The 57,671-nt window shown below is 53.3% G+C and carries 50 protein-coding genes (1 of these 50 running past the window's edge); 47 read left to right on the top strand and 3 right to left on the bottom strand.

Features of this window, described 5'->3' with window-relative positions; genetic code table 11:
- The 5 genes in view from hisB to ACN080_RS04615 are tightly spaced (at most 25 nt apart) and all read left to right on the top strand, a layout consistent with a single transcriptional unit that may run on beyond the window.
- Positions 1-430: the 3' portion of an imidazoleglycerol-phosphate dehydratase HisB gene (hisB, locus tag ACN080_RS04635; protein ID WP_419111396.1), read on the top strand. 206 nt of this gene lie to the left of the window's left edge; only the last 430 of its 636 coding nucleotides appear in the window; its start codon lies beyond the left edge, outside the window; its stop codon occupies positions 428-430.
- The gene (gene hisH, locus ACN080_RS04630) at positions 427-1,101 is read left to right on the top strand and encodes an imidazole glycerol phosphate synthase subunit HisH (RefSeq protein WP_419105138.1); all 675 of its coding nucleotides are present in this window, start codon (positions 427-429) and stop codon (positions 1,099-1,101) included. Before hisB ends, hisH begins: the two co-directional genes overlap by 4 nt.
- 5 nt (positions 1,102-1,106) lie before the next feature.
- Entirely contained in the window at positions 1,107-1,277 is a 171-nt protein-coding gene (locus ACN080_RS04625; RefSeq protein ID WP_419100160.1) for a hypothetical protein, read from the top strand.
- Positions 1,278-1,302: 25 nt separating this feature from the next.
- Complete coding sequence (priA, locus tag ACN080_RS04620; protein WP_419105136.1) at positions 1,303-2,034, top strand: bifunctional 1-(5-phosphoribosyl)-5-((5-phosphoribosylamino)methylideneamino)imidazole-4-carboxamide isomerase/phosphoribosylanthranilate isomerase PriA; 732 nt, start codon at positions 1,303-1,305, stop codon at positions 2,032-2,034.
- On the top strand, positions 2,034-2,945 hold the full coding sequence (locus ACN080_RS04615) for an SseB family protein (protein ID WP_419113165.1): 912 nt from the start codon (positions 2,034-2,036) through the stop codon (positions 2,943-2,945). The genes priA and ACN080_RS04615 overlap by 1 nt, the downstream gene beginning before the upstream one ends.
- Positions 2,946-3,003: 58 nt before the next feature.
- Here the strand turns inward: ACN080_RS04615 and ACN080_RS04610 are convergent, their stop codons facing one another.
- The gene (locus tag ACN080_RS04610; RefSeq protein ID WP_419100157.1) at positions 3,004-3,426 is read right to left on the bottom strand and encodes a DUF1844 domain-containing protein; all 423 of its coding nucleotides are present in this window, start codon (positions 3,424-3,426) and stop codon (positions 3,004-3,006) included.
- A gap of 275 nt (positions 3,427-3,701) precedes the next feature.
- Between ACN080_RS04610 and infC the strand changes: the two genes are divergently transcribed.
- From infC to ACN080_RS04500, 22 genes are all read left to right on the top strand, one after another.
- Positions 3,702-4,430, top strand: a complete 729-nt coding sequence (infC, locus tag ACN080_RS04605) for a translation initiation factor IF-3 (RefSeq protein WP_419100156.1) — start codon at positions 3,702-3,704, stop codon at positions 4,428-4,430.
- Positions 4,431-4,614: 184 nt separating this feature from the next.
- Positions 4,615-4,809, top strand: a complete 195-nt coding sequence (rpmI, locus tag ACN080_RS04600) for a 50S ribosomal protein L35 (protein ID WP_419100155.1) — start codon at positions 4,615-4,617, stop codon at positions 4,807-4,809.
- Between the two features lie 120 nt (positions 4,810-4,929).
- Positions 4,930-5,313 (top strand): 50S ribosomal protein L20, encoded by a 384-nt coding sequence (gene rplT / locus ACN080_RS04595; RefSeq protein ID WP_419100154.1) that lies wholly within the window; start codon positions 4,930-4,932, stop codon positions 5,311-5,313.
- 340 nt (positions 5,314-5,653) lie between these two features.
- On the top strand, positions 5,654-6,496 hold the full coding sequence (gene efeU / locus ACN080_RS04590) for an iron uptake transporter permease EfeU (RefSeq protein ID WP_419113164.1): 843 nt from the start codon (positions 5,654-5,656) through the stop codon (positions 6,494-6,496).
- Positions 6,497-6,513: 17 nt separating this feature from the next.
- The gene (gene efeO / locus ACN080_RS04585; protein WP_419112214.1) at positions 6,514-7,686 is read left to right on the top strand and encodes an iron uptake system protein EfeO; all 1,173 of its coding nucleotides are present in this window, start codon (positions 6,514-6,516) and stop codon (positions 7,684-7,686) included.
- Between the two features lie 85 nt (positions 7,687-7,771).
- Positions 7,772-9,055 carry an iron uptake transporter deferrochelatase/peroxidase subunit gene (efeB, locus tag ACN080_RS04580; protein WP_419100151.1) on the top strand — a complete coding sequence of 428 codons (1,284 nt, stop codon included), beginning with the start codon at positions 7,772-7,774 and terminating at the stop codon, positions 9,053-9,055.
- Between the two features lie 188 nt (positions 9,056-9,243).
- A complete protein-coding gene (locus tag ACN080_RS04575) occupies positions 9,244-10,698 on the top strand; it encodes an NAD-dependent epimerase/dehydratase family protein (RefSeq protein WP_419113163.1) in 1,455 nt (484 codons plus the stop codon).
- A 71-nt stretch (positions 10,699-10,769) separates the two neighbouring features.
- Positions 10,770-12,338 (top strand): type I restriction-modification system subunit M, encoded by a 1,569-nt coding sequence (locus tag ACN080_RS04570; protein ID WP_419113162.1) that lies wholly within the window; start codon positions 10,770-10,772, stop codon positions 12,336-12,338.
- Positions 12,338-14,398, top strand: a complete 2,061-nt coding sequence (locus tag ACN080_RS04565) for a DUF262 domain-containing protein (protein WP_419113161.1) — start codon at positions 12,338-12,340, stop codon at positions 14,396-14,398. The genes ACN080_RS04570 and ACN080_RS04565 overlap by 1 nt, the downstream gene beginning before the upstream one ends.
- A complete protein-coding gene (locus ACN080_RS04560) occupies positions 14,399-15,628 on the top strand; it encodes a restriction endonuclease subunit S (protein ID WP_419113160.1) in 1,230 nt (409 codons plus the stop codon).
- Positions 15,629-15,751: 123 nt separating this feature from the next.
- Positions 15,752-18,805 (top strand): type I restriction endonuclease subunit R, encoded by a 3,054-nt coding sequence (locus ACN080_RS04555; protein WP_419113159.1) that lies wholly within the window; start codon positions 15,752-15,754, stop codon positions 18,803-18,805.
- 9 nt (positions 18,806-18,814) lie between these two features.
- On the top strand, positions 18,815-19,960 hold the full coding sequence (locus ACN080_RS04550; protein ID WP_419113158.1) for an AAA family ATPase: 1,146 nt from the start codon (positions 18,815-18,817) through the stop codon (positions 19,958-19,960).
- Positions 19,961-20,908: a hypothetical protein gene (locus ACN080_RS04545; protein ID WP_419113157.1), complete on the top strand. Its 948-nt coding sequence runs from the start codon at positions 19,961-19,963 to the stop codon at positions 20,906-20,908.
- Positions 20,909-21,312: 404 nt separating this feature from the next.
- The gene (locus ACN080_RS04540; protein ID WP_419113156.1) at positions 21,313-22,242 is read left to right on the top strand and encodes a TrmH family RNA methyltransferase; all 930 of its coding nucleotides are present in this window, start codon (positions 21,313-21,315) and stop codon (positions 22,240-22,242) included.
- A 15-nt stretch (positions 22,243-22,257) separates the two neighbouring features.
- Entirely contained in the window at positions 22,258-22,728 is a 471-nt protein-coding gene (locus tag ACN080_RS04535) for a (deoxy)nucleoside triphosphate pyrophosphohydrolase (protein WP_419113155.1), read from the top strand.
- 165 nt (positions 22,729-22,893) lie between these two features.
- Positions 22,894-23,616 carry a hypothetical protein gene (locus tag ACN080_RS04530; RefSeq protein WP_419100147.1) on the top strand — a complete coding sequence of 241 codons (723 nt, stop codon included), beginning with the start codon at positions 22,894-22,896 and terminating at the stop codon, positions 23,614-23,616.
- Positions 23,617-24,705: a DegT/DnrJ/EryC1/StrS family aminotransferase gene (locus ACN080_RS04525; RefSeq protein WP_419113154.1), complete on the top strand. Its 1,089-nt coding sequence runs from the start codon at positions 23,617-23,619 to the stop codon at positions 24,703-24,705. It abuts the gene before it with no gap.
- A gap of 14 nt (positions 24,706-24,719) precedes the next feature.
- Positions 24,720-26,531, top strand: a complete 1,812-nt coding sequence (locus tag ACN080_RS04520; RefSeq protein WP_419100145.1) for an ABC transporter ATP-binding protein — start codon at positions 24,720-24,722, stop codon at positions 26,529-26,531.
- Between the two features lie 140 nt (positions 26,532-26,671).
- The gene (locus ACN080_RS04515) at positions 26,672-29,326 is read left to right on the top strand and encodes a rhamnan synthesis F family protein (RefSeq protein ID WP_419105122.1); all 2,655 of its coding nucleotides are present in this window, start codon (positions 26,672-26,674) and stop codon (positions 29,324-29,326) included.
- 302 nt (positions 29,327-29,628) lie between these two features.
- Positions 29,629-30,687 (top strand): phenylalanine--tRNA ligase subunit alpha, encoded by a 1,059-nt coding sequence (pheS, locus tag ACN080_RS04510; protein ID WP_419100242.1) that lies wholly within the window; start codon positions 29,629-29,631, stop codon positions 30,685-30,687.
- 3 nt (positions 30,688-30,690) lie between these two features.
- Positions 30,691-33,243 (top strand): phenylalanine--tRNA ligase subunit beta, encoded by a 2,553-nt coding sequence (gene pheT, locus ACN080_RS04505; protein ID WP_419113153.1) that lies wholly within the window; start codon positions 30,691-30,693, stop codon positions 33,241-33,243.
- A 196-nt stretch (positions 33,244-33,439) separates the two neighbouring features.
- Positions 33,440-34,096, top strand: coding sequence for a hypothetical protein (locus ACN080_RS04500; protein WP_419105120.1), 657 nt, complete (start codon positions 33,440-33,442; stop codon positions 34,094-34,096).
- 83 nt (positions 34,097-34,179) lie between these two features.
- Here the strand turns inward: ACN080_RS04500 and ACN080_RS04495 are convergent, their stop codons facing one another.
- Entirely contained in the window at positions 34,180-35,157 is a 978-nt protein-coding gene (locus tag ACN080_RS04495) for a quinone oxidoreductase family protein (RefSeq protein ID WP_419113152.1), read from the bottom strand.
- A 117-nt stretch (positions 35,158-35,274) separates the two neighbouring features.
- Here ACN080_RS04495 and argC point away from each other — a divergent pair, with 117 nt between their 5' ends.
- From argC to ACN080_RS04465, 6 genes are all read left to right on the top strand, one after another.
- Positions 35,275-36,321 carry an N-acetyl-gamma-glutamyl-phosphate reductase gene (gene argC, locus ACN080_RS04490; RefSeq protein ID WP_419113151.1) on the top strand — a complete coding sequence of 349 codons (1,047 nt, stop codon included), beginning with the start codon at positions 35,275-35,277 and terminating at the stop codon, positions 36,319-36,321.
- The gene (argJ, locus tag ACN080_RS04485) at positions 36,318-37,535 is read left to right on the top strand and encodes a bifunctional glutamate N-acetyltransferase/amino-acid acetyltransferase ArgJ (RefSeq protein ID WP_419113150.1); all 1,218 of its coding nucleotides are present in this window, start codon (positions 36,318-36,320) and stop codon (positions 37,533-37,535) included. The genes argC and argJ overlap by 4 nt, the downstream gene beginning before the upstream one ends.
- 79 nt (positions 37,536-37,614) lie before the next feature.
- Positions 37,615-38,625 (top strand): acetylglutamate kinase, encoded by a 1,011-nt coding sequence (gene argB / locus ACN080_RS04480; protein WP_419100138.1) that lies wholly within the window; start codon positions 37,615-37,617, stop codon positions 38,623-38,625.
- 52 nt (positions 38,626-38,677) lie between these two features.
- Complete coding sequence (locus tag ACN080_RS04475) at positions 38,678-39,895, top strand: acetylornithine transaminase (protein ID WP_419113149.1); 1,218 nt, start codon at positions 38,678-38,680, stop codon at positions 39,893-39,895.
- An 89-nt stretch (positions 39,896-39,984) separates the two neighbouring features.
- Entirely contained in the window at positions 39,985-40,971 is a 987-nt protein-coding gene (argF, locus tag ACN080_RS04470) for an ornithine carbamoyltransferase (protein WP_419113148.1), read from the top strand.
- A gap of 2 nt (positions 40,972-40,973) precedes the next feature.
- The gene (locus tag ACN080_RS04465) at positions 40,974-41,453 is read left to right on the top strand and encodes an arginine repressor (protein ID WP_419105113.1); all 480 of its coding nucleotides are present in this window, start codon (positions 40,974-40,976) and stop codon (positions 41,451-41,453) included.
- A gap of 97 nt (positions 41,454-41,550) precedes the next feature.
- On the opposite strand, the gene ACN080_RS04460 is transcribed toward ACN080_RS04465, so the two are convergent.
- A complete protein-coding gene (locus tag ACN080_RS04460; protein ID WP_419113147.1) occupies positions 41,551-41,949 on the bottom strand; it encodes an ankyrin repeat domain-containing protein in 399 nt (132 codons plus the stop codon).
- A 164-nt stretch (positions 41,950-42,113) separates the two neighbouring features.
- On the opposite strand from ACN080_RS04460, the gene ACN080_RS04455 reads away from it, so the two are divergent.
- The 14 genes from ACN080_RS04455 (at position 42,114) to tyrS (ending at position 57,213) form a co-directional block, all read left to right on the top strand.
- The gene (locus ACN080_RS04455; RefSeq protein WP_419113146.1) at positions 42,114-43,670 is read left to right on the top strand and encodes an AMP-binding protein; all 1,557 of its coding nucleotides are present in this window, start codon (positions 42,114-42,116) and stop codon (positions 43,668-43,670) included.
- Between the two features lie 277 nt (positions 43,671-43,947).
- Positions 43,948-44,379: a hypothetical protein gene (locus tag ACN080_RS04450; protein WP_419113145.1), complete on the top strand. Its 432-nt coding sequence runs from the start codon at positions 43,948-43,950 to the stop codon at positions 44,377-44,379.
- Between the two features lie 168 nt (positions 44,380-44,547).
- Positions 44,548-44,967 (top strand): hypothetical protein, encoded by a 420-nt coding sequence (locus ACN080_RS04445; protein WP_419113144.1) that lies wholly within the window; start codon positions 44,548-44,550, stop codon positions 44,965-44,967.
- A 286-nt stretch (positions 44,968-45,253) separates the two neighbouring features.
- Complete coding sequence (locus tag ACN080_RS04440; RefSeq protein ID WP_419113143.1) at positions 45,254-45,676, top strand: hypothetical protein; 423 nt, start codon at positions 45,254-45,256, stop codon at positions 45,674-45,676.
- Between the two features lie 210 nt (positions 45,677-45,886).
- Positions 45,887-46,258 carry a hypothetical protein gene (locus ACN080_RS04435; RefSeq protein WP_419113142.1) on the top strand — a complete coding sequence of 124 codons (372 nt, stop codon included), beginning with the start codon at positions 45,887-45,889 and terminating at the stop codon, positions 46,256-46,258.
- A 68-nt stretch (positions 46,259-46,326) separates the two neighbouring features.
- Positions 46,327-46,680, top strand: coding sequence for a hypothetical protein (locus tag ACN080_RS04430; RefSeq protein ID WP_419113141.1), 354 nt, complete (start codon positions 46,327-46,329; stop codon positions 46,678-46,680).
- A 281-nt stretch (positions 46,681-46,961) separates the two neighbouring features.
- Positions 46,962-47,387: a hypothetical protein gene (locus tag ACN080_RS04425; protein WP_419113140.1), complete on the top strand. Its 426-nt coding sequence runs from the start codon at positions 46,962-46,964 to the stop codon at positions 47,385-47,387.
- Positions 47,388-47,726: 339 nt separating this feature from the next.
- The gene (locus ACN080_RS04420) at positions 47,727-48,146 is read left to right on the top strand and encodes a hypothetical protein (protein WP_419113139.1); all 420 of its coding nucleotides are present in this window, start codon (positions 47,727-47,729) and stop codon (positions 48,144-48,146) included.
- 167 nt (positions 48,147-48,313) lie between these two features.
- Positions 48,314-49,516, top strand: a complete 1,203-nt coding sequence (locus ACN080_RS04415; protein ID WP_419113138.1) for an argininosuccinate synthase — start codon at positions 48,314-48,316, stop codon at positions 49,514-49,516.
- Positions 49,517-49,698: 182 nt separating this feature from the next.
- Complete coding sequence (gene argH / locus ACN080_RS04410; protein WP_419113137.1) at positions 49,699-51,141, top strand: argininosuccinate lyase; 1,443 nt, start codon at positions 49,699-49,701, stop codon at positions 51,139-51,141.
- Between the two features lie 71 nt (positions 51,142-51,212).
- Positions 51,213-52,538, top strand: coding sequence for a DUF2254 domain-containing protein (locus ACN080_RS04405; protein WP_419112192.1), 1,326 nt, complete (start codon positions 51,213-51,215; stop codon positions 52,536-52,538).
- Between the two features lie 219 nt (positions 52,539-52,757).
- Complete coding sequence (locus ACN080_RS04400) at positions 52,758-53,309, top strand: adenine phosphoribosyltransferase (protein ID WP_419100124.1); 552 nt, start codon at positions 52,758-52,760, stop codon at positions 53,307-53,309.
- A gap of 149 nt (positions 53,310-53,458) precedes the next feature.
- Positions 53,459-55,780, top strand: a complete 2,322-nt coding sequence (locus ACN080_RS04395; protein WP_419113136.1) for a HelD family protein — start codon at positions 53,459-53,461, stop codon at positions 55,778-55,780.
- Between the two features lie 128 nt (positions 55,781-55,908).
- Entirely contained in the window at positions 55,909-57,213 is a 1,305-nt protein-coding gene (gene tyrS / locus ACN080_RS04390; RefSeq protein ID WP_419112190.1) for a tyrosine--tRNA ligase, read from the top strand.
- Positions 57,214-57,671: the final 458 nt, after the last annotated feature.

The raw sequence follows: 57,671 nt of genomic DNA, 5'->3' as shown, positions 1-57,671 counted from the left end.
TGATACCCATATCGATGTTCACCACACCGTTGAAGACACCGGGATTGTGCTAGGCGAGCTACTAGGCAAGGCGCTGGGCGATAAGGCCGGTATCCGCCGCTTTGGCAGCGCTACCGTACCCCTGGACGAGGCTCTTGCCTCAGCTGTCGTCGATATTTCGGGGCGCCCCTACCTGGTGCACACCGGTGAACCCGAAGGCTACGAGTACCACCTGATTGGCGGGCACTTTACCGGTTCTATGGTGCGGCACGTCTTTGAGGCAATTGCCTACCACGCCGGTATTTGCCTGCATATCACCCTGCTCGGCGGTCGGGATCCGCACCATATTGCCGAAGCCCAGTTCAAGGCTCTGGCCCGTGCCCTGCGCCAGGCAGTTGAGCCCGATCCCCGCCACTCTGGTATTCCTTCCACCAAGGGGGCGCTCTCATGAGTGCTGAGCAGAAGCCTACAGTAACCGTCCTTGATTACGGCGCGGGCAATGTCCGCTCAGCCGTTCGCGCTCTTGAAGAAGCCGGTGCGCAGGTAATTCTCTCGCGGGCTGAGGAAGACGTACTTGGGGCCGACGGCCTGGTAGTGCCGGGCGTAGGTGCTTTCAAGGCTGTGATGGACGGGCTGCGCCATGCAGACGCTATCCGCATGATTGGGAGGCGTGTTGCCGGTGGTCGCCCCGTCCTCGGTATCTGCGTTGGCCTTCAGGTCATGTTTGAAAAAGGTGTTGAGCACGGGATTGAAGCCCAGGGTCTGGGGGAGTGGCCTGGCACCGTGGAACTCCTTAAAGCACCCGTAGTGCCGCACATGGGCTGGAATACCGTCAAGGCTCCGGCAGGCAGCACCCTTTTTGCGGGTATCGAACATGAACGCTTCTACTTTGTGCATTCTTACGGTGTTCAGGAGTGGAACTTCGATCAGAACAACGAGGCTATGCTTCCTCCGCAGGTAACATGGGCCAAGCACGGCGTTGATTTTATTGCGGCGGTAGAAAACGGCCCTCTCAGCGCAACCCAGTTCCACCCCGAAAAATCTGGGGAGGCTGGAATCCAGCTCCTGCGGAACTGGATCAGTGCCTTGCCGGTAACTGGCCGTCTAGCTGGTAAGGAGTAATAGGGATGTCTGCAAGTACTTCTGGCCTCTTGCTGATGACGGTGGGCATGATGTTTCTGGGTGGGGCCTACTCCTTCTACAAGCAGAAAATTACTTGGGTGGCCCAGCTAGTGCTCTTACTGGTGGGCTTAGCTTTCGCCGGCTATGGCTTTTACCTTGTCCTTAACTACAGCTAAACGTACAGATTTCTAGGAGAAATGAATGACTCAACGACTTGAACTGCTCCCGGCAGTTGATGTGGCAAATGGCCAGGCTGTGCGCCTGATTCAGGGTGAAGCCGGTTCCGAGACCAACTACGGCTCACCGGTCGAAGCGGCCCTGGAGTGGCAGAAGGCGGGTGCAGAGTGGTTGCACCTGGTCGATTTGGACGCAGCCTTTGGGCGTGGCGATAACATCGATATCCTGACCGAGGTCGCCCAGGAACTCTCCATCAAGATTGAAATGTCCGGCGGTATCCGCGACGATGCTTCCCTGGAACGCGCTCTGAGCCTGAACCCCGCACGCATTAACCTGGGTACCGCAGCCTTGGAAAACCCAGAATGGACTCGCAAGGTTATTGCCCAGCACGGGGACATGATCGCTGTGGGCCTGGATGTGCGCGGTGACGTGCTGGCCGCCCGCGGCTGGACCAAAGAAGGGGGCAACCTCTGGGAGGTGCTTGACCGCCTGAACGAGGACGGCTGTGCCCGCTACGTGGTTACTGACGTCACTAAGGACGGCACTCTGCAGGGGCCCAACCTTGAACTACTGCGCAAGGTCGCTGAGCGCACCGATAAGCCTGTTGTTGCTTCCGGTGGTATTGCCACTTTGGACGATATTGCCGCCCTGCGTACCATGGTGCCTTACGGTGTAGAAGGCGCCATTACCGGTAAAGCTCTGTACGCGGGTAAGTTCACCCTGGAGCAGGCACTTGATCTAGCGGGTCGCCCCTAGTGACTGATTTTTCTGATCGCCTTCGTCGCGCTCACACCCACGGGCGCGGGAACCCTGGTGGTCCCAAACGGGAGTTACCTGCCCACATTGCCGCCCAGTTGGCTTCTGCCGGCAGGAGCACCGACACAGGTGGTCAGCCGTGGGAGGGGCGCAACCTGGGTGAGGGAACCAGCCACACCCACCTTTATCCCGGCGATGACGGTAGAACCGACCCCAACCTTGAAAAAGTGCTGGCTGACTTCATAGCCGATAGTGTTGACGAAGTTGCGGTGGTCGATGCCCTCCGGCAGGTAAGGGTTTTTGCACCTATCGTTGCCCAGCTTTCGCAGGCCGAAATTACCGCTGACGGGCTGGTCTCCGATAAAGAGTCAGACATGGCCCTGGTCAGTATTCAAGCTCCCGATGGTCGTAAGGCTCTGCCGGTGTTTACCAGTGTTGACGCGCTAACTGCCTGGCATGATTTAGCTCGACCTGTTGCCGCAGATATGCGCAAGACGGCTCTTTCTGCCATAGAGGACGATAACCAACTGATCGTGGTTAATCCCGGGCAGGACGTAACCTTTGTGGTTCGTCGCCCGGCGGTATGGGCTATAGCGCGGGGTCAAAAGTGGGTACCGTCCTACCGTAACTCGCAGGTCGCCCAGGCGCTTTCTGACCTTGTAACCCCACTGTCGGCAGTTGTGAGTGTAGAAGCTAGCCCCGGTGCCGGTGTCTATTCACGCTCTGCTACGGGTAAGGTCTTGGCAGGTGGTGGCCCCGGCCCTGAGCTCAACATTACGCTCAAGCTGATTCCTGGCTTGAATCGGGAGCAGGTAGACCGGACGGTGGGCAAACTTCGGGAAGGCTTAGCGGGACATCGCCTGCTTTCCGAGCAGGTGGACTCAGTTCAGATTGCTCTGGCCTCAGCCTAAACCTAAAAATGGCGGGGTGTAGGCCCCGCCATTACGCTTAGAATTACAGGCTCCTGTTCTAGAAGACAGGGCCGGTGAACTTTTCACCCGGGCCCTGGCCCGGCGCATCGGGGTAGGGGGAAGCCTCGCGGAAAGCCAGCTGAAGAGAGCGCAGACCATCGCGGAGGGGGGCCGCATGCTGGGAGCCGATTTCGGGTGCGGCGGCAGTGACGAAGCCGGCCAGGGTAGTAATGAGCTTGCGGGCCTCGTCTAGGTCCTTGAGCTCATCGGCGTTTTCATCGGCGGCTAAACCGCACTTGACGGCGGCGGCGCTCATCAGGTGTACGGCGGCGGTGGTGATGACCTCAACAGCAGGTACTTCGGCAATGTCACGCATTTGGGCATTAACTTCGTTGACCTGCTCAGCGGTGAGGCCTTCGGGGAGTTGCTCCGCGCCGGTGGGCTGGTTTTCATCAAAACGGTAGGTAGATTCGTTGCTCATGGTTACTAGAATCTCATACCGGCCTAAAAGACTGTCAATCGTGAACACCTGTAAAGGCTAAAAGCGGGCTGACAGATAGGGGCTTGCCGGTTTACTCTTGATAAATCCCCGAAATACCGGTAGAGTGACTATCTGTTTGCAAGCGGAACTTTCAAGGTTCCCACCCCGTGACCGCTCAACAGGTTGCCGGGTTATCCCACACAGCTGAAGCTGTGACAGGAATGTAGGGCACTTGTCTGCCATACACTCCATCGGGTAGGTATCTTAGCCTCCGCTTGCTGACCGCAACCGGGGGCTTTTCTGCTCCCACAGAAATTCACGGGGAAACCCGCACAAGCAACAGGAGCTTTGTCATTAGCGATCCACGCATCAACGACCGAATTCGCGTACCGGAAGTTCGACTCGTCGGCCCCGGCGGTGAGCAGGTCGGTATTGTCCGCGTAGAAGATGCACTGCGTCTTGCTCAGGAGTCAGACCTCGACCTGGTTGAGGTTGCCCCTAACGCTAAGCCGCCTGTGTGTAAGCTTATGGACTTCGGTAAGTACAAGTACGAAGCCGCAGTGAAGGCACGTGAATCTCGAAAGAAGCAGGTCAATGCTTCTTTGAAGGAAATCCGTTTCCGCCTGAAAATTGACACCCATGACTACGAAACCAAGGTAGGGCACGCACGTCGTTTCCTGGCCAGCGGTGACAAGGTCAAGGCTATGATTCAGTTCCGTGGTCGTGAACAGCAGCGCCCCGAGATGGGTGTGCGCCTGCTTGAACGGATGGCCGGCGACCTGGCGGAGGTTTGCACTGTAGAGTCAAACCCCCGTGTAGACGGTCGTAACATGGTGATGGTTCTTGCTCCGCTCCGCGGTAAGCAAGAAGTCCGCCGTGAGAGCCCTAAGGCAAGCGGACGCAAGGGTCGCGAACGCGTCAACACCACCGAGGCTACTCCTGTGACCAATTCTCTGGCAGATTCAATGCCGGAGGAACTTAAGGCTCAGGCTTCCGCCGAATAAGAACTGAAAATAGACATCCAAGCACGACTCCTATAGTGTTCAGTGTTTGGTCCTGGTTCGCCTGGGAACCGCACGTGCGGTCGCTCAGCGAGCACAACACCCTTAGACAGCGAAACGTTGTTGAGTTTTTCAGTTCCTCACCGCCTGAGAGGGCGTGAGGGTAGAAGGTAAGGAGAATCGGCTCATGCCGAAGCAGAAGACCCACTCTGGTGCTAAGAAGCGCTTCAAGCTCACCGGTACTGGCAAGGTAAAGCGCCAGCAGGCTAACCGCCGCCACTACCTGGAGCACAAGTCCTCCCGTCTGACCCGTCGTCTGGCTTCTGACCAGATTGTAACCGGCGGTCAGTCAAAGGTCATCAAGAAGATGCTGGGCAAGTAAGCCTAGCCTGCTTCCTGAAGCTTCGCCCCTTTGAGGGCACACCCAAAGTAGATATTTTCTCTCCTGCACCAGCGCTAGTGATTCAAAGCTGGGTAGGACACAAGATGTAAGGAGACACACGTGGCACGTGTGAAGCGCGCGGTAAACGCGCATAAGAAGCGCCGAGTAATCCTGGACCGTGCATCGGGCTATCGTGGCCAGCGTTCACGCCTTTACCGTAAGGCTAAGGAACAGGTCACTCACTCACTGGTATACAGCTATGATCACCGTCGTAAGAAGAAGGGTGACTTCCGTCGCCTGTGGATTCAGCGTATTAACGCTGCAGCCCGCGCTGAAGGTTTGACCTACAACCGTTTCATTCAGGGTCTGAAGGCTGCTGAGGTTGAGGTTGATCGTCGTATGCTGGCTGAGCTGGCTGTCAACGAGCCCGCTGCTTTCTCAGCTCTGGTTGAAATCGCTAAGAACAACCTGCCTGAGGACACTTCAGCTCCCAAGGCTTCCTAGTCTTTGAGCTTTCTCTGTCCCCGGCCCTGCCTGGGACAACGGACCGCCTTCCACTCTTCTACCCCTAGGTAGGGGGAGTGGGAGGCGGTTTCTTTATGCGCCCTACCCCCCCTGTCTTCTACAGACCCGTCTTTCTCTCTTGAACCCGGGGTAAACAATGGGGTCAAGAGAGAAAGGGCGGGGGCATAGCCGAAGGGGGTAGATCTTAGCGGTCTTTGCTGATTGTTGAGCCAAAAGGCAGGCAGGTAACTGAAATAAGTCACATAAAAATGCTGTTAAAGATGACTTAATGTTTATAATAGGCATACCTAATATTATTTTTCTGAAGAAACAGGTTTACATGTTCCAAAACTTCCTGATTGGACTGCGAGAGGGGCTGGAAGCGGCTCTGATCGTTGGCCTTTTGCTAGCTTACGTGCGCAAAACAGGTAAATCCCATCTCATCCCTAAAATCTGGATGGGTGTAAGCCTGGCGGTATTGGTTTCTCTGGGCTTCGGAGCTCTGCTCACGTTTGGGCCCAGAGGCCTGACCTTCGAGGCGCAGGAGGCAATCGGTGGGAGCCTGTCCATTATTGCTGTGGGATTTGTAACCTGGATGATTTTCTGGATGGCAGAAAATTCAAAGCATCTTTCCCGTGAGCTTGGCCAAAAAATTGACCTGGTTCAGGCAAGTACTGGAGCCGTTGTCTTACTGGCTGCTTTATCGGTGGGCCGCGAAGGGCTTGAAACAGCTCTCTTTATTTGGGCCGCCTCCCAATCCGTAGGTAACGGAGCCACGGCACTTATAGGAGCTCTACTGGGCATCGCCCTGGCGGTTCTCTTAGCCTGGCTGATCATGCGCGGCGCCCTTAAACTCAACCTGGGGATCTTCTTCCGCTACACCGGGCTCTTTCTAATTTTTATTGCTGCAGGGGTGCTGGCCTATGGCGTTCACGACCTGCAGGAGGCTGGGATTTTGCCAGGCTTGAATTCTCTAGCTTTCGATATTTCTCATCTAATTGCCCCCACCTCCCTGCTGGGCACGCTCCTGAAAGCTATCTTCAACTTCTCCCCGGCTACAACCTGGCTGGAGGCTATCGCCTGGTGTACCTATGTGGGTATTGTGCTTCCCCTCTTTGTGGCTAAGAACCGCAGTAAAGTTGTCTCCCCAAGAACGAGCCCCCAACCAAGAACCTCATCCTAGAAACTAAAGGAAAAACTATGAATAAAAATCTTAAGCTGAGCGCTCTGGCTCTTTCGGTAGGGCTGTTTGCCTTGACCGGTTGTACCGAAAACGCTAAATCTGATGACAGCACTGAGGCTGTTAAGGTCTCATCTACCGAGACCGAATGTAAGCTCTCAAGCACTGAGGTTAAAGCGGGTAAGAACACCTTCTCTGTGACCAATGATGGTAAGGAAGTCACCGAGTTCTATATCCTGGCCGATGACGGTTTAAGGATTATCTCGGAGATTGAAAATATCGGCCCTGGAATTACCCGAGACTTGACAGTTGAACTGGCCGAAGGCCAGTACAAGACCTCCTGCAAGCCGGGTATGGTCGGTGACGGCATTATGGGGGACTTGAAAGTAACAGCTAATCCTGATGCTTCTCCGGTGGCAGCGGATGAGCAGGCCCTGCGTGACACCGCTGTCAATCAGTACACGGCCTATGTTAAAGATCAGACCGAGCAGCTCAAGACTAAGACAGACCAGTTTGTAGAGGCCCTGCAGTCCGGTGATAAAGACAGTGCTCGCTCCCTCTACCCCCAGGCCCGTATTCACTATGAACGTATCGAGCCTGTAGCGGAATCCTTTGGCGATCTTGACCCCCTGCTGGATGCACGAGAAGCTGACCTGGAAGACGGGCAGGAGTGGACAGGCTGGCACTTGCTGGAGAAAGATCTCTGGCAGCCTACCCCCGAAGAAAATGGCGGCAAGCCCTACACCCCCTTGACCGATGATGAGCTCAAGAAAGCAGCTCTTGAACTTCAAGAAAACACTCAGAAGCTCTATGACCAGACTCGCGATTTAGATCTAACCGTCGACCAGATTGCTAACGGTGCTAAGAGCCTACTGGATGAGGTTGTTTTCTCTAAGATCACCGGGGAAGAAGAGATCTGGTCTCATACTGACCTCTCCGATTTCCAGGGCAATATTGATGGCGCTAGAGTGGCCTTCGAGGACGTACGCCCGCTGCTCGAAGCCAAGAACTCTGAGCTGGGTACCACCCTAGAAGCAAAGTTCGATGACGTCCAGAAACTCTTGGATCAATATAAGCAAGGTGACGAGTTCACTCCTTACACTGATCTTTCTCAGGAACAGATTCGTCAGCTCTCAGATGCCATTGATGCTCTGAGCGAGCCTTTATCGCAACTGACCGGAGCAATCATTTAGTAGCTCCAGCAGCTTTGCACGGTTAAAGACCTAGGCTCCTGCTCAGCATAAGAGCAGGAGCCTTCCCCATAGAAAGAAGGCTTATATGCCTGAAAAGAAGAATCCCGCACTAGCACTTCCCAGCATGAACCGGCGCGCTGCTATGTTAAGTAGTCTGGGCGTAGCCCTGGTAGCTGGGGGCACAGCCTGTAGCTCTCTGAAAGCATCAGAATCAGCGGCAGAAGACCAGAATAGCTACCCCTTTTTTGGCGAACACCAAAGTGGGGTAGTAACACCCGCCCAAGATCGCCTGCATTTTGTGGCTCTAAAAATTACAGCAGAAACCAGAAAAGAGCTACAAGAGCTCTTCATGGACTGGACTCTGATGAGCCGTAGCTTAATGGCTGGCCAGGATGTGGGGGAGGAAAAGCCTCTTGAATCTCCACCGGATGATACTGGCGAAGCTATGGATCTTCCCGCTGCCCATCTGACCCTTACTTTTGGGCTAGGCCGGTCACTCTTCCTTGACGCGGACGGTAAAGATCGTTTCGGTCTTGCTGATCAGCTTCCCCCGGCTCTCGAAGATATTCCCAAGATGAGTGGCGATATGCTGGAGAGTAACTGGCAAGGTGGAGATGTGTGTATTCAAGCCTGTGCAGATGATCCGCAGGTAGCTGTGCACGCTATTCGTAACCTGGTGCGACTGGCGGCGGGCCGGGCTGCGGTCATGTGGAGCCAGCTAGGCTTTGGTAGGACGTCTTCTACCTCCACCGCGCAGATCACCCCCCGTAACCTCTTCGGTTTTAAGGATGGCACCGCCAACATTAAGGCTGAAAGTAAGGATTCCCTGGTAGATCATGTGTGGGCTTCTGGCGCTAATTCTGAAGGTAATCCTGCCTGGATGGAGGGCGGCACCTACTGTGCTGTGCGTAAGATCCGCATGCATATTGAGCCCTGGGATCGGACTTCCTTGAAGGAACAAGAAGAAATTATTGGGCGAACTAAGAAAGATGGGGCTCCTCTTTCTGGCGGTGGAGAATTCGATAAGCCAGATTTTTCCATGCAGGGCAAGTCTGGCCCCATTATCCCCGACGATGCCCATATGCGACTGATGCACCCTGATAACCATGGGGGAGCTAAGATGCTGAGGCGAGGCTATAACTATACAGATGGTAGTGATGGCCTGGGCCACCTGGATGCTGGTCTCTTCTTTATCGCCTATGTGTGCGACCCTCGCACTCACTTTGTACCTATGCTCAGAACAATGATGAGTTCTGATGCCTTGAGTGAATACCTACGCCATGTGGGCAGCGCACTCTTTGCTGTTCCCCCGGGGGTCAAAGACCAGGATGACTACCTGGCATCAGGGCTTTTTAAAGCTACTAGCTAGGCAGGTGGGCTGGCTCTGCTTTCTGCATAAGATGGGGGAGTGCCAGCCCCCCTGCCTCAGGGGCGGGGCGCTTTAGCAGTCTTCTGCTCCGTCTATTTGTTTACTTCCTTCCTCTAGGGCTATAGGCTAGCTTATGACCCATAGCACTGTTGGCAGTGACCTCATGATTTTGTGGAAGGTGGCAGGGCATGAAAATCCTACTTACAGGTGCCTCTGGTTATATAGGGGGCAACCTGCTCAAAGAGCTTAAGAAGAACCATCAGGTCATTGCGGTTTCACGCAGCGCCCAAGGCAAGACCAACGAAGAGAACGTCACCTGGGTGGCAGCCGATTTGTTTGCACCTGAGGATAATCAGCGCATTATGCAAGGAATCGATCTGGCGGTTTACCTGGTACATTCCATGCAACCACAGGCCAAGCTGACACAGGCTAGCTTTGAGGATATGGATGCCCTACTGGCTGACAATTTTGCCCGCGCCGCAGCTACCTGCGGGGTCAAACGCATCGTCTATTTGAGCGGGATTATCCCTGATGCCCCCAAGCTGTCGCGGCACCTAGCTAGTCGCCTGGAGTGCGAAAAGATTTTGGGTTCCTATGGCGTGCCGGTGACGACCTTGCGGGCAGGGTTGATTGTGGGGCCGCAGGGTTCTTCGTTCCCTATCCTTCAGTCCTTGGTTCAGCGGCTACCGGGTTTGGTCTTGCCCAGATGGGCCTATAATCGTACTCACCCTGTTGCCTTGGACGATGTGGTCCATGGTTTACTGGCCGTTATTGAGCGTCAGGACTTGGGGCAACAGGCTATTGATATTGGTGGCCCTGAAGAGATGACCTACCGCCAGCTTTTTGAAGAGACTGCCCAGGAACTAGGTAAGAAACTACCCATGGTGGATGTGCCCCTGATCCCTGTCTGGCTTTCGAAGCTGTGGGTGACCCTGATTAGTGGTAAGCCCATTGAGATGGTTGGCCCCCTACTCGATAGCCTGGTCCACGATATGGTAATCAGCCCTGAACACACGGTTGAGGGGATTACAGATGCCCCGACGACTTTCCGGCAGAGCGTTCGGAGGGCTACAGAGAATCAGGATTCCCCGGGCTACAGTTTGCCGCGTTTCTCGATTCCCTTTAAAAAGGATATGGAGAACCCTAAGAATGATGTTAAGTCAATCCAGCGGGTGAGGATTCCCGCGTCTTGGTCTGTGCAGGACACGGCTGACTACTACCTGGCCTGGTTGCAACGGGCTAGCTTTAAGGCAGTGAGTACTCGGGTAAGTCAGGGACACGCAGAGATTCATCTGCCCCTGTTGCGGGATCCTATCCTGGTCTTGGATTATTCCCCTGCGCATTCTAGCGAGCAGGATGTAGTGTATGTGATTTCTGGAGGTCGCTTAGCGAGGGTTAAGAACGACGATCGGGCCCGTCTGATTTTCCGCAGGGTGCTGGCTGAGGACAAGGTGATTATCGCTATTCAGGAGTATGAGCCGACCCTGCCCTGGTTTGTCTATACTTTGACTCAGGCCCGTGTTCACCTGGTAGTGATGACAGTATTTGGCTACGAGACTGCTGCGTTAGCTGCCTGGGAAAAGTTGCGGCGGTCTGACCGTGCCAAGGAAGCAAGAGACAAAACTGGCGCACCCACAACCTAAGTAATGTTTCATTTCTGGTTTTAGGGGCGACTGAGGATCTGGTTCCATAATCAAAAGAAAGATAGAGCTTGATGAGCCAAAAGATAGAACGAGCTGAGTTGCACCGCGCCCTATGGAAAATTGCAAATGACTTGCGCGGAAGTGTAGATGGCTGGGATTTTAAACAGTATGTTCTGGGTTTCATGTTCTACCGGTTTATTTCAGAAAATCTTACCCAGTATCTTGATAGCGAGCTGGACGAGGGCGATGCCAGCTACGCGACGATGACGAATATTGAGATTGAGGAGAACCCCGAAGCTATCCGCGATACGGTGGTTGAAAAGGGTTTCTTCATCTTCCCCGAGCATCTCTTCGAGAACGTTCGCCGCCGTGCAAATGCAGATAATGAGAACCTTAACGAGGTGTTGCAAGAGGTTTTCCGTACTATTGAATCTTCTGCAACTGGCGTCTTGAGTGAAGAGGACAATAAGATTCGTGGCCTCTTTGACGATATGGATGTGAACAGTAATAAGCTGGGGTCTTCGGTTTCTAAACGCAATGACCTCTTGCGTAAGTTGCTGAATGAGGTCGGAAATTTTAATCTGGGTAACTTTGCTGATTCGCATAATGATACTTTTGGTGATGCTTACGAATACCTGATGGGTATGTATGCCTCTTCTGCGGGAAAGTCGGGGGGCGAGTACTTCACTCCGACTGCTGTCTCGGAGCTTCTAGCCCATATTGCGGTGGATGGTAAGAAGAAAGTTAATAAGGTCTATGACCCGGCCTGTGGATCGGGCAGCCTTTTGCTCAAATTTGCAAAGGTGTTGGGCAAGGAGAACGTTAAGGAAGGTTTCTTTGGGCAGGAGATTAACCTGACGACCCGTAACCTTGCGCTCATTAACATGTTCTTGCATGACCTGAACTATGCTCAGTTTGATATCGCGCATGGTGATACTCTGATTGACCCTGCCCATGTGGATATTGAGCCTTTTGAGGCTATTGTTTCTAACCCGCCTTACTCTGTGAAGTGGGAGGGCGACGCTAACCCTTTGCTGATTAATGATGAGCGGTTTGCGCCGGCGGGTGTTTTGGCTCCTAAGTCGAAAGCTGACCTTGCCTTTACAATGCATATTTTGCATTGGTTGGCAGAGAACGGTACGGCTGCGATTGTTGAGTTCCCTGGTGTTCTTTACCGTGGGGGAGCAGAAGCCAAGATTCGTAAGTACCTGATTGAGGGCAATTATGTTGATGCGGTCATCCAGTTGCCGCCGGACCTCTTTTTTGGAACGACGATTGGCACGTGCATTATTGTGCTGAAGAAGGCGAAGAAGGATAACAAGACTCTTTTTGTTGATGCTTCGGCTGAGTTTGAGCGCTCGGGGAATAAGAATACGATTACCGAGGTGCACCGGCAGAAAATTTTAGATGCGTTGGCGCGTCGTGAGGATGCTGAGTATTTTGCCAAGCTGGTAGATAACAGCAATATTGCAGATAATGACTATAACCTTTCGGTGTCTTCTTATGTTGAGGCTGAGGACACCCGTGAGGTGGTTGATATTGTGGCTTTGAACGCTGAAATTGAGCGGATTGTGGCCCGGCAGTCTCAGTTGCGTACCGAGATTGATGCCATTGTGGCAGAACTGGAAAGTGGAAAATAATGAAGGCTGTCGATTCAAACCTGCTGGATTTATTGAAGAAGAGCGAACGTTTTGTCGTTCCTATCTACCAGCGCGTGTATTCCTGGGGCAAGGACGAGTGCCAGCAACTGTGGAAAGATATTATGCGCGCAGGTTCTCGGGAAGCCTTGGCTAATCATTTTACGGGGTCAATTGTTTATATTGAACGGGATCAGGGTTCTAATACTGCTAAGGAGCCTGATTTGCTGATTGATGGTCAGCAGCGAGTTACTACTGTTACCTTGGTGCTTTCTGCTTTGGCTTCTTACCTGGAGACGCTTCCTAAGGAGCAACAGGAGCCTATAGCTGGTTTTTCACCTCAGAAGATTCGGGGTAAGTACCTTACGAATGAGTATGAAGAGGGTGACGAATATTTTAAGCTCACTCTTACTCATCGTGATAGGGATGCCTTGCAACGTGTGGTGCAGGGGCTAGATCCCATTGATGAGAGTTCCCGCGTAACAGCGAATTTTAGGTATTTCGTTGACCAGATTGGGGCGCTTGATGAGCCAGGGGTCAAGGAGCTGTGCGAGGGCTTGAATAAGCTGGTTGTTGTTGATGTTAAGTTGACTCGCAAGCAAGATGACCCGCAACTGGTTTTTGAGTCAATGAACGCAACGGGTAAGAAGCTGTCCCAGGCTGATTTGATTCGCAACTTTGTGCTGATGGATGTTCCTCAGCGGCTCCAAGCTCGGCTGTATAAAGATTACTGGTTCCCTATGGAACGGGTTTTTGCGGAGTGCGATGAGCGTCGTTTTGATGAGTTTGTGCGCCACTACCTGACCATGAAAACTAAGAAGATTCCTCGGTTGGATGATGTCTACGAGGCATATAAGGAGTTTGCTTTTACTCAGGATTCTTCTTCTGATGCGTGGAAGGAGAACCTGGTTGCTGACCTCTATACCTATTCAACCTATTTTGCTGCTATGGCCTTTGGACGGGAAAGGGACCAGCAGTTGGCTCAGCGTTTTTCTGAGATGGAGCAGTTGGCAACAGTTGCCTACCCCTTCCAGCTTCGTGTGTATGCGGACTATGAGGCTCGGATTCTTGGGCATGGGGAATTTGTGACTATTCTTGATGCACTAATTTCGTATCTTTTCCGTCGAAATATTTGCAAGATTCCAACAAATAGCCTTAACAAGACCTTTAATACTTTGGTGAGTAGGGTAAACCCTAATGACTATGTTAATTCGGTGCTGGGCTATCTTTTGTCCTTGACGGACTATCGGCGTTTCCCAGCTGATCAGGAATTTATTGAGAAGCTGGAGAATGAAGATGTTTACTTTAGCCAGAAGAAGAACTATCTGTTGCACAAGTTAGAGAACTGTGACAGCAAAGAGGTTGTTCCTACCTCGCACTACACTGTGGAGCACATTATGCCCCAGACCCTAACGGAAGGGTGGAAGCATGAGCTGGGGGATAACTGGGAAGAAGTGCACCGGTATTTCTTGCATACTTTGGGTAATTTGACGTTGACGGGTTATAACCCTGAGTACTCTAACCGTTCGTTCCTTGAAAAGCGGGACATGGAAGGCGGATTTGCGCAGAGCCCCTTGCGTTTGAATTTGTCTTTGCGTAATGCGGTCTCGTGGGGTCAGGAGCAGATGGAGGCTCGTGCTAGTGAATTGTCGGCTAAAGCCGTGCAATTGTGGGCCTACCCGCTTGTTGAAGATGGTGTGATTGAGCGGTATTCAAATTTTGATCGTTCTTCTTTTGACTGGTCAACTGCCCATTCTATTCTTGAGGTTTTGCCTTATGGGGCGTGGACTAATTATCAGGAGTTAGCTGAGGCTGTGGGGACTGGACCGCAGGCTATGGCGTACCATCTGACGAATCATGCTGGTTGCGTTAATGCTTACCGGGTATTGACGTGGGAGGGCCGTGTCTCTGAGGGTTTCCGGTGGGCGGATGATAGGGACACGCGTGATCCTCTGGATGTTTTGGTGGAGGATGGTGTACGTCTGGTGGATGGTGTGGCGGATGCTGACCAGCGGCTTAATTCGGCTGAGCTCTTGGCCTTGCTTGGAGAAGAGGGAGAGTAAGTGAGTAAGATTTTTGAACTGATTGAAGAACTCTGCCCGGACGGTGTTAAACATGTGGCTATGAGCGATGCCGGTACTTTTTCTCGGGGAAGCGGAATCCAGAAGAAAGATTTTCTGGCAGAAGGATTCCCTGCCATTCATTATGGGCAGATTTTTACCCTATACGGTTTATGGGCTAAGGAAACATTTGTCTTTGTGAGTGACGCGGTAGCTGAAAAATCCCGTTTGGCTTGTCCAGGGGATGTTGTTATTGCGACTACCAGTGAGAACGATCAAGACCTTGCAAAAGCGGTAGCTTGGGTAGGTGAATCTCCAGTTGCTGTTAGCAGCGATGCAATGATTTATTCTCCTAAGAATCTTGATGCTAAGTTTGTTTCTTATTTTTTGAACTCCACTGATTTTCAGATTCAAAAAGGGAAATTTATAACTGGAACAAAGGTTAGAAGAATCTCCTTACAAGGGTTTTCTAAAATAAAAATACCTGTGCCTCCGTTGGAAGTTCAGGAAGAAATCGTTAGAATATTAGATAAATTCACCTTGTTGGAGGCTGAGCTGGAGGCTGAGCTGGAGGCACGGGCAAAGCAGTATAGGCACATTCTGCGTAAAATGATAAATTCTGAAAATAATTCCTACAGAAAGTATCCGCTTGCTGAGATAGGTTCTGTAAAAATGTGCAAAAGGGTTCTTAAAAAGGATACAAGTCCTATTGGTGATATCCCTTTTTATAAGATTGGGACGTTTGGGGGAAAGGAAGATTCCTATATATCTAAGGATTTATTTGATGAGCTAAGGGTGCGCTACCCGTATCCTAAGAGGGGGGATCTTCTGATTTCTGCTTCTGGCACAATTGGCAGGGTTGTTGAATTTGATGGAAGTGAATCTTACTTTCAGGATTCAAATATTGTATGGATTGATAACGATGAGTCAATTATTCTAAATTCATATTTAAAATATATTTATATGCTCAAACCTTGGAAAGCGGCTGTTGGTGGGACGATTTCAAGACTTTATAACGATATTATATTGAAAACTGTAATTGAAGTTCCTCCCTCAAAATCCGAACAACAGTATATAGTTTCTGTTTTAGACCGCTTCGACGCCCTGGTCAATGACATCAGTTCTGGCCTGCCCGCTGAGATTGCCGCCCGCCGTAAACAGTATGAGTACTACCGCGATAAACTCCTCACTTTCAAAGAACTCCCGCAACCTGCACCCCAAGAACAACCATAAAACCAGCCGACCAACCCATCACCGGCACCCCAACTTATAAAATATGTAGAAGCACCGTGACCACCACATCACGGCGCTTCTCCCCAAACAAAGCTAGCGAAAACAGCAAGGCAGAAGCTCTCGATGACCATCAAAACCAGCCACGCCACAAAAATCTCCCCCATCCTGCTCACCCAAGAGCACACCGTAGCCACAGAAGCACCAGTCACCGAAGAGCACGAACTCACCTACCAAACAGAAGCCCAACTAGAAGCTGCCTTCATCCAAACCCTCCAAAGCCAAGCCTACGACTACCTACCCATCCGCAAGGCAGACGACCTCAAAGCCAACCTGCGCACACAACTGGAAAAACTCAACAACTACACCCTCACCAACACCGAATGGGAACGCTTCTACAACACCGTCGTCGCCAACCCCACAGCCACCCACACCGACAAAACCCAAATCATCCAGCATGAACCCACCCAAATCTGCCTACTCGATGACGGCACCGTCAAAAACTTCAAACTTATCGACCGCCGCAATATCCACAACAACAGCCTACAAATCATCAACCAGTACGCCACAAGCGGGGGAGCCACCTCAAACCGCTACGATGTCACCATCCTGGTCAACGGCCTACCCATGGTCCACCTAGAACTCAAACGCCGCGGAGTAGAAATCCAAGAAGCCTTCAACCAAATCAGCCGCTACCAACGCGACTCCTTCTGGGCAGACTCCGGCCTCTACGACTACATCCAAATCTTCGTTATCTCCAACGGCACCAGAACCAAGTACTACTCCAACACCGTACGCTACAAGCACGTAGACGCCCAACGCACCCAACGCCGCCGCCAAGCCAGCGCAGACTCCTTCGAATTCACGAGCTGGTGGGCAACCGTAGACAACAAACGCATCAGCGACCTCACCGCCTTCGCCAAAACATTCTTCGCCCGCCACACCCTGCTCAACATCATCACCCGCTACTGCGTCTTCACCGTAGACAAAGACCTCATGGTCATGCGCCCCTACCAAATCGTCGCCACTGAACGCATCCTACGAAAAATCCTGATCGCAACCAACTATAAAAAACAGGGCACCATCGATGCAGGCGGCTACATCTGGCACACCACAGGCTCAGGCAAGACCCTCACCAGCTTCAAAACAGCCCAACTCGCCAAAGACCTAGACACCGTACACAAAGTACTCTTCGTCGTTGACCGCAAAGACCTGGACTACCAGACCATGAAGGAATACGACGCCTTCCAACGCGGCGCCGCAAACTCCAACACCTCAACCAAAGTCCTCACACAGCAGCTTGAAAACCCCCACGCCGAAATCATCATCACCACCATCCAGAAACTCGACCACTTCATCAAACAAAACCCCGGCCACCCCATCTATAGCGAACCCGTTGTCCTTATCTTTGATGAGTGCCACCGCTCCCAATTTGGTGACATGCACAAAGCCATCACCCGAAACTTCAAAAAATACTTTATGTTCGGCTTCACCGGGACACCTATCTTCGACGCCAACGCACGCTCAAACGGGGACATCAAACTACGGACCACCCAGGACGCCTTCGGGGAAAAACTTCACACCTACACCATCGTCGACGCGATCCAAGACAAAAACGTTCTGCCCTTCCGCGTCGAATACAATAACACCGTTAAACTAGCCGACTCAGTTCAAGACGCCGACGTCTACGGTATCAAAGCCGAAGAAGCCCTACGCTCACCCGAACGCATCAAACCCATCGTTCGGTACATCCTGGACCACTACGACCAGAAAACCAAACGCAACGAAACCTACACCCTCAAAGAACGGCGGGTCAGCGGTTTCAACTCAATCCTCGCAACGGCCTCCATCGATGCGGCTAAGGTCTACTACAACACTTTTAAAACAGAACAAGAGCTACGGAAAGAAACTGACGGCCTTGAACCCCTCAAAGTAGCAGTCATCTTCTCCGCCGCCCCTCACAGCGAAGAAGCTAGCGACTTCCTGGCAGAAGAAAGCCTTGACACCTACGACCTCGATGCAAATTCTTTCGCTTTCCTCGAAGATGCCATCACTGACTACAACGAACTCTTCGGAACAAACTGGGACCTCTCCAAAGGCGGTTTTGAAAAGTACTACAAAGACGTTTCAAAGAAAATGAAAAAGCGGGAACTTGACCTACTCATCGTGGTCAATATGTTCCTCACCGGCTTTGACTCCAAAACCATCAACACCCTGTGGGTTGATAAAAATATGCAGTCACACGGCCTTCTACAAGCCTTTAGCCGTACCAACCGTATTCTCAACTCGGTCAAAACCTACGGCAACATCGTCTGCTTCCGCAACCTAGAAACCGAAACCGACGAGGCCCTTGCCCTCTTCGGTAACAAAGAAGCCCGCGCAACCGTCCTCCTCAAACCCTACACCGAATACCTAGAGAACTACCGTGCGAAACTTGACCAGCTCACGCAAGACTTCTCCTTAGCAAGGCTGAGCATAGGTGAACTTGGCGAACAAGCACAAAAAGACTTCGTCAGGCTCTTCGGCGAGATTCTTAAACTACGGAACATCCTGTCAGCCTTCGACGAATTTGAGTCAGATGATACTTTAGCGCCCCGGGATGCCCAGGATTATCAGTCCCACTACCTTGATATCTACCGGGATATGCGCGAACCCAGCGAACACGAACGCGCCGATATCACCGAGGACCTCATCTTCGAGATTGAACTTATCAAACAGGTCTCAGTAGGTGTTGATCATATCCTCATGCTCGTAGACAAATACCGTCAGGGGCAGGGCACAGATGAAAAAGTGCGTGCCGAGATTACTCGTGCTGTTGACTCAAGCCCGACCCTTCACAACAAGAAAGACCTCATCGTGGACTTCCTCGATAAGGTTTCTTTGGAAAAAGATGATGTGCGAGGGGAGTGGCGTAAGCATATTGAGGAGCAGTCATCTGCTGAGCTCGAAAAAATCATTGAAGAAGAAAAACTCAAACCTGAACTAACACGAGAGTTCATAGAGGATTCCTTCGCGTCAGGACAAATCCCAATACATGGTGAAAGGGTCGGTAAATTATTACAAACTACTGGTTCTAGATTTAGCACTCAGCGCAATGGGGAGAGTAGGTCCCAGCGGAAGAAGCGTCTTATCATTCGTTTGCAGAAATTCCAAAACCGTTTTTTTGACCTTATTAGTTAGGATAATATTTTGAATGTAATTTCAGTTAGCCAAATAATTAATAGATATAATTATTCGATTGGTTTTGACCGAGAAGATGTCGGAACATCAGAACTTGAGGCGCGATGGGAGAATATATTTATTATTTATGCTTTAAATGGAATGGGTAAAACCAATTTTTTAAAGTTAATCTACTTTTTCTCAAATTTTTCAGCTGAAAATTTAGTAAAATTATTGCGCATACCTTTTACTAGGTACTCAGTAAAGTATTCTGATCATTTATATGCGGCAATTGATAAAGATGTGAAGAAGGATGAATTTACCTTAAGGGTAATAGAAGTTATTGATTCGAGGCCAATTGTTCGATTGGAAGTAACTGAATCTATAAAAGGATTCTCTGCTGAAGATTACGCGGAAAATGACAAGCTCAGTAAAGTTGAAGAAATTTTAATGGGTCAAGAGCATAGGGTTACTTTTCTTGCAACTGATAGAACGCTCTATACCGGTAAATCTTTAAGGCAGATTTTAGGGGATTTGGAGAATCTTGTTAATGAAAAAATTAATCAAATCCTATCCGAAAAAATTGTTAAACAATCAGAAGGTCTGCTGGGTATTAGCCACCAAGATCTTCTGGATAGATATAAAAGTCTTGAAGAATTAATTTCAGATAATAGTGTAATTATTAGAGAAGTTGATGTTGTACGAAGTGCATCTTCGGCTCTAGCGACCATCGAAGACCCGTCGAGGGAGGTTCTGGAATACTTCGCTAATAATCTCTATCTATACAGTCAGATTGCCGATTTGCAGTCAAAAATAAATCTATTCCTTGATTGTGTTAATAGAAATCTTCTTCATAACAATATTGATTATGCTGATGGGAGATTTATTCTTGAATCTGGTAAATTAAAAATTCCGCCTAGTGATTTATCTAGTGGTGAGAATAATCTTCTATACATTTTTTCCACTCTTTTAAAGGAGATAATCCTTCAAGGTGACTTGGTGATTATTGATGAGCCTGAAATTTCTTTAGGCCTTGAATGGCGGGAAAAATTTCTTACAAATATTAGTAAGTTTATAGAGGGGAGTGGAGTAAAGATTCTTCTTGCAAGCCACTCGATGGAAGTACTTGGAGAGTTTCCCACTGACTTTTTAGAAACTGCTGGTGGGGAAGAATAGATGAGCCAAGGCAGTGTTGAATCGATTGTTAGTGAGCTAAATAAACCAAAAAAATCATCCCAAAAGAATGCAAGGGGTGAACCCCGAACTGATTCTTATGCTTTTTTGAAAAAAATTTCGCTAAGCTCACATTTTAATCTAGTTGTCGAGGGGGATAGTGACTATAAATTCTATAAATCTTGGTGTATGAAAAATGGTATCGACGTACAAGTCACTGTTATTGATAAAATACGTTTACGAGAACTTGAACATGAAGAGCTTGGTCGGGGCAGTAGGAGAACGCAAGTAATATCCCTTTCTTTTAAAGTAAGCCGGGAGCCGCTTCAGAATAGAGAATTATTGGAAAATAAAATTCTTTGTGTGGCGGACTTTGACCTTGGTTCTGATATTGAAATCTTTGAGAGTGAGTGTCTTGCGTTTACTGACTTCCCGTCTTTGGAAAGTTACACGCTGACACATTTTGTTATGGGGAACGTCTTTTTGGGTAAAAACCTGTGTGACTTACTAGATGAAATATATCAAAAACTATATATTCTGTATAGAATCCGTTGTTACAAATCGATAAAAAAGGAAAAACAGAGTTTTAAAAATTTACGGAAAGCTCAGCGAAAAATTTCAAAAGAGGAGATAAACGAATATCAACGACAGTTTACTGCTGTGGCAGGTACTGACCTGAGGGAATATTGCTATGGTCATGATGTCTCTCGATTGATTATTGCTGACTATGGTAAATTCCTTCAAGTAGAATTTGATGGCCCTGAAGCCTTGGAGGAAAAGCTGCTGGATATAACTCTGAATGATCCAGATCTGCACAATTTAAAACTTTTTAGAAAGATAACAGAAAAAAGTATTTCCTTTAGACCTTCTGGCCTATCGCGAAAATTTGATAAGGGCACTCTGGGAATTGAAGATATTATAAATAAAGCAGTTTCTGAGGGTTATTCATAAGGTATGCCAGGCTCACGATCGTTACCGACCCTCTCTTCTGGTTCTCTAGCGCTCATAAGGCGATTTACGCCAGTCCCGACCAGCAATTTCGCTGCGAACCTGCCTTACCCATCCCGTGTGGATAAGTCTCTCTATGCCGTATTTGAGAGATATCTCGTACGATAGAGATTCAGCCCACTACCTTCCAATGGTTGGAGGTGCGGGCTGAACGGTTGATACCAGATTAACATATAAACTCCACCCTAAAAAGAACTGCGAGTCATCAGATCGTGATAAATATACAGAAAAACGCACTGTTCGCAAGAAAATGTGTTGCCAGTAGGCACTCCGAAGAATGCTAGACCCTACCGCGTCCCTGCTCACAGGCAGGGCTGCACCCGGCTTGCTCGTGAGAGAATGGGGAAATGGATTTTAGAGAACGCCTCGCTACCCCCGTCGTCATGGAAAACCCTCAGGCTGATCGCGTGAAGGATATCGCCAAACTTGCTACGCGTGCCGCCCGCACTAAGACCGGGCTCTTCCTGGCTGAAGGCCCCCAAACTGTCCGCGAAGCCCTCTTGGCCCACCAGGCTAAGCCACTGCTAGATGCCGTCTACATCACCGAGCGAGCCTTTGACCGCCACCAGGACATTGCCCAGCTCATGGAAGAAGTCCACGGCACCCCCACCCCCCAGCCGGGCCGTAAGGTCTTCATGCGCATGGTCACCGACCCCGTACTGGCCGCTATGGCTGAGGCTGTTAGCCCCCAGGGCGTGCTGGCTGTGGCCCACCAGCTCGATATCGCCCCCGGCGATATCTGGGGTGAGGGCGCTATCAACCCCACACTGATTGCTGTACTGGCCCAGATCCAAGACCCCGGTAACGCAGGCACTGTGCTGCGTGCCGCAGATGCGGCTGGTGCAGATTTAATCGTGACCACCAAAGGATCAGTGGATCTCTATAACCCCAAGGCTGTGCGTTCCACCGCCGGCTCCCTCTTCCACCTGCCTGTCATTCAGGGTATTGACCTAGAAGATTTTGCCGAGGACGCTAAAGCCCAGGGCCTGGGGGTGCTGGCAGCGGACGGTTACGGCCGGGTGTCCCTGGACGACCTACAGGATGCCGCTTTTGCCCTGCGCAAGGGGGTAGAGCCCCGCAAGAAGGTCAAGTACGATCTGGCTCACCCCACCATGTGGCTCTTTGGTAACGAGGCCGCTGGGCTTAGCGCCCAGGAAAAAGCCGCTGCCAGCCTGCGCGTAGCCGTGCCTCTTCGCGGTGCTGCCGAGTCTCTGAACGTGGGTATGGCAGCTGCTGTTTGCCTCTTTGCCTCATCGCTGGCCCAGAACCGTAAATAATAAAGGGTGATAAGGATGCCTCAAATGGGGGAGCAGGCCCAAGCAAACCGTGTGGAAACCTATCCAGTGCAAGTAGTAGCTGCTGCTATCGTTGATTCCATACAGGCTCCCACCCGCCTGCTGGTAGGTCAGCGTTCGGCCCCTCCGGCTTTAGCGGGGTTCTGGGAGTTCCCCGGGGGCAAGGTCGAACCGGGGGAGAGCTGCAGAGAGGCGCTCGTCCGGGAATTACAGGAGGAACTGGGGGTTAGGGTTACCTTAGGCGGCGAATTAGCTGGCCCCCACCCCCAGGGTTGGGTCTTAAACCAGAAAGCGGCCATGCGGCTCTGGTGGGCTCAGATAGCTCAAGGTAACCCGCTGCCACTGCAAGATCATCATCAGCTCCGCTGGGCCCCTTGGGACTTGAGTATCTTAGAGCTCAACTGGATTCCCGCTAACAGAGCGATAGTCAATTCTATGCTCCTTTCGGCAGGTAAAAACCCTCGCTGATATTTATACTGGGAATTACATATAGGGGATATTTCTTACAGGTGTGAAAATTTTTATTCTTAACATTAAGTCTTTGTATCTGCTCTAGCCATCCCCAATTTGTGTTGGAGCTTCAAGAGGGAGACAATAAAAGAAAATTACTTATTGCACATAGGGTGTTGAAAGATGTACGAAATTTTCAAGCCTAATCCCTGGCCAGGACTTGAAGAGCTTGAGGGGTCTGAGAATCGGGGCTTCTGGGTTTACGGTTCCAGCCCCAACACCCTGCAGATATCGGTGGATGCTCAAGTCTATTTCCAGCAACCTCTTTTAGGCTACGTGGACGATCTGGCTCAGCCAGGGCCACACCCTATGGACGGCAAACCGGTTATTCCCTATGCCGAGCTACCTCCAGAATCTTGGGTCATGATTGGTATGACCAAACCAGCCGTCCGCCAGAAAGTTTATAATCGCTGCCGGCACGATGGGCATAAGATTCTGACTGGCACCGGCCTGAGCCCCCTGGTTCCAGCCAGCGCCCAGATCGGCCAGGGTACTTTTGTGGCCCTGCATAGCCGAACAGGCTGGAATACTGTGCTGGGGAGGGGGTCGCTAGTTCTAGGGGATATCGTTGCCCACGACTCGTCTTTAGGTGATTTTAGTGTCCTGGGTATTTCCAGCAGTGTCCTGGGTCATGTTCAGATAGGCCGGGGAGTCATGATCGCTCCCGGAGCTGTAATCCACAATGGCAGGCCCGACAGGCCCTTAACCATTGGGGACGGCGCCCTCATTGGGGTTGGTGCAGTGGTTGATCGTGATGTCCCCGCTGGGGCCACCGTCATGGGGCTGAGGGCTATGCCCAAGGAGAATATTCTCAGGCTCAAAGACCTAGCCCAGGAGCAGGACTAAATGACCGGTAAAGCTCTCACTCTGGGCGTGCCCACAGCACCCGATCGGGCCCTTTTCCACCAGCTCAGCGAGCAGGTGTTCGCCTCGGGTCAGTACGCCAATAACGGACCTCTTGCGGCTCTCTTCGAAATGAAATTAGGGCAGCTGTACGGTCAAGAGCTGGCTCTCTTCACTAGCTCTGGGACGAGCGCTCTTACTTTAGCCTTGCAGGCCCTAAAATTACCTCATGGCACGGAAGTTCTGACTCCTGCCCTGACATTTGTGGCTACTTCTAGCGCTATCGAGGCAGCCGGTCTGAAGCCTCGATTTGTTCCCTGCCACCCGGTTAGTCTCACCCTTGACCCTGGGCGGCTGGAACCCTATATCACTTCAAGGGTGGGGGCAATTCTGGCGGTTCACCTGCTGGGGGTAGAATGTGACAGCCAACTTGATGCCTTGGCTCAGCAACACCAGCTGCCCCTTATTTACGACGCCGCTCACATCTTCCCGCAGGAACCTGAAGGCGCAAAAGAGCTGCTAGGGCGGGGCCGTTTCAGCTGCATTTCACTGCATGCCACTAAGCTGCTTCACTCTGGTGAGGGCGGGGCAGTCTTTTGCCAGGACCCCCAAGACCTGTCTTACCTACAGCAGATCAGAAACTTTGGCCTCAATGCCGGAATCCCGCAGGCATTCGGAATCAACGGAAAAGCTAGCGAACTCTCTGCCGCCCTAGGGCTGGCTGTTATCCCAGAAATAGGCAAAGAACTGGTAGCCCGCCGCGCTCTTGCCCAAGAACTCGATGCCATTATGCAGGCCTCACCCCGGGCCTGGGTACATCAGCGGGGTAGACACTCCAATATCTTCTACGCCTTTCGCTGTGAACCTGGTGAGCAGAAGCAGCTGGTTCAGCAGTTGCAGGAGAAAAAGATTATGGCCCGTACCTTCCCCGCTCTGACTCAAGAGGGCAGTTACTGGTCCCGGTATGCGCTAGATGACCTCCCCCTCAGGCAAGAATTTGATGAACTGGCCCAAAGTTTTGTGGCCCTGCCTTTCCACTCTCAGGTGGATCAGAAGCACCTAGAAAGTATCTATGAGGTACTCAACCCGTGAAGTCTATTAAAAGTTTGAATAGCATTTTTGTTTTCCGCCGCCTGCTTGATCAAAAAACCCGGGGGAAACTTCTCATCCTGCTGGCCTTCTCCCTGCTGATTGCCCTAGTAGAATTGGGAGCTACCTTCTTAGTGCCGGTTCTGGTGCTGACCCTGAGCGGTAACTATCAGAGCCCCGGTGTTCAACGATTCGGTGACTTTCTGGGTACTACTTCTCAGGGTGAGCTCATCATCAAGACCACCCTGACTATTGTGGTCGTCTTTGTGCTCAAAGACATCAGTGCTTTGCTCTTTAGGCGCTGGTATTTGAGTTTTATCCTGCTGAACGAAGCGGAAACCTCAACTCGGCTTTTGTCCACCTACCTTAGTTCAGGTCAAGAGGAGCACAACCAGCGTAGTTTTTCAGTTGCCCTGCGCCGGCTTGAACATTCGGTACGTCAGTCCTATTCAGGCTATCTCTCTAACCTGGTTTTACTGGTCAGCGATGTACTGACGACCCTATCGATGATTGTGGCAATTTTTCTTATTCTGCCGCTGAGCTACCTGGCCCTGATTGCTATTACTACACTGATTTCTGTCGTCTTTATTAAGATTATCGGTAAGGTGTCACAAAGTGTGGGCGCCAAGAATCTGAGCATCTCACAAGACCACTACAAGATGATACTCAGAGCCATGGGAGGCTTTAGCGAGTTTAAGATACGGGGCACAGAACACAAGGTGATTGAGGATTACCGCCAGGTCTCCAGAAACCTGGCCTTGGTTAATCGCGACATGGGTATTCTTGCTGAGCTACCACGCTATATTCTTGAGATAGTTTTTCTCTCGTGCTTGCTTTTAGTTGTTCTGGCATCGGGTGAGCCCTCCAGCCACGACCTGGCCTATCTAGGAACAGTGGTCATCATCTCTTTTAGAGTCCTGCCTAGTATGCACCGGATCATTAGTTCTTACACCGTGATGCGTATATCAACTCCTGCGGTCTATGAGGTTCTTGAAGAGCTAGAGGCTGCCTCTAGCCCCGCCCCAGTTACCCTCTTGCCTAAGCACCCTGCCGGACAAGCAATTGAAGAGTTCAAGGAGGCGATTTCCTTTACGGGCCTGAGTTACCGGTTTAGTGACAGCAAGGATGACCAGTACGTTATCAGAGACATCACCGGTGATATTCCCAGAGGGGCTAGGATAGCCATTGTAGGGCCCAGCGGAGCCGGGAAAACGACTTTCATTAATATTCTTTGTGGGCTTTTACCCGGTTACAGCGGTAGCTTATGCATCGATGGCATAGATGTCAGGAAGGATTGGGCAGGCTTTAGGAAGCTCATCGCTTTGGTCCCGCAAAAGCCCTATATCGCTGAAGCCAGTCTGCGGGAGAACATCGCCTTTGCCTTTGGTCAGGAGGAAATTGACCAGAGAAAAATCGAAGAGGCGGTTAAACTTTCAGCCCTGACCGATGTGGTGGAGGGCCTGCCCCAGGGCTTGGACACGATCTTGCCCGAACAGGGCAGAGGACTCTCAGGCGGTCAGTGCCAGAGAATCGCCATAGCTCGAGCACTCTACCGCAAAGCACAGATACTGATCTTGGATGAGGCAACATCTGCCCTTGACGATGACACAGAGTTTTTGGTGGATCAGGCTATTAGGTCATTACCTGAAACTATGACCGTTTTGTGTATTGCCCACCGGATGAGCACTATCGCAAGTATGCGTCAGGTGGCGCTTTTTGAAGCCGGTCAGGTGGCTTCTTTTGGGTCCTACTCAGAGGTTTACGCAAACAATGTCACCTTTAAACGCTGGGTTGATCGTAACCAGGTTTTGTTGAATAAAAAAGATTAGTTCTTGGGAGCCGCTATCGGGTCCAAGGAGTTGGTAGTGGCACCGACAAACAAAGTTTTCGGGACCGTACCATGTGAGAAACCCTGCCTTTATCAGGGGCTTTAAAGATCATAAGGTGCAGGCAGAAAGGCAAGATAAATATGGAAAATCTATCAAGCTCCCCCTGGGGGGCCCTGAACCCAGAAGTCCCAGACGGCATTTTTGATGAGGACTACTACCTCAGGACCTACCCCGATGTTCTCAATTATGAGGGTAGCCCCTGGGAGCATTTTATCTTCTGCGGAGACAGGGAGGGCCGTTCCCCCAACGCGGAGCTGGACATTAACTTTTATAAGCGTTGCTATATGCCTCTGGAAAGTACTTACGCGGGCCACCACTATATCCTCAGAGGTAGACCCCTTGGCTATCACACCCGTCCCCGCCAGATACCTGCCGGGCTGACGGGAGAAAAAGTTCTCAAAGATTTTCACACCCGCCCCTGCCCCCTACTTGTCTTGGGCAATGATGCCCACAAGGCAGGTGCCCCCTTACTTCTGCTTGAATTACTCAGTGCCCTGAAATTGTTAGGTTATCAGCCCCTGGTGGTGCTGAGGAACGGGGGAGAGCTTTACGAACAGTACCGCGCAAAGTACCCGACCTACATCTGTGAAGAGGGCTGGGACGTTCAAGAAATTTTAGAAGCACTGCCTCCGAAAACTCCGGTGATAGCCAACACCTGCTGGGGCGTGCAACTCTTATCTGAAGGTCCAGAATCCGCCAGAGAGTTCTCACTGGCACTGATCCATGAAATGCCGGACTATGTCAGGCAGAACTCTTTAATGCCAGCTCTCCAACAGATGCCTCACCTGGTCTTTGCCACCGAGGCTGTCCGCTTAAGCTATCAGCATGAGCTGGAGCCCACGAGCAAGAGTTCCGTTGTGGTTCCAAGCATCAAAGAACACTCTGTCAGCAATAAAGAAGCCAACCGGTTACGGCTTGAACTGGCAAGGCACCGGACCCTAGGGGACATATATATATCGGCTGGGTACGGGGACCGGCGAAAGGGATTTGACCTATTTATTGAAGTGGCCTGGAAGATTCTGGCCAGAGAACCTAAATCAGTTTTCATCTGGTTAGGTGAGCTATCTGCCTGGGCGCTTGAGATAGCCCAGGAGGCCCGACAGCAAGGTTTGCCTTTGATCACCCCTGGCTATGTGGCTAACTCCCACACCTGGTATGCGATTTCGAGTGCCTATCTCTTGACCTCCCGCCAAGATCCGGGGCCAACAACTGCTATTGATGCTCTGGGCCAGGGCCTGGCTATGGTTGCCTACCGTTCCGACTTAGGTATTTTAGATATCTTCAGTGCTGAGACTGCCTGGGTGGGTCAGTTGGTGGAACCCTACGATAGCGACTCAATGGCTGAGCAGGCTCTGGATCTAGTGATGAGTGACACCCCGGAGAAGCAAGGGCGACGGAAGGAGTTTGTAGCTACTATCGGCAGCTCCAAGAGATACGCTCATGAGTTGCTGGATCTGCTGCCTGCTGGTGCCCATAAGCCCTCTGTTCTCCGTTCTCAGCTGGGGGAGCGCCTAGCCTGGCTAAGACCCCTCAAGCATCTTCTGCAGGTTCAGATCCTTGGGACCTGTAAACAGGCTATCCAAAGCACCCCGGTATACAGTAAGGCTTACTCAGCTCTGGGCCCCATCTACCATTGGGGTTTTGCTCAGGTAGCTGTGAATCCCCTAGACCCGGCCCAAGGCTCAGAACCAAGAACGACAGATTCGGCTGCCGAGGTCATGGCTATCAAGCCTTGTCAAAGGAGCTGGGTTCAGTCTCTTGATTCCTTGAGATTTATGACGACCCCTTTCATCGCCCACCTGGTCCGCCACCCCGGTGACGAAATCAAAGTTCTCAGGGCTATCGAGGATCTAGCTCTTTCTTCACCTTTGGCCGAAATTCGGCAGTATGATTCCAAAAAGTTGCCCGGCTGGGTAGCAAAGCGCAAAAGTCCCCCCTTGGCTCCCTGCAGGAGCAGACAGAAAGCTTCCGTGCAATATGTTGACCCCAACGCTCTGGCATCGGAGAAGCCGCTGAGCCGGCTCCCCCGTATAGCGGTCTTCATCCACATGTTTTACCTGGAATCTTGCCCGGTGATCAAAAAGTATCTCGAACATGTGCCCCAGCCCTATGACCTCTATATCTCCACGAACACGCTTGCTAAGCTCCAGGCCATCGAAGGCTGGTTCCCCGATGCCAGAGTAAAAATCGCTGAAAACCGGGGCCGAGACATTATGCCTAAGTTTGTAGTCTTTGCCCAGGAACATCAAGATTATGACCTGGTCCTTCACCTCCACAGTAAAAAATCCCCCCACAGCGCGGATCTTGACGACTGGCTGGTCTTTATTCTTGATTCTCTTTTGCCCAGTCGCCAGGCAGTAGAGCAGATCATCGGTGCTTTGGCCTCGGATCGGGTGGGTATGGTGGCTCCTTTTCCTCACCCATCGGTTGTAAACTCCTGGAACTGGTCTACTAACTACCCGATTGCCCAGGCACTGACCTGGAAGAACAACTGGGGTCAGCTTCCCAAGAACAAGGACTTTATGTTCCCGGCAGGTAGTATGTTCTGGGCAAGGGTGGATGCTTTGCAACCTATTTTCTCTCTAGGGCTTACGGCAGAGCATTTCCCGGTTGAAGAGGGCCAAAAGGATTCAACGGTGGCCCACGCGCTTGAGCGCCTTTTGGCGATTTCCTGCAGTAAGGCCGGTCATAAGTTCACCATGGTTAACCAGCACAGCTGGCCTCAGCAATCATAAGAACCTGTCAAGCCTGAATTGCTGGGATAACCCTTTGATCTCTGATGCCAACTACCGGCAGCTAGACCACCACCTAGCTCCAGATTTTGCAGACACCCTCTGCAGAACCGTGGTGAGCAGAGAGCCGGCCTCCCGATAGGGGAGCCAGCACCAACACAGTATTTGCACTAGACTTATACCTTGATGATTTGGGCCTAGTGCCCCTACCCAACCGACGTGAAGAGATAGCTTCTATGACTGATCCTTTGCACCAGATACCTGAAAACCCCACACCCTCTCAGGTCCTGGCCAATATCCGCGCAATTCTAGAGACAGACCCGCAGCGGGGCCTAGCTACCGTTGAGGAAGCCTTCCGGGCTGAACTTGACCGAGCCCTGACCGATATTGCTGAGAAGACCCCCACCTTTGAAGACCTCAAGCGGGTTCGTCTAGAGTTTACCGGCGATAAGAGCGGCTTTACCCTAGCTAATAAGCAGATGCGTGATCTGGGTAAAGAACACAAGGCTGACGTTGGTAAGCTCATGGGCCAGGCCCGTGGCCGACTGGCTAAGGCACTCGAAGCCCGTAATACCCAGCTTGAAGAAGAGCGCGATGCCAGGATTCTGGTAGAAGAAGCCGTAGACGTCACCGCCCACACTCCCCGCCGCCGTATCGGTGGCCGCCACCCCATCAGCGTCCTGCAAGAGCAGATGTGCGACATCTTTATTGGCATGGGCTGGGAAATCGCCGACGGCCCCGAGCTGGAATCCGAATGGTATAACTTCGATGCCCTCAACTTCAAACCGGATCACCCGGCCCGCGAACTGCAGGACACCTTCTTCGTGGAACCAACCAAGGCCCACCTCATGCTGCGTACCCACACGTCACCGGTGCAGATGCGTTCCCTGCTGGAACGTGACCTGCCTCTCTACGTGGTCTGCCCCGGCCAGGTTTACCGCACCGACGAGCTCGATGCCACCCACACCCCGGTTTTTCACCAGATTGAAGGCCTTGCCGTAGATAAGGGCCTAACCATGGCTGACCTCAAGGGCACCTTAGAGCATATGGCTCGAGCTATGTTCGGTGCAGAGGCTAAAATCCGGTTGCGCCCTAACTACTTTCCCTTCACTGAGCCCTCAGCTGAGCTGGATGTTTGGCACCCCGATGCCAAGGGCGGCCCAGCCTGGATTGAGTGGGGTGGCTGTGGCATGGTCAACCCCAACGTCCTGCGCGCCGCTGGTATTGACCCTGAGGTCTACTCCGGCTTTGCCTTTGGCATGGGTATTGAGCGCACCCTCATGTTCCGTAACGGCGTAAGCGATATGCGCGACATGATTGAAGGCGACGTCCGTTTCTCACAGCAGTTCAAGATGGAGATTTAACCCATGCGAGTACCCCTTTCCTGGCTGCGTGAATACGCGCCCGTCCCGGCCGACGCAAGCGCCGAAGATCTTATGGCTACCCTGGTTAAGGTTGGCCTTGAAGAAGAAGACGTTCACCGCCCCACCGATGATCTGACTGGCCCGATTGTGGTTGGTCAGGTGCTGTCCATGGAGCCCGAGACTCACTCCAACGGCAAGACCGTTAACTGGTGCCAGGTGCGTGTAGTCCCCGAGGGGCAGAAACAGACCCTGACCGGTAAGGGTATCGAGGAATCTGGCGTGCAGGGCATTATCTGCGGTGCCCACAATTTCAAGCCCGGTGACAAGGTTGTTGTCACCCTGCCCGGTGCTGTTCTGCCCGGGGGCTTTGCTATCACCGCCCGTAAGACCTACGGCCACAAGTCTGCTGGCATGATTGCCTCCGTGCGTGAGCTGGGCATTGGCGAAGACCATGACGGTATTCTGGTACTCTCCACCCTGGGGCTTGACCCCGAGGTTGGCTCAGATGCCCTGGAACTGCTGGGGCTTTACGACCAGGCCGCCGAGGTCAATGTGACCCCGGACCGTGGTTACGGTTTCTCTATTCGCGGCATTGCCCGCGAGTACTGCCACGCGACCGGTAGCGACTTCAAGGACTTCGTGCTGGAACTGGCCGCCAAGGCACCGGCGGCAAACGATGCTGGTCTGACTGTCAGGCTGACCGATTCAGCCCCCATTCATGGCAAGGAGGGTTGCACCCGCTTTGTCACCCGCACCGTCACCGGGGTTAACCCGGCCGCGCCGACACCCCCTTGGATGTCCTCTCGACTGCGCCTAGCCGGTATCCGCTCACTCTCACTGCCGGTGGATATCTCCAACTACGTCATGCTTGAAACCGGCCAGCCCCTGCACTTCTACGATGCAGACAAGCTGGAAGGCGGTATCACCGTGCGCCGTGCCCAGACGGGGGAGAAGCTCACCACTCTGGATGGCAAAGACCGCGACCTGCACGCCGAGGACCTGCTCATCGCCGATGACTCCGGCCCCATCGGTCTGGCTGGTGTCATGGGCGGTGCCTCCACCGAGGTCACCGACTCAACCAGCACCATCGTGATCGAAGCTGCCCGCTTCGATGAGGTTTCTATTGCTCGCACCGCCCGCCGCCACAAGCTACCTTCTGAGGCCTCCAAACGCTTCGAACGCGGCGTTGACCCGCTGATTCAGGCCGCCGCCGCCCAGCGCGCGGTAGATCTGCTGGTTGAGCTGGCTGGTGCCCAGGTGGCAGAAGGGGTGACCGATACTGGCTCAGCCTATAAACCTACCCTTATCACCCTGCCCAAGGACTACACCGCAGGCCGTATTGGCATTGACTACACCCAGGAACAGATTGTCAGTTCCCTAGAACAAATCGGTGCCAGCGTTGAAACCACCGATGATGCTTACCTGGTCACCGTACCCTCATGGCGTACCGACCTGGGCGATAAGGAAGACCTAACCGAGGAAGTCGCCCGTCTGGTTGGCTATGACCAGATTCCCTCCACCCTGCCCGTTGCCCCTCCCGGGCGCGGCTATACCGTGGAGCAGACCCTGCGCCGCCGGGCACTGAACGCCCTTGCCTCATCGGGCCTGACCGAGGTCTTTGCCTACCCCTTTGTCTCCGATGCAGACAACAACCTGTGGGCCAGCCCCGTAGCCGGTGAAGAGGTTGATTCAATCCGCCTGGCTAACCCCATCTCCTCCGCCCAGGGCTGGATGCGCCGCTCTCTCTTGCCTGGTCTGACCGAGGTTCTTTTACGTAACCTCTCACGCGGTCTCAAGAACCTTGCGATCTACGAAACCGGTCATGTCTTTATCCCCGGGCCCCAGCTTGGCTCGGCCTCCATCCCCGGTCTGGGTGCTAAGCCTGATGATCAAGTACTTGCTGATCTCAACGCCGGTATTCCCGACCAGCCTCGCCACATCGCAGGTATGTTCGTCGGTGCCGAGCACGAGGATGCCCCCGGGCTCACTGCCCGAGCCTTTGACTGGCGTGATGCTCTGGACTCTGTGCTGCTGGTGGCCGATGCTGCAGGTGTCAAGCTCACCGTCGCTAACGGCGAGCATCAGGCCTTCCACCCCGGACGTACCGCTGTATTGAGTAACTCTCAGGGGCAGGTCGTAGCCTACGCGGGTGAACTACACCCCAAGTTGCTGGCTCAGCGTAACCTGCCTGAGCGCACCAGCGCTTTCGAGCTGAACTTCACCGCTCTGCTGGCTGAGGCAGGCCAGGCTGTGCAGGCCACCGGTATTTCCGGTTTCCCTGCTGCTAACCAGGATGTAGCCCTCATCGTTAAGGCTGATATCCCTGCCGCCGATCTAGCCGCCACCTTGGCTGAGGGCGCGGGCGATTTGCTTGAAGACGTTCGTGTCTTTGACGACTACCGAGGCGCCGGCATCGAAGAAGGCCATAAGTCGCTTGCCTTTGCGTTGCGCTTCCGTGCATCGGATCGTACTCTGACTGCTGATGAGGCAAGTGAAGCACGAGAAGCCGGTGTAGCTCTAGCTCTTGAGCGTTTTGGGGCGGTTCAGCGCGCCTAGAATCGTGTAGCCGAGAAGGCCTGTAGATGCCCCCGCCCTAACCGTCCTAGCGGTAAGGGCGGGGGGTTTTCATATCAGTGTGAGATAAAGCCACCGCAGTTTGCGGGGCCTTAGCTGTGACTTGTAGGCTTGCAGAAGTAGGCTTTATGATGCCCCTAATATAGGGGCTTTGCAGAAAGATGAGAGGGACCAGGGCATGCCAGAGAACCGGGATATTGTTGAGGACGAGGAACAGGTATCAGATTTTTTTACTTTCGCTGAGGACGGTGAAGAGGACGATGCTGATTCCCGCGGCTCTCTTAGATCTAAGCTAGCTGCAGCCGGTATTATGCTGCTGGTCTCGGTAGTTGCATTTATCCTGCTCATTGGCGGTGTACGTACCTTCAACGAGGCCCGAGCCAACGAGGGCTATGAGAATCGTTCCTGGGTTATTAGCGGAGCAATCGATGATGTGACACCTGATCTGCAGAGCGATAAGAACGTCGCTATCTACTCTGGCAAGCTCCCCGATGATTCTGCTATGGCCGGTAAAACTTTTGTGTCAGATGTGGCTGACCCCGCCAGCGTGAACCCGGGGGATTCCGTTAAATTCCGCGGTTCTCAGACCGGGAGAGTGAGTGCTGACTTCCCCCAGAGAGTCGATGCCCTTTTGGCTCAGACTTCTGATACGGAGCTAATTGTTGTGCGTACGGGTACAGAAGGTAGCCTGGTGCCGGTTACGGAAGACACCGTGAGCTCACAGAAGCGTTCGGCCATGCTTCGCCTGGGCGGGGCCATCCTAGTATTTGGTGCTGGGGTTGTGGCAACCTTCATGCTCATCCGTAAACGTAAAGATGAAGAGTTTATCGATTAGAGGCCAAGCCGCTAGCCAATACGCGTACTAAGGCGGGGCCCTAGCCACGAGTGACTAGGGGCCCCGCCTCAGTCTTGAGGTGCTTAGGGTACCAGTAAGACTTTGCCCCTGGTTTTGCGGGCTTCAAGGTAGCGGTGGGCCTGGGCGGCGTCAGCTAAGGGGAAAGTCTGGTCGATGCTGAGCTTGAGCTGGCCAGCCTGGATTGCTTGGAAGAGTTCGCCCATACGCCAGGTGACTTCTTCTCGGTTTTGTGAGTAGTGGGCGAGGGTAGGTCGAGTGATAAAGAGTGAGCCTAGGGAGTTGAGCTCTTGGAGGTTAAAGGGCGGCACTTGGCCAGAAGCCCCACCAAAGAGCACGCCCATACCTCGGATTGCAAGCGACTTGAGGGAATCAGTAAAAGTGTCTTTCCCTACCCCGTCGTAGGCTACGGCCACACCCTTTCCGTCGGTGAGCTCATGGACTTTCTGAGCAAAACCTTCGTAGCGTAGGGCATGGTCAGCGCCGTGGGCCAGGGCAATGGCTTCTTTTTCGTCGTTGGATACCGTAGTGATGACGGTTGCCCCCTTGGCTTTGAGGAGCTGGATAGCAATGCCGCCTACTCCACCAGCTCCGGCGTGGAAGAGCACGGTTTCACCTGCCTGGACGGGGTAGGTGGAGTTGATGAGGTAGTGGGCTGTCATACCTTGGAGGGGGAGAGCCGCGGCTTCAACCGGGTCGATGCCCTCGGGGATTAGTAGGCAGAGTTCGGCAGCAGCTGTGAAGAATTGGGCGTAGGTGCCGGTGGCGCTGGCCGTTGCAATCAAGTCGCCCGGCTGAAATTCGGTAACGCCTTGGCCTACCGCTACCACGCGGCCGCTGGCCTCGGAGCCTGGGGTGAAGGGCAGAGGCACAGGGTAGATGCCTGATCGCTGGTAGGTTTCAATAAAGTTCACACCGGTTGCGATGGTTTCTGCAAGAACCTGCCCGGGTGCGGCGGTCGGGGTAGCAAGGTGGTTGAGCTGGAGGACATCGGGGCCTCCTGTGCTGTGAAGCTGGATAGCTGTCATGGTCTGAGAAGTCATATCTTTAGCCTACTCCCAGGGCAAGGCGGGTATGAAGAAGATGGGGTAAGGAAGTCATACACCCATAGATAATGAATAAATATTTACTGGCATGCAAAAACATGCAATGATGGTGTTATGACTATTACCGTAGCTGTCACCGGAGCCACCGGGTATGCTGGTGGCGAGATTCTCCGGCTCCTAGCCACCCACCCGCAGGTTGAGGTAAAAACTGTTGCCGCGCACTCATCGGCAGGTCAGTCTCTGGGGGATTTAGCCCCTCACCTGCGAGCTTACGCTGATCTGATAGTTGCTGATACAACCGTCCAGGCACTGAGCGGACACGACGCTGTATTCATGGCCCTCCCTCATGGGGCTAGCGCTGAGATAGCCTCACAACTACCCGAGAGCACCCTGGTTATTGATGCCGGGGCTGACCACCGGCTTGATAGCGCCGAGGCCTGGGTCAAATTCTATGGGTCTGAGCATTCTGGCACCTGGCCCTATGGGCTACCGGAGTTACCCTTTACCTGCGGGCAGAAACAGCGTGACCAGCTAGTGGGAGTCAACCGTATTGCCGTCCCAGGTTGCTATCCCACAGCTTCGCTGCTGGCTCTAGCCCCCGGTTTTGCCGCTGGCTTACTTGAACCGCAGGACCTTGTGATCGTTGCGGCTTCGGGCACCTCAGGTGCAGGTAAGAGCCTCAAACCGCATCTGCTGTCTTCCGAGATTATGGGGTCCATGAGTCCCTACGGTGTGGGCGGTGCCCACCGGCATACCCCTGAGATCGAAGAAAAACTGTCTGCGGTGGCCGGTCAGCCGGTTCAGATTTCATTCACCCCCACACTGGCACCCATGCCCCGGGGAATCCTTGCTACCTGCACCGCAAAGGTCAAACCCGGTGTTACCGAGGAACAGCTTCGGCAGGCCTGGGCTAAAGCCTATGATGTGGAGCGTTTTGTTCATTTGCTCCCCGAGGGGAAGTGGCCCACCACCAAAAGCGTTCAGGGCTCAAACCATGCAGAAATGCAGCTAGCCTTTGACACCCACGCCGGTCGAGTCATCATCACCAGCGTGATTGACAACCTGACCAAGGGCACTGCAGGAGGTGCCATTCAATCCATGAATATTGCTTTGGGTCTGCCGGAGGATGCGGGCCTGTTGCAGGAAGGACTTGCACCGTGAGCGCAACCCAGCACCAGATCGAAGGGGTTATCACCCAGGGCGTGACCTTGGCACGCGGGTTCCGTGCTGCCGGGGTGAGCGCTGGTATCAGCGCTCTTGAAGGCAAAAAGGACGTTGCCTTGGTGGTCAATGACGGGCCGCTGAAGAACGCTGCTGCCGTTTTTACTACCAACCGGTTTGCGGCTGCGCCGGTGCTGTGGAGTCAGCAGGTGGTCGGCGATGGGCGGGTTGATGCGGTCCTGCTCAACTCCGGTGGGGCTAACGCCTGCACCGGTGCTCCTGGCTTCCAAGACACTCACACCAGCGCTGAGCATGTGGCCGATTTGCTCAACATTTCTGCCGGTGACGTGTTGGTATGCTCCACCGGGCTGATCGGGCAGAGGCTCCCCCTGGATAATCTCTTGGCAGGCAGTGAGCAAGCCGCTAGGGCTCTGGGGGTAAGCCCATCCGATTCTTTGGCCGCCGCAGAGGCAATTATGACCACCGATACCGTCCCCAAGCAGGCGGCCATCTGCGTTGAACTGGAGCAGGGTGGTGACTATCTGATCGGCGGTATGGCCAAGGGGGCGGGCATGCTTGCCCCCGGGTTAGCTACCATGCTGGTAGTACTGACCACCGATGCCGTCTTATCACCTGAAGACCTTGACACCGCCCTGCGCCAAGCCGTCCGTTTGAGTTTCAACCGGGCTGATGCTGATGGGTGTATGTCCACCAATGACACCGTAGTGCTCATGGGGTCTGGTGCCTCTGGACTTGTGCCCGATTTAGTCGGCTTTACCGAGGCTCTGACCAAGGTCTGCCAGGACCTCGCCCTGCAGCTGATTGGTGATGCGGAGGGTGCTAGCCACGACATCCACGTCCGCACCTTCAACGCCGCTACCGAAGAAGAGGCCGAGGAGGTCTCCCGCGCGGTTTCCCGCTCCAACCTCTTCAAGACCGCTATCTTTGGCAATGACCCCAACTGGGGCCGAATTCTATCGGAGGTCGGTACCACCTCAGCAGACTTTGACCCCGAGAACGTCAATGTCCTGATCAACGGTGTTCAGGTCTGCACCGGTGGTGGTATTGGTCAGGACCGCAAGCTGGTTGATTTGGCGGCTGACCGCAAGGTCACCGTAGAGATTGACCTGGCCGCTGGCGAACACGAAGCCACTATCTGGACTAACGATCTCACTCACGACTATGTGCACGAAAATTCGGCCTATTCTAGCTAGCGTCTGAGATTTTGGTCCAGAGAGCCTCAAGACCAGCACATCCGTTTTTACCAGCATCCGACTTCCCAGAAAGAAAGCCATGGCAGAGCAGAAGAACGCCCAGGCCCGTTTTGAAACAGCCCAGGAAAAAGCAAGGACTCTTATGGAGGCCTTGCCCTGGATCCAGCAGTTCCGGGGTAAGGTCATGGTCTTCAAGTACGGTGGTAATGCCATGATTTCTGATGACCTCAGGGCTGCCTTTGCCGAGGACATGGTTTTCTTGCGCACCATCGGCATCTGCCCGGTGGTGGTTCACGGTGGTGGGCCTCAGATTACTGCCATGCTGGATAAGCTCGGGATTGAGAGCCAGTTCCGCGGGGGGCTACGCTACACAACTCCCGAGGCTATGGATGTGGTGCGGATGGTGCTCACCGGCCAGGTCGCCCGTGAACTGGTATCACTTATCAACAGTCACGGACCCTTTGCGGTAGCCATGAGTGGTGAAGACGGTGGCCTCCTGCGGGCACACAGGATTACCACCCAGGTGGACGGCCAGGAAGTAGATCTGGGCTTGGTGGGTGAGGTAGTAGGGGTCAACACCACCGCGATGATGTCCATGATTGAGGCAGGTAAGATTCCGGTGATTTCTTCGGTAGCTCCCGAGATATCTGACCCCGATAAGTACCCCGATCACAGCCACGGCTTGGCTGGGCTGACGGGAGAAATCTTGAATGTTAATGCCGATACCGCCGCCGCCGCAGTGGCCGCCGCCTTGGGGGCAGAGAAACTGGTTATTTTGACCGATGTTGAGGGGCTCTATGCTAACTGGCCTGACCGGTCCTCCCTGATTAGCTCCTTGAAAGTGAGCGAGCTCCGTCAGATGCTCCCCTCCTTGGTCTCGGGCATGATTCCCAAAATGGCCGCCTGCCTTCAAGCTGTGGAGCAGGGGGTTCCGAAAGCAACCATTGTGGATGGTCGCCTGCCACACTCACCCCTGCTGGAAATCTTTACGGACACCGGCATCGGCACCCAGCTCATCCCCGATGATGTCGAGGACGTCGCCTGGCGTCACCCCGCTCCCGATTTTCAAGTACAGCCACTGACCTACTAGCCTCTGCTTCCGGAACCACACTGATACACCCTGACGGTTGGAAAGAAAGACCATGACCCAAGAAAGACTGATCACTGAGTACGCCCACGACATGCTGGGGGTCTTTGGCCAGCCCGCTCTTGTATTAGTGCGGGGGAGCGGGTCGCGGGTCACAGATGCCGAGGGCCGTACCTACCTGGATCTTTTGGGCGGTATCGCGGTGAATGCTCTGGGTCATGCTCACCCCGCCTGGGTCAGGGCTGTGAGCGAGCAGGCTGCTCAGCTAGCGCACGTCTCTAATTTCTTCACCACACCGCAGCAGGTGGGACTGGCTCAGCGTCTCTTGGGTTACCTGGGGGCGCAGGACGGGCGGGTATTCTTCTGCAACTCGGGTACCGAAGCCAATGAGGCCGCCTACAAGCTAGCTCGGCGCTACGGTAACGTCCGGGGTAAGGGCACCATTCTGGCTCTGGAACACGGTTTCCACGGGCGTACCCTGGGCGCTTTGGCGCTGACTCACAAGCCTGCCTACCGTGAGCCTTTCGAACCGCTACCAGCTGGCATCAAACATATCCCCGCTACTATAGAGGCTCTCGAAGAGAACCTGTCCGATCATGTCGCGGCCCTGATCGTTGAACCTATTCAGGGGGAAGCCGGTGTCCTGCCCCTGCCCGAAGGCTATCTCCAGCGTGCTAGGGAACTCACCCGGTCAGCCGGTGCCCTGCTCATGGTCGATGAAGTCCAGACCGGTATGGGTCGCACCGGTCGCTGGTTTGCCCACTCGCGTGAACTGACGGGGCAAGAGCTACCCGATGTTATTACCCTGGCTAAGGGGCTGGGCGGCGGCTTCCCTATTGGAGCGGTGCTCACTGTTGGGCCTGATGCCGGCCAGACCCTAGAAGCAGGTATGCACGGAACGACCTTTGGCGGTAATCCCTTGGCCACCGCAGCGGCAACTGCGACCTTGCAGGCCATTGAAAATGAAGGTTTACTTGAGGCTGCCAGCCAGCGTGGAACCCGGTTCCGCGCAGCTATTGAGCAGGTCCCCGGGGTAGCAACAAGCCGCGGAGATGGCTTGCTGATTGGGATTGTTCTTACAGACTCAGCAACAGAGCAGGGCAACCCTCTGGCTCCTGCCTTTGTGATAGCGGCTCGTTCAGCGGGTTTCATTATAAACGCCCCAGATGCCCGCACCGTGCGTATCGCTCCGGCTCTGACGATTACCGATCAAGAACTGGCAGAATTCACTGCTGAGTTCCCCATAATTCTTGCTCAGGCACGTAAGCTCTAACACTATTCACCCAAATGCATAAGTATCAAAAAATATGCATATAATTGATACTCTGTGGCGTTGACCGCCACGCTAGCCAAGGAGAGCCAATGGTCCGCCACTTCCTCAAAGACACCGACCTCAACCCGCAAGAACAAGCCCGCGTTCTTGACCTAGCAGCAGCCATGAAAGCTAACCGCTACGGCTACAAGCCACTAGCTGGCCCGCAGACAGTTGCCGTCATCTTCGACAAGACTTCTACCCGCACCCGCTTTTCCTTCCACGCTGGCGTGGCAGAGCTGGGCGGAAACCCGCTCATCGTCAACCCCGGTGAAGCCCAGCTCGGGCACAAGGAATCTATCTGTGACACCGCTCAGGTCATCTCCCGTATGGTCTCTACCATCGTGTGGCGGACCTACTCTCAGAGCGGGCTGGAAGAAATGGCCCGCTACTCCCGCGTACCCGTTATCAACGCTCTTTCCGATGATTACCACCCCTGCCAAATTCTGGCTGACCTGCTCACTATCCGTGAGCACCTGGGCCAGCTGGCTGGCAAAACAGTGACCTATCTTGGCGATGCCGCCAACAACATGGCTAACTCCTACCTCCTGGGGTGCGCAACCGCCGGCATGCACGTGCGCATTGCAGGCCCCGAAGGCTACCTGCCAGCTCCCGCAATCGCCCAGGAAGCCCAGCAACGAGCCGCCGAAACCGGTGGGTCAGTTCTCGTGACTACCGATATGGCCCAAGCCCTTTCTGGCGCCGATGTCATAATCACCGACACCTGGGTGTCCATGGGTCAAGAAGACGAAAAAGAAGCACGAACCCGCATCTTTGCCCCCTACACCGTCGATGCCAAGGCCATGGCACAAGCCGCCCCCGGAGCAATCTTCCTGCATTGCCTCCCGGCCTACCGTGGCTATGAAGTCACCGCAGACGTTATCGATGGCCCCCAATCCCTTGTCTTCGATGAAGCGGAAAACCGCCTGCATGCTCAGAAGGCTCTCATGACCTTCCTCCTGGTCGAATCAGGCCTGGCAGAAGATAGAGGAACATCGCTCCCATCAGTAGCTTTAACCCTCAACGAAGAGAAGTAATCATGGCAATCCCATCCACAAAAACAGCCCGACAAGCCCGAATCATCGAGGTGCTTCAAACGCACCGCGTGCGCTCGCAATCTGAGCTGGCCCAGCTTTTGGTAGACGACGGTCTCAAGGTTACCCAGGCTACTCTTTCCCGCGATCTGGTAGAGATCGGCGCTGAACGAGTGCGTGACGATAAATCTGGCCTCATTTATGCGGTTCCTAACCACCCGGTGCGCCGTAGCTCTCAGGACGGCCCCGATGCCCGCTTGGTCTCCCTCTTTAAGGAACTCCTGGTTACAGCCGAAGCTTCAGCCAACCTTGTGATTCTCAGGACCCCGCCGGGGGCGGCCCAATTCCTGGCATCTGCTATTGACCAAGCCGGGCTGGAGCCTCTTCTAGGCTCTATCGCTGGTGATGACACCGTCATGGTGATTACCAGGGATCCGCAGGGCGGTCAAGCGGCAGCTTCGCTGTTCTTGGATTGGGCGGCTTAGCCTGGTGACGGTGTCTGCCAAAGAGTGGGGGCGGTAGCTAGTAGTGCGCTAGCTACCGCCCCTGTGTCTACTGAGGTGCTGGTAAAGTGGTGGGATCTTATGAGGAGAAAAGTTTTTTCATCTCTTCCAGGTCGAAGAATTCAGCGACCTGAGCTGGTGTCTGGGAGCCAAGCGTCTCGTCGGCCCCTGCATCCAGTAGCATACGGGCAATGGGAAGGTTGTTGCGGAAGGCTGCACAGACTAAAGCAGTTTGACCTCGTTCATTGAGCCGGTCAAGGTCAGCGCCTTCGTTGATGAGTAACTGGACCATGTCGGTGTGCTCGTGGTAGGCCGCGAGTATGAGCAGTGTATCGCCTTTGGCGTTGGTGAGGTCTACAGGTACCCCCTGGTCAAAAAGAGACTTGAGAGCTACCGGTTTATTCTCGCGTGCCAAGTCAAAAACTGAATTGAGGAATTCTAGTTCCTGATCGGTCAGGTTTGAATCTGGGTCTGTCATAGCTTCACTTTCTCAGAAAAGAGCTTCAGTTAGCAAGCTCAGGTGGGTGCAGGACCAGCCAACTCTTGCGGCCTGCCGGGCACAGGGAGTTTAATGAATGGCCGGGTGTGGGAAAATAGGTTGTGTGCTACCAGTTCCTGCTCACCTGAAAGTAACCAGAATCTATGACACACACAGCAAAGGCCGTAGCCGCACAGCATAATCTTGCATCGCTGATCACAGACCGGGCTGAGAGCCAGTCAGTGGCTTTAACCTGGGCAGGCGGTGGGCTCACCTACGCGGAGCTTGTCATAAGAACTGGGCAGGCTCGGCTTTGGCTTGAAGCTCGGGGACTAGTTGCTGGTGACCGGGTTGCTTTGGCTCTGCCGAATGTTCCCGAGATGGTTATTCTTTACTACGCTCTTGTATCCTTGGGAGCTGTTGCGGTTCCGCTGCATCCTCTGCTCTCTTCACGAGAGGTTGTATACCAGCTTGAAGATTCTGGTGCGAAGCTCTTGATCGCCGGCGAAGGCACGCGGGTTGCTGATCAAGCTGAGCAGACCGGTCGGCACCTGGGCAGCGAGCTAAAGATTGAGATTCTTGGTCTGGGCTTTGATTTTGCGGCTCCTAGGGTAGGCCCCTGGGAGCCTAGAGCCGTGCACCTGGACGCGCCCGCTGTTCTGCTCTACACTTCGGGGACGACGGGTGCCCCCAAGGGCGCGACCTTAACCCATGCGAATATGCTGTCCAACGCCCGTGCCTGCGCAGAGGTTTTTGGTTTTAGGGGGGACGACACTATTTTTGGCGGGCTCCCGCTCTTTCACGCTTTTGGTCAAACGGTGTCCATGAATGCAGTCTTTGCGGCCGGTGCAAGCGTTGCTCTGCTTCCGCAGTTCACACCGGGGGGAGCAGCACAACTGTGCGCGAGCGCCGGGGTCACGGTTTACGCCGCGGTGCCAACCATGTATGGGGCTTGGGCCGCCTATCTGGCTACTGACCCTGCCCTGGCCGCCCAGTTGCGGGGGACTGTCCGGTTTGGCGTATCTGGCGGGGCAGCTTTACCCGCTTCTGTTCACCGGCAGATTGAGCAGATCTTAGCTTTTCCCATTTATGAGGGCTATGGCTTAAGCGAGACTGCTCCCGTGGTGGCTTTTAATCGTGCGGAGTTTGGCTTGCTCATCGGGTCGGTGGGTCGTGCTCTTCCCGGGGTCCGTGTCAAAGTTGTTGATAGCAGGGGGCAAGAACTTGGCGCGGGTCAGCCCGGTGAGCTCTGGGTTGCCGGCCCAAATGTTATGGCTGGCTACTGGAACAACCCCCAGGCAACACAGCAGGTGATGCAGGGGGAGTGGTTTGCGACCGGGGATGTTGCAAAAATTGATGAGCAGGGCAATATCTTTATTGTTGACCGTCTTAAAGACATGATTCTGCGCAATGGAAATAGCATTTACCCGCGCGAGATCGAGGACGTCCTCGACATCCATTCTGGGGTCAGGCAGGCTGCAGTCGTGGGTATTCCCTGCCCCCGGGTAGGTGAGGAGGTCGTGGCTGTGATTGTGCCGCATGAGCAGCTTGATGAAGCGCAGATGGGTGAACTGGTGGCGGCCCTTGATGCTCTGGCCCGTGCAGAATTGGCAGCCTATAAGCGGCCTCGTCGCTATGAAGTCCGGCAGTCGCTACCGCTGGGTCCGACCGGAAAAATACTTAAGCGTGAACTAGCTGGGACTATAGTTTTAGAGGGCTAATGACTGCTCAGGAGTAGTAGCTCTGAGGCCGCGGGGCGCTGATTGAAAAGAACCTTACTTTCTAGCTGGTGGTAGCTCAAGAAGCTAGGGTCCGGCGGCGGTGTTTTTGTGTGTTCGGGTTGGGGTGCAGGGGTGCTGTCGTCGTTTTGGGGTGTGGTGCCGGCCGGTTGGTTTGATGATGTTGGTGCTGTGCGGGATCTAGGGTTGTTGGGTTCTGGTGTTTCGGGTGTGCAGGCGTCTGTGGGGGTTATGGTTGAGAGTGTGAGGGAGGGTTCTGGTGAGTGAGTCTGTAGGTTCTGTGCCTGTGCAGGAAGGTGTGGGGCGGGCGAAGACTCTTGGCGGCAGGATTGCTGCTGGGGTTGCTTTGGTGCTTGTTTTAAGCCCGATGGTTTATGGGGTTGCTACTGTGCTTGTTTCTACGCCCTTTAACCGTGCTTTTAATCATCCGGTGCAGTGCACGATTGTGGGTGCGGCTAAGGGGGAGAGTCGGTCTAAGTCGTATTCGGGTAATAGTTATGTGTATGTGGAGGCTTCTGATTGTCCGGGGATGCGTTATGTGGGTGAGCGTCATGGGTTGACGCGCGCTGAGGTTGCTGAGCGTATTGATGTTCTTGCTGGTCAGCGGGTGACGGTGGATGTGGGGTATTGGCAGGCGCCTTTTTCTGACACGCTTATTGTTGGTGTTGAGGGTCTTGATTTGGGCCGGTAGGCCCTGGCTTATTGTTTGATATCTGGCGGCGGTGTTCTTGTGTGTTGGGGTTGGGTGCATGGGGGTGCTGTCGTCGTTTTGGGTGTGGTGCTGGCCGGTTGGTTTGTTGGCTTTTGGTCTGTTGCTGGGGTTTGGTTAGGCTCGTGGGTAGTTGGAGAGGTGGTTTGTGTGGCTGTTGTTGATCAAGACCGTGGTGGTAAGTCTGGGGCTGGTAGTTTAGGTCCTCGAGGTCGTAAGATTTTTGATTTCATTCTTTATGGGTTTATTTTTCTGGTTCTTGCTTATTACTTTGGTAACCTGCATTTTTATCGGACGGTTGATTGTACTGTTGTGAGTGCTGAGGTTGTCAGTGGTGGGGGCGGTTTGCGGTCTTCTTCTTCATGGCAGGGTGTGAATACTGAGACTGAGGAGTGTGGGCTGGTGTTTTTTACAAAAATGCAGAATGAGGGTTTTGATAGTGCTCAGGATTTGGCTGATGAGTTGAATCGTCATCGGGGTGAGCGGTTGCGGTTTCGGGTGAGTTATTTGTATGTGGGGCACTATACTGCTCGTGCTGTGGAGTTGGAGGGTTTTCCGATTCGGGGGTAGGTGTGTTTGGGGTCTTGTTTTGGGTTGGTAGGCCCCTGGTTTGTTCCTTGTGGTAGTGGTGGCGGTGTCCTTGTGTGTTGGGTGCTGGTGGTGTGCCGTCGTCTTTGTTTTGGTAAGGGTTTTGCTAGTTCTGCTCTGGTGTTTGTTCCTGTGAGGGGGCCTGCGACGGATTAGTTGCATGCTATGGGTTCGTCTGCTTCTGGTGGTCAGAGGTCTATGGTTGCTGGTGCTAGTGGTGTGGCGGTGAGTGCGACTGGTTTTGCTGTTGAGGAGGGGTTTGATAGTGATGAGCCAAAAGAACAATAAAGGTGAGTCGGCTGAGTCCGGTGAGACACCGCAGAAAATCAATTACCCGGTTTTGTCTCTTGTTCTTCTTATGTGGGCTTTAATCCTTGGAACGCCGTTGTATTACGGCTGGCGGCTTTTTATCTATGATCGTTCGCATCAGGTGCCTCTGGTGTGCACGGTTGAGTCTGCTGAGCATAAGTCTTCTACGTCAAGTGGTGTGAGGTATAGCTCGTCGCGGGACGATATTGTTTTTTCGACCGAGGACTGTGGTGGGCTTTATATGCCGGTGAGTGAGAGCGAGATTGAGTCTACGCTGAGTCGGGTTGAGCCGGGTAAGAAGTATGAGTTTATGATTGGTGAGACTAGTTTGAAGAGTTGGGGTCAGCGGAAGGTGTTTTCGTTTTCTGGTCCTGTTGAGTAGTTATCTGCTTGTTGGTGTGGTTCTGGATTTAGGCCGGTACCGGTAGGCCCTGGTATACCTGACGTAGTGGGCGGCGGTGTTTTTGTGTGTTCGGTTTGGGTGCATGGGGGCGCCGTCGTCGTTTTGGGTGTGGTGCCGGCCGGTTGGTTTGATGATGGTGGTGCTGTGCGGTCGATGGCGGGTCAGACGGTTCAGGGTGTTGCTTCTCATGTGACGAGTAATAATTTGGCGTATGCGTGGGGTGGTTTTAAGGAGCATACTGTGGGTGGTTATGTTCGTGCTACGGGTGCGGGTTTTGGTGTTGGTGTGGTTTCGCCGAGGATTAGGCCTTTACGACAGAATCTTCTCGATGTGAGTTCTGAAGCGGGGTTGCTTGAAAAGGGTCTGACAGCTGCAGCTGGGAATACGATGGATAGGATAGCTGATTCTGTTGTGGGTACAGGAAACTATCTTGCTGTGCCACAGGACCAAGATTTGAGCTGGGAAGGCGCCTTAAAGGAAGGGTTTAAGAATTCGGTGAGTGGCGGCTCAGGTACATTTAGTACTTTGGGGGCTAATAGAATTCGTCCAGCTGACCAGTGATACGGTAGCAGGTGATTAGAATGGCAAGTCAGTTTCAGCGGCCACCTAGAATGTCTAGGAGCAAGTTGGTGATTTCGATGATTACCCTATTGATCGGTGCGTTGATTTTTGTCGGTCTTCCCTTGGGTGAGAAGTACAGGCGTTCTCATACAGTAGATAAAGACTGCACCCTGATTTCTGCCGAAGTGCTCAATAGTCGTAGTGGTACCGGTGGGCTTGCGACCTCGAGTACCCAACTGAAGGTGAGTACCCAGGATTGTGGGACTGTGTATATAGATTATGTGGTTGCTCCGAAGAAGTCTTATCAGGATATGGCTGATGAGCTTAACCGGTATCAAGGCGAAGTTGTGACTCTCATTTTTCCTCCTTTTCAGTTGCCTGCTGAGGGTGATTATGCTTTGGGGTATGGGTATCGGTTGTAGGGGCGTGCTCTTGTATTTGATGACGTATTCTGCTCAGTATGAGTCGTATAGGGAGCCTGATTATGACGGTCCGGGCTGGAAGCTACAGGATGCTTTGAGTGCTGGGTTTAGGGAGTCTGTTAAGGGGACTGTGAATGGTTCTGCTCCTGTTCAGTCTTTGAAGTCTCCGTCGTTTAATGGGTGGACTGGTTTGGCTGGTGATTCTTTGTTTACTGGTGTTGCTGCTCCTGTTGGTGGCGAAGTAGCGGAGGCTGGGAAGCAGGTTGTGGAAGAGGTGTTTGGTGATGGTCAGGAGTAAGAAAAAGAGGCAGCCTAATCCTTTTTCACTCGGTGAGAGGATTCGTGCGGGATTGTTTTTGCTTGTTTTTGCTGGGCCCTTGGTGTATGGGTTTGTGTGGTATGTTGCGTCTCCTTGGGTGAATGCTTTTTGGCAGAAGGATATGCAGTGCACTATTGAGAGGGCGATGGTTCATGATTCGGGGACGAAGTCGTATAACAGTAATGAGTATGTTTGGATGAAGTCCTTTGACTGTGGTGATATGAAATATAACGGTCCTCGTCGTGGTTTATCTAATCAGGAGATTAAGGATAAGCTCAATGAGCAGGTTGCTGGGAAAAAGGTTCATCTTAAAGCTGGTGTCTGGAATTTTCCTATTCGGGACTTTGTGCATGTGTATGAGATTGAGGGTTTTGATTTAGGCCGGTAGGTCCTGGTTTGTCTGGTGTGGTAGTGGTGGCGGTGTTTTTGTGTGTTGGGTGCTCGTGGTGCGGATCCGTTTGGTGTTTCGCCGAGGATTAGGCCTTTACGAGAGAAACATATTGGTGGATCTGTACCTGCACAATTGACCGGTGTGGGTGTTGATTGCGCTGGTGACTACGTTTTAGGTGTTGCCAATTACCTTGTCACGCCACAAGAGAAAACATTAAATATCAATGATGCATTGAATGAAGGGTTCAAGAGTATGGTTAGGGGTGGCTCAGGGAGTATAAGCTCTTCCAGCGCGGATACTCTACGCCCGGTTAGCATGCAGTCTGGAAAATAAAAAATGGGTATTTTTTGTACAGAAGAACTGAACAAAAATGGTCAAAAGAAACCCCGTAAATGGGTCAGTTTTTTATTTTTTCTAATTATTTTTTCTAGCTTTTTTCTCATGATTGGTGGTTCTCTTTATAATTTCTATAGTCGTTCTCATCCGGTGGATAAGGAATGTACCCTGGTTTCTGCTGAAGTGCTCAATAGTCGTAGTGGTACCGGTGGTATCTCTACTTCCAGTACAGAGCTAAAAATCAACACTGATGGGTGCGGAACTGTCTACGTGGATTATGTTATTGCTCCGAAGAAGTCTTATCAGGATATGGCTGATGAGCTTAACCGGTATCAAGGCGAAGTTGTGACTCTCATTTTTCCTCCTTTTCAGTTGCCTGCTGAGGGTGATTATGCTTTGGGGTATGGGTACCGGTTCTAGCCATCCGGGGTATCTCCTGGTTCTAGGTTCTGAAGCACTGGTAGCTGGGGAAGAGTGACAGTGCGTCCTCCGCACACAAACATATTTGAATAATTATGTCTAAGAGTGCATAATTATTTATAGATGTGTGGAATCCCCGCACCCTCAAACAACTATCAAGGAGCACCATGAAAGAGCGGATTGTTCTGGCCTACTCAGGCGGCCTCGACACCTCAGTTGCCATCGGCTGGATTGGAGAGGCAACGGGTGCCGAAGTTATCGCCGTTGCGGTAGACGTAGGTCAGGGTGGCGAGGATCTCCAAACAATCCGCCAGCGGGCCCTTGACTGCGGTGCAGTCGAAGCCTACGTGGCCGATGCGCGTGACGAGTTTGCTGAAAACTACTGCATGCCCGCCTTGAAGGCAAACGCCCTCTACATGGACGCTTACCCCCTGGTTTCTGCCGTCTCCCGGCCGGTCATCACCAAGCACCTGGTCGCCGCAGCAAAGCAGTTCGGCGCGAGCACCGTTGCTCACGGTTGCACCGGAAAAGGCAATGACCAGGTCCGCTTTGAGGTGGGTATCCAGACCCTTGGCCCCGACCTCAAGTGCATTGCACCCGTACGTGATCTTGCTCTGACCCGCGAAAAGGCAATTGACTACGCAGAGAAGAACAACCTGCCGATTGCCACTACTAAGAAGAACCCTTTCTCCATCGACCAGAATGTCTGGGGCCGAGCGGTAGAAACCGGCTTCCTCGAAGACATCTGGAATGGCCCTACCAAGGACGTCTACGACTACACCGACGACCCCACCTTCGCGCCCACCCCCGACACCGTCATCATTACCTTCAAGGAAGGTATCCCCGTGGCGATTGATGGTCAGGCCGTTACCCCTTTGCAGGCTATCGAGATCATGAACCGGCGCGCCGGGGTCCAGGGTATCGGTCGTATTGACATCGTGGAAGACCGTCTGGTGGGCATCAAGTCCCGAGAAATCTACGAAGCTCCCGGTGCCATGGCCCTGATTGCGGCTCACAAGGAGCTGGAAAACGTTACCATTGAGCGCGAGCAGGCCCGCTTCAAGAAGACCGTGGGCCAGCGCTGGACCGAGCTGGTCTACGACGGCCAGTGGTTCTCACCCCTCAAGAAGTCACTTGACGCTTTCATAAACGACACCCAAAAAATGGTTAACGGAGAAATCCGTATGGACCTGCACGGAGGCCGCGCGGTAGTAACCGGTCGCCGCTCCGAGACCTCCCTCTACGACTTCAACCTGGCAACCTACGATGAGGGCGACAGCTTCGACCAGTCCATGGCTCGCGGCTTTATCGAGCTCTTCGGCCTGTCTTCTAAGGTCGCTTCAGCCCGTGACCAGCGTCTAGGCCTCTAAGACGAGGAATACCCCCCCCAGCTCTGGGTGCAGTGAACGCGCTGCTACAAGCTGACTCTCGCGGTTCTTGCGCGGGGCGCTCACCCCGGTTCAGGCCAGACCCTGCCAGCTTGCAGTCAGCGCGACCTCCTGCACCTTTTGTGCACTTAGACTTTTTGACTTCACCAGAACAGGAAAACCTCATGACTGATGTAAAGCATGGAACCAATGACGGAGCCCTCTGGGGCGGCCGTTTTGCCGGCGGGCCTTCTGAAGCTCTCGCGGCTCTCTCCAAATCAACCCAGTTTGATTGGCGTTTAGCCCCCTACGACATTGCGGGTTCCCGTGCCCACGCTCGTGTTCTGGCCAAGGCAGGTTTGCTGACCGAGCAGGAGCTGTCCGACATGATTGCCGCGCTTGACCAGCTTGAAGCTGATGTGCGTTCTGGCGCTTATGTTCCGGCAGAAACCGATGAGGACGTTCATGGCTCCCTAGAGAAGGGGCTCATCGAGCGTGCCGGTACAGACCTGGGCGGTAAGCTCCGCGCCGGCCGTTCCCGTAACGACCAGATTGCTACCCTGGGGCGTATGTACCTGCGCGATCACGCATCGATTATTGCCACTGGTGTGCTGGAAACGATTGATGCTCTTATCGGGCAGTCTGAGGCTCACCCCTACGCGCCCATGCCCGGGCGCACCCACCTGCAGCACGCTCAGCCGGTGCTACTGTCTCATCAGCTTCTGGCTCACGCCTGGGCTCTTTCGCGTGACCTGGACCGTCTGCTGGACTGGGATAAGCGTGCAGCTGTTTCGCCTTATGGTTCTGGTGCGCTGGCTGGTTCATCCCTGGGTCTTGACCCTGAGGCCGTGGCCACTGATTTGGGTTTCAATTCTGCGGTCTATAACTCTATTGACGGTACTGCCTCACGCGATGTTTACGCCGAGTTCGCCTGGATTGCGGCCATGATTTCGGTGGATATTTCGCGTATTTCTGAGGAGATTATCCTCTGGGCGACCAAGGAATTTTCTTTTGTGACCCTGCACGATTCTTTTTCTACTGGCTCATCGATTATGCCGCAGAAGAAGAACCCCGATATCGCTGAGCTGGCTCGCGGTAAGGCTGGCCGCCTGATTGGTGATCTGACCGGTTTGCTGGCAACCCTTAAGGCGCTACCGCTGGCCTATAACAGGGATTTACAGGAGGATAAGGAGCCAGTCTTTGATGCTATTGACCAGCTTGAAGTTCTGCTCCCTGCGGTTTCTGGCATGATTGCTACTCTTACTTTTAACACTGATCGTTTGGCTGAGCTTGCACCCCAGGGGTTTGCTCTGGCTACCGATATTGCTGAGTGGCTGGTGCGTGAGGGCCTGCCTTTCCGTGTGGCTCATGAGCTGGCTGGTGAGGCTGTGCAGGTCTGCGAGACTAAGGGCTGTGAGCTGTGGGATTTGACCGATGAAGAGTACCGGGCAATTTCCCCCCATCTGCATGCCGGTGTTCGTGAGGTCCTGACTGTTGAGGGTTCCCTGAATTCGCGTAGCGCCCAGGGCGGTACTGCGCCTTCTGCTGTGGCGCAACAGTTGGAAGCTCTTAAGCATGAACTGGAACCCCAGCGCATCTTTGCTCAGCGTCAGACTCTCATCAGCTAAGCTAAAGAGTCACTGTCGTAGCTGCCTGATGAGGAGTTACGGCAACCTTTATCATGAGCTTGGGAGAAAAATTGCATTTAGTTGATCGACTGAGAGCCTTCCGTGATTCCTTCATCATGGTTCCGTCTATCTTTATTGTCTGCGGTATTGGCCTGTCCTTAATCCTGGTTGCCTTGGATCAGGCCATGGGCTACGGGCCGGCAGATGCCACCCTCCTCTTCTTTACGGTGGGCCCTGAAGGTGCTCGCGGTATTCTTTCCTCGATCGCGTCAACGGTTCTTTCTGTTGCAACCATGGCTTTCTCTATCACTATTTCTGTGATGAGTTCAGCTAGTAGTTCCTTTGGCCCCCGCCTGGTCAGAAACTTCATGTCTGACCGTGGCAACCAGGTGGTTCTAGGAACCTTCACCTCAACATTCTTGTACTGTCTCTTGGTGATGAGAAGTGTCCAGGGGGCTGACAACTCGGTGAGTGGGCAGTCTTTTGTTCCTCATATTGCCGTGAATTTCTCGATGGTTCTGGCACTTGCCTGTGTAGGGGTGCTCATTTATTTTATTAACCACATTGCCTCTGGTATCCAGGTCAGCACTATTGCTACAACGGTTCAGAGTAAGTATTTGAAGCTGATTGACCGCAATAATGAGTTTGGTGAAAAGGGCAGCGCTACTTGTGTTCGTCAGGATGAGAGAAGTAATTGGCCTTATTCCTACCCGGTGTGCACTTCTGATAGTGGCTATGTAGTTGATATCGAGCCTGTCGTCCTTGCCGAGAAAACTAAGGATAGTCAGGCTTTTGTCAGCCTACTGGTCAGGGCCGGTGATCACTTGGTGGAGGGCCAAAGGATCGCATGGATTTTTTCTGATACAGAGCTGGAACCAGAAACCCTAGAAAAGATGAAGTCTGACGTTCAGGCTATTTGCTCGCTGGGGGACTCTCGAACCGATTACAATGATATTCGATTTGTCCAGGGGCAAATTGTTGAGCTGGGGGTACGCGCCCTATCACCGGGCACCAACGACCCTTTCACGCTGACGGACTCTACCCATGAATTAACCGTTGGGCTGGTACGTGCCGCCCAGCAGCCGCCAGCTCCTAACACGGTGATCTGCGATGGCAGAGCTTGTGTCGGTTACCTGCCGGTGGAGGCAGCGGAGTTAATCGACCTCGTTTTTGATAGTTTCCGGTCCTATGCTTTAGATCATGAGCAATGCCTGATCGACCTGCTCAAGATGGCTGGAAAAATTATTTGCTTGGGCTCTGATCAGCAGGCTACTGCGCGGGCTCGATGGCATGCTGCGGTGATAGTGGAGTATTTCCGGGCTACCGAGCCTCTGCCACATTCCCTGGATTTGGTGCTGTCCGCCTATGATAGGTACATAGTTCAGCAACAGTTTTAATGTGGGTGCGTATACTTATTGTGAATCGTCTAGCCAGTGGCTAGCTGGTCAGGTGAGCTTTTCTAGCTCGGCTTCTTGAGCTCCCTTTCTGGCTTAACTCATGGTTGGGGTAGTCTTGGCGGGTACCCCTAAGAAACGGGTGCTGGCCTGTGGAATAGGCTTCTTGGCCACTGGTTCCTAGGTACCCCCTGCTGATATGTATAAGGTGTTAGATTTTTTATGATTGAGCTGGTGGATTCTTCACTGCCCCTTGCGGAGCAGATTCCCGCTGCTTGTGCGCAAATTCCGGACTATCCCAAAGAGGGCATCCTCTTTTACGATGTGACCACCCTTTTTGCTAACCCTCAGGTTTTCCGCGCTTCGATGGAAGAAATAGCAGCCCGTTTTGAGGGGCAGTTTGATATCGTCGCCGGCGTTGAAGCGCGCGGCTTCTTGATGGCTTCCGCCATTGCCTACATTGCAGGGACCGGTGTGATGACCGTTCGTAAGGCAGGTAAGCTACCGCGCGATACCTACATGAAGGAATACTCCTTGGAGTACGGCCAGGCGGCTATCGAAATTCATAAGGACGACATCCCTGCCGGTTCTCGTGTTCTCATCGTGGATGACCTGCTGGCAACCGGTGGCACGCTTGAAGCGGCTACTCATCTGATGAAGATGGCCGACCTTAAGGTTGCCGGTATCGGTGTGCTCCTTGAGCTTGATGGCCTGGGCGGGCGTGAGATTCTTGCTCCGCACCGTCTTGAGTCTCTTTCACTGGTCTCGGAATAACCGAATAAGGTTGCATAGCTTTAGCCCCGTTCCCCCAGCATCATGCAGGGGGAGCGGGGCTTGGGCATGGGCAAACTGTCAACCTTTATGGCCTTGCTTTGGTGAGGCCTGGGCGAGGGGGTAGAATTGAGGGCCTGAAATTACCTGCCATGGAGGGTGCCGCCTTGACTGAAAACACCACTGATCGCTCCCAGGATGCTTTAGCCGAACAGGCTTATGAGAAGGAGCTCGTGGGGGAACGCATGTATGTCGCCAGGCTCTATGAGCGGCTGGACGAGCTACGGGGGATTAACGAGCGCAAACTCAAAAATACCCGTAAGGATCAGGCTGTTGGAAGCCACCAGAACCGTTCTGAGCGAGATGCCTATGCCCAGCATTACGAGGACAGGCTGGCCCAGTACAACGCGGTTGATCATCGTCTAGCTTTTGGCCGTCTTGACCTTGATGAAGGTGGCCAGCGCTATATCGGTCGGATTGGATTAGCCACCGATGCGCACGAACGGCTGCTCATTGACTGGCGCGCACCGGAGGCCGGTACGTTTTACCAGGCCACAGCTTTTAACCGGCAGGGGGTGCGTCGTCGCCGCCATCTGATGCTGGAAGGCCGTCAAGTAACCGGATTTGAGGACGATGTCTTGGATTCGTCCATGCTCGATGAGGGTGCTGAAGCATCGCTCCACGGGGAAGGCGCTTTGTTGGCGGCCTTGAATCGTAAGCGCACCGGCCGTATGGGCGATATTGTGGCTACCATTCAGGCTGAGCAGGACGCTATTATCCGTGCTGACCTGGCCGGGGTGCGTGTAGTTCAGGGCGGGCCGGGTACCGGTAAGACAGCGGTGGCTTTGCACCGTGCGGCTTATCTGCTGTACACCTTCCGGGAGCGTCTGAATAACGCGGGTGTTTTGGTGGTTGGTCCTTCTGCTTCATTCATGTGGTATATCGAGCGTGTCCTTCCGTCGCTCGGTGAGACCGGGGTGGTCATGTCTTCGTTGGCTACCCTCTACCCGGGGATTAAGGCTGTACCCGAAAAAGATCCTGGCGCCGCAGGGGTCAAGGGCGATTTGCGCATGGCTGAGGTGCTCAAAAAAGCTGTCTCTGACCGCCAGAAAGTTCCTGATCAGCCGGTCAGGCTGGCGGTGGATTCTACTGATCTTGTTCTGACTCCGGCTATGGTCAAGCAGGCCAGGGCTACCGCTCGCTCAACCGGTAAGCCTCATAACCAGGCGCGCGAAACTTTTGTCAAGGTCTTGCTGAAAGAGCTGACCGCACAGTTGAACGAGACTCTGGACCGTGCAGCCGGCCATGCTGTGGACCGTCCCTATCTTGAGGATGATGTTCGAGGTTCTATGGATGTCCGTCGCGCCCTTAACCTTGCCTGGATGCCTTTAGCACCAGAGACTCTGGTACGTTCTCTGTATTCCAAGCCGCATTACCTTGAAAGTGCAACTGCCGGTATTTTGAGCCAGCAGGAGCGCGATGTACTGGCACGGCCTGCGTCCGCGCCTTTTACCGAGGCGGATGTCCCGCTTCTGGATGAGGCCGCCGAGTTGCTGGGTGATTTTTCCCAGGTCGCAGGTGCGGCCCAGATGGCCCGAGCCGAGGCTGCCCACCAGGCTAACCTTGAGAATGCCCGTAAGGCACTGGAAAACGTTGACCAGCAGCTTGCTGATATGGGAATTGATGGCGTGGTGACTGCTGAGCAGATTGCGGAGCTGAACGAGGAACGCGGTGAGCGTATGACCGCAGCCCGCGCGGCCCAGGCTGATAGGACCTGGGCTTATGGCCATGTTGTGGTGGATGAAGCTCAGGAGCTTTCCCCGATGCAGTGGCGTTTGTTGATGCGCCGTTGCCCCATGAAGTCCTTCACGGTTGTGGGCGATATCGCTCAGGCTTCGTCTGCGGCGGCTTCTACTTCTTGGGCAGGAGCCCTTGAACCCTTTGTGGGGGAGCGGTTTACCTTGGAGGAGCTAACGGTGAACTACCGAACACCGGCGCAGATTTCCGATGCGGCTGTTGCTGTAGCGCAGGCGGCTGGTTTGTGTATTTCTGCTCCGAAGGCTGTGCGCCAAGGCCGCTGGGCACCTACCGCTGAGATTGTGGGGGAGGACCAGCTTCTGCCGTCGGTACTTGATGCTGTGGGCCAGGAACTTGAGCAGGCCGCTGGCGGTCTGATTGGCGTAATTGTCGCTGAAGGCAAATATCAGCAGACTGCCTTGGCTTTGGCGCAGGAGCACCGGGGCAAGTTGGGAACAAGTGCCTCAGCCTTGGAACATCAGGTGCTGATTCTGACCCCGTGGGAGGCCAAGGGCTTGGAGTTCGACAGCGTCATTATTGTTGAGCCAATGGATATTATTAGGGCCGCTAATGGTTCGGTTGGTGACCTCTATGTTTCGATGACCCGCCCCACCCAGCGTCTGAAGCTTATTGCTAGTGCTGAGCTTCCTGCCGGTTTGGAGCCCTTGGCAGATTAGCTTTCTGCGCCACCTCTTAGTTTCGTGCCAGCTGAGTATGCCCGCTACTTCTGTGCTTGGGCTACTGAGCTGGTACGGTTGGAGGTGGTAGTTTCTACCGTTTTATTGATGACTAACCAGGAGTAACCGTGTCTGAAGAGACTCTCGCAGCTCAGCACAATGACGATTCCTTTGAGAATATTTGGCAGGAATTGAAGTGGCGTGGCTTTGTGCACGTCAGTACCGATGAAGATGCCCTTGAAAAAGCGCTGACTGAAGAGACCGTCAACTTCTATATCGGTTATGATCCCACCGCTGCTTCTTTGCACCTGGGGCACCTGGTTCAGCTTCTGCTGATGCGTCGCCTTCAGCTTGCTGGTCACAAACCTTTTGGCCTGGTGGGTGGTGCTACCGGTCTCATTGGTGATCCCCGTCAGACATCTGAGCGTGTCTTGAATTCACGCGATGTTGTGGAGGGTTGGGTTGAGCGTCTGCGTAGCCAGATTGAGCGTTTCCTTTCGTTTGAGGGTGAGAACGCTGCCAGCATGGTGAATAACCTAGAGTGGACTAGTCAGCTTTCGGCTATCGACTTCCTTCGTGAAATCGGTAAGAACTTCCGTGTGGGCACCATGATTAAGAAGGAGATTGTGGCCAAGCGCCTGAACTCTGATGAGGGTATCTCCTACACTGAGTTCTCCTACCAGATTTTGCAGGGCAATGACTTTTTGGAGCTCAACCGCCGCTACAATGTGTCTTTGCAGTGCGGTGGCTCTGATCAGTGGGGCAACCTGACCTCCGGTACTGAGCTGGTACGTAAGGTTGAGGGCAAGAGCGTTCACGCCCTGGGGACCCCCCTGATTACTAACTCTGACGGCACTAAGTTTGGTAAGTCTGAGGGCAACGCTATCTGGCTTGATCCCGAGATGTGCTCACCCTACGCCTTCTACCAGTTCTGGCTGAATACTGCCGATGCCGATGTGGCTGACCGCCTCAAGGTCTTCACCTTCAAGACTCGCGATGAAATTGCTGAACTTCAGCGCTCTGTTGAAGAGGAACCTTTCAAGCGTTTGGCTCAGAAGACTTTGGCTTACGAGGTCACGTCGTTGGTCCATGGTCTTGAAGCTACGGAGAAAGTTATCGCGGCTTCCGAGGCTCTCTTTGGTAAGGGCGACTTCGCAGCTCTTGATGAAGCAACTTTGAGAGCCGCTACTGCTGAGCTTCCGCACGCTCTTGTGTCTGCGGACCAGCTCGATATGGTGACCGTTCTGACTGAGACCGGTTTATCTAGTTCTAAGAGTGAAGCCCGCCGTACTCTCAAAGAGGGAGGTGCAGCAATCAATAACGTCAAGGTTCAGGGCGAAGATGCTAGGCTGGCCCAGGAGGATCTCTTGCTCGGTAAGTATGCTGTTATCCGCCGAGGCAAGAAGAACATGGCTGTTGTTGAAATTGCCTAGTAAGTTCTGGGTCTTGAAAGAAACTGCCTGCACTTGACTGGGGCCCTTGAGGTCTTGGTGGGCAGGCAGTTTTTGTCTTTCTAGGGCAGCGGTAGAAGGCCAAACCTGTTTGGTGGAGGTTCCAGGTGACCTAAAAGTGGCCTGAAAGTTGCTAGCTGAAAAATTTTTGGAAAAATTTATAAATCAGTATTTACTTGGTAAAACACTGGTAGCTTGGGTGGGTTTCGGTGCCCGATGGGCGGTTTTGAGGCCTTCTTGACTTGCAGAGTGTGAAAAACCTGCGTAAAGTATTACCAGTCGCCGCGGCGAGGGGAACCTTGCTCAAGGCCGTCTAATTGAATAGCGCACCACAAGTTCGGTTGCTTATGTAGCCAATTGGGATAGTGAATGAGAATTCGGTAGATCAAAAACAACTTGTGGTTATCGTCACGCAAAGATGATTTGCAAATGATATTAAG

It is taken from the genome of Rothia sp. CCM 9416 (genome assembly GCF_048513535.1).
Taxonomy (GTDB): Bacteria; Actinomycetota; Actinomycetes; order Actinomycetales; family Micrococcaceae; genus Rothia.
This window is presented reverse-complemented; position numbering and strand designations above follow the sequence as displayed.

Bases quoted from the DNA above. Each gene is read 5' to 3' on its own strand.
- ACN080_RS04500 (WP_419105120.1), top strand. From the start codon at position 33,440: ATGCCAGAGAACCGGGATATTGTTGAGGACGAGGAACAGGTATCAGAT.
- ACN080_RS04555 (WP_419113159.1), top strand. From the start codon at position 15,752: ATGACCATCAAAACCAGCCACGCCACAAAAATCTCCCCCATCCTGCTC.
- ACN080_RS04515 (WP_419105122.1), top strand. From the start codon at position 26,672: ATGGAAAATCTATCAAGCTCCCCCTGGGGGGCCCTGAACCCAGAAGTC.
- efeO (WP_419112214.1), top strand. From the start codon at position 6,514: ATGAATAAAAATCTTAAGCTGAGCGCTCTGGCTCTTTCGGTAGGGCTG.
- ACN080_RS04545 (WP_419113157.1), top strand. From the start codon at position 19,961: ATGAGCCAAGGCAGTGTTGAATCGATTGTTAGTGAGCTAAATAAACCA.
- ACN080_RS04460 (WP_419113147.1), bottom strand. From the start codon at position 41,949: ATGACAGACCCAGATTCAAACCTGACCGATCAGGAACTAGAATTCCTC.
- ACN080_RS04525 (WP_419113154.1), top strand. From the start codon at position 23,617: ATGACCGGTAAAGCTCTCACTCTGGGCGTGCCCACAGCACCCGATCGG.
- ACN080_RS04535 (WP_419113155.1), top strand. From the start codon at position 22,258: ATGCCTCAAATGGGGGAGCAGGCCCAAGCAAACCGTGTGGAAACCTAT.
- ACN080_RS04575 (WP_419113163.1), top strand. From the start codon at position 9,244: ATGAAAATCCTACTTACAGGTGCCTCTGGTTATATAGGGGGCAACCTG.
- argF (WP_419113148.1), top strand. From the start codon at position 39,985: ATGGTCCGCCACTTCCTCAAAGACACCGACCTCAACCCGCAAGAACAA.
- ACN080_RS04625 (WP_419100160.1), top strand. From the start codon at position 1,107: ATGTCTGCAAGTACTTCTGGCCTCTTGCTGATGACGGTGGGCATGATG.
- ACN080_RS04565 (WP_419113161.1), top strand. From the start codon at position 12,338: ATGAAGGCTGTCGATTCAAACCTGCTGGATTTATTGAAGAAGAGCGAA.
- argH (WP_419113137.1), top strand. From the start codon at position 49,699: ATGACTGATGTAAAGCATGGAACCAATGACGGAGCCCTCTGGGGCGGC.
- efeB (WP_419100151.1), top strand. From the start codon at position 7,772: ATGCCTGAAAAGAAGAATCCCGCACTAGCACTTCCCAGCATGAACCGG.
- priA (WP_419105136.1), top strand. From the start codon at position 1,303: ATGACTCAACGACTTGAACTGCTCCCGGCAGTTGATGTGGCAAATGGC.
- hisH (WP_419105138.1), top strand. From the start codon at position 427: ATGAGTGCTGAGCAGAAGCCTACAGTAACCGTCCTTGATTACGGCGCG.
- ACN080_RS04455 (WP_419113146.1), top strand. From the start codon at position 42,114: ATGACACACACAGCAAAGGCCGTAGCCGCACAGCATAATCTTGCATCG.
- ACN080_RS04610 (WP_419100157.1), bottom strand. From the start codon at position 3,426: ATGAGCAACGAATCTACCTACCGTTTTGATGAAAACCAGCCCACCGGC.
- efeU (WP_419113164.1), top strand. From the start codon at position 5,654: ATGTTCCAAAACTTCCTGATTGGACTGCGAGAGGGGCTGGAAGCGGCT.
- ACN080_RS04540 (WP_419113156.1), top strand. From the start codon at position 21,313: ATGGATTTTAGAGAACGCCTCGCTACCCCCGTCGTCATGGAAAACCCT.
- ACN080_RS04420 (WP_419113139.1), top strand. From the start codon at position 47,727: ATGGGTATTTTTTGTACAGAAGAACTGAACAAAAATGGTCAAAAGAAA.
- ACN080_RS04495 (WP_419113152.1), bottom strand. From the start codon at position 35,157: ATGACTTCTCAGACCATGACAGCTATCCAGCTTCACAGCACAGGAGGC.
- argC (WP_419113151.1), top strand. From the start codon at position 35,275: ATGACTATTACCGTAGCTGTCACCGGAGCCACCGGGTATGCTGGTGGC.
- ACN080_RS04530 (WP_419100147.1), top strand. From the start codon at position 22,894: ATGTACGAAATTTTCAAGCCTAATCCCTGGCCAGGACTTGAAGAGCTT.
- ACN080_RS04465 (WP_419105113.1), top strand. From the start codon at position 40,974: ATGGCAATCCCATCCACAAAAACAGCCCGACAAGCCCGAATCATCGAG.
- ACN080_RS04400 (WP_419100124.1), top strand. From the start codon at position 52,758: ATGATTGAGCTGGTGGATTCTTCACTGCCCCTTGCGGAGCAGATTCCC.
- ACN080_RS04395 (WP_419113136.1), top strand. From the start codon at position 53,459: ATGGAGGGTGCCGCCTTGACTGAAAACACCACTGATCGCTCCCAGGAT.
- ACN080_RS04475 (WP_419113149.1), top strand. From the start codon at position 38,678: ATGACCCAAGAAAGACTGATCACTGAGTACGCCCACGACATGCTGGGG.
- ACN080_RS04440 (WP_419113143.1), top strand. From the start codon at position 45,254: ATGAGCCAAAAGAACAATAAAGGTGAGTCGGCTGAGTCCGGTGAGACA.
- rpmI (WP_419100155.1), top strand. From the start codon at position 4,615: ATGCCGAAGCAGAAGACCCACTCTGGTGCTAAGAAGCGCTTCAAGCTC.
- pheT (WP_419113153.1), top strand. From the start codon at position 30,691: ATGCGAGTACCCCTTTCCTGGCTGCGTGAATACGCGCCCGTCCCGGCC.
- ACN080_RS04570 (WP_419113162.1), top strand. From the start codon at position 10,770: ATGAGCCAAAAGATAGAACGAGCTGAGTTGCACCGCGCCCTATGGAAA.
- argB (WP_419100138.1), top strand. From the start codon at position 37,615: ATGGCAGAGCAGAAGAACGCCCAGGCCCGTTTTGAAACAGCCCAGGAA.
- ACN080_RS04415 (WP_419113138.1), top strand. From the start codon at position 48,314: ATGAAAGAGCGGATTGTTCTGGCCTACTCAGGCGGCCTCGACACCTCA.